At 69.2% G+C, this 54,670-nt stretch carries 56 protein-coding genes and 2 tRNA genes (1 of these 58 cut by a window edge); 27 read left to right on the top strand and 31 right to left on the bottom strand.

Annotated elements, in window-relative coordinates:
• Nucleotides 1-1,193: the 3' portion of an amidase gene (locus tag AB0J16_RS49330; protein WP_358553199.1), read on the top strand. It extends 253 nt beyond the left edge of the window; only the last 1,193 of its 1,446 coding nucleotides appear in the window; its start codon lies off the left edge, out of view; the stop codon is at nucleotides 1,191-1,193.
• Between the two features lie 37 nt (nucleotides 1,194-1,230).
• Here the strand turns inward: AB0J16_RS49330 and AB0J16_RS49325 are convergent, their stop codons facing one another.
• Nucleotides 1,231-2,181, bottom strand: coding sequence for a LysR substrate-binding domain-containing protein (locus AB0J16_RS49325; RefSeq protein WP_358553197.1), 951 nt, complete (start codon nucleotides 2,179-2,181; stop codon nucleotides 1,231-1,233).
• A gap of 71 nt (nucleotides 2,182-2,252) precedes the next feature.
• Between AB0J16_RS49325 and AB0J16_RS49320 the strand changes: the two genes are divergently transcribed.
• A complete protein-coding gene (locus AB0J16_RS49320; protein WP_358553195.1) occupies nucleotides 2,253-3,575 on the top strand; it encodes an FAD-binding protein in 1,323 nt (440 codons plus the stop codon).
• Nucleotides 3,576-3,610: 35 nt separating this feature from the next.
• Here the strand turns inward: AB0J16_RS49320 and AB0J16_RS49315 are convergent, their stop codons facing one another.
• From AB0J16_RS49315 to deoC, 4 genes are read right to left on the bottom strand one after another with little or no spacing between them, the layout of a single operon-like run.
• Nucleotides 3,611-4,459 (bottom strand): aldehyde dehydrogenase family protein, encoded by an 849-nt coding sequence (locus AB0J16_RS49315; protein WP_358553193.1) that lies wholly within the window; start codon nucleotides 4,457-4,459, stop codon nucleotides 3,611-3,613.
• Nucleotides 4,452-4,646, bottom strand: coding sequence for a hypothetical protein (locus tag AB0J16_RS49310; RefSeq protein WP_358432328.1), 195 nt, complete (start codon nucleotides 4,644-4,646; stop codon nucleotides 4,452-4,454). Before AB0J16_RS49310 ends, AB0J16_RS49315 begins: the two co-directional genes overlap by 8 nt.
• Entirely contained in the window at nucleotides 4,639-6,069 is a 1,431-nt protein-coding gene (locus tag AB0J16_RS49305) for an aldehyde dehydrogenase family protein (RefSeq protein ID WP_357959305.1), read from the bottom strand. The genes AB0J16_RS49310 and AB0J16_RS49305 overlap by 8 nt, the downstream gene beginning before the upstream one ends.
• Nucleotides 6,070-6,071: 2 nt before the next feature.
• A complete protein-coding gene (gene deoC / locus AB0J16_RS49300; protein ID WP_358553191.1) occupies nucleotides 6,072-7,001 on the bottom strand; it encodes a deoxyribose-phosphate aldolase in 930 nt (309 codons plus the stop codon).
• Between the two features lie 195 nt (nucleotides 7,002-7,196).
• Here deoC and AB0J16_RS49295 point away from each other — a divergent pair, with 195 nt between their 5' ends.
• A complete protein-coding gene (locus tag AB0J16_RS49295; RefSeq protein WP_358553189.1) occupies nucleotides 7,197-7,343 on the top strand; it encodes a hypothetical protein in 147 nt (48 codons plus the stop codon).
• 293 nt (nucleotides 7,344-7,636) lie between these two features.
• Entirely contained in the window at nucleotides 7,637-10,492 is a 2,856-nt protein-coding gene (locus AB0J16_RS49290; protein WP_358553187.1) for an AAA family ATPase, read from the top strand.
• A gap of 215 nt (nucleotides 10,493-10,707) precedes the next feature.
• Here the strand turns inward: AB0J16_RS49290 and AB0J16_RS49285 are convergent, their stop codons facing one another.
• The gene (locus AB0J16_RS49285) at nucleotides 10,708-12,975 is read right to left on the bottom strand and encodes an excinuclease ABC subunit UvrA (protein WP_358553185.1); all 2,268 of its coding nucleotides are present in this window, start codon (nucleotides 12,973-12,975) and stop codon (nucleotides 10,708-10,710) included.
• Between the two features lie 55 nt (nucleotides 12,976-13,030).
• Here AB0J16_RS49285 and AB0J16_RS49280 point away from each other — a divergent pair, with 55 nt between their 5' ends.
• On the top strand, nucleotides 13,031-13,819 hold the full coding sequence (locus AB0J16_RS49280; RefSeq protein WP_358553183.1) for a TetR/AcrR family transcriptional regulator C-terminal domain-containing protein: 789 nt from the start codon (nucleotides 13,031-13,033) through the stop codon (nucleotides 13,817-13,819).
• A 31-nt stretch (nucleotides 13,820-13,850) separates the two neighbouring features.
• On the opposite strand, the gene AB0J16_RS49275 is transcribed toward AB0J16_RS49280, so the two are convergent.
• From AB0J16_RS49275 to AB0J16_RS49235, 9 genes are all read right to left on the bottom strand, one after another.
• Complete coding sequence (locus AB0J16_RS49275) at nucleotides 13,851-15,455, bottom strand: ABC-F family ATP-binding cassette domain-containing protein (RefSeq protein ID WP_358553181.1); 1,605 nt, start codon at nucleotides 15,453-15,455, stop codon at nucleotides 13,851-13,853.
• Between the two features lie 99 nt (nucleotides 15,456-15,554).
• On the bottom strand, nucleotides 15,555-16,133 hold the full coding sequence (locus AB0J16_RS49270; RefSeq protein ID WP_358553179.1) for a TMEM165/GDT1 family protein: 579 nt from the start codon (nucleotides 16,131-16,133) through the stop codon (nucleotides 15,555-15,557).
• A 223-nt stretch (nucleotides 16,134-16,356) separates the two neighbouring features.
• Entirely contained in the window at nucleotides 16,357-17,391 is a 1,035-nt protein-coding gene (locus AB0J16_RS49265; RefSeq protein ID WP_358553177.1) for a UDP-N-acetylmuramate dehydrogenase, read from the bottom strand.
• 49 nt (nucleotides 17,392-17,440) lie between these two features.
• Nucleotides 17,441-18,472, bottom strand: coding sequence for a hypothetical protein (locus AB0J16_RS49260; RefSeq protein ID WP_358553175.1), 1,032 nt, complete (start codon nucleotides 18,470-18,472; stop codon nucleotides 17,441-17,443).
• A gap of 153 nt (nucleotides 18,473-18,625) precedes the next feature.
• Entirely contained in the window at nucleotides 18,626-19,054 is a 429-nt protein-coding gene (locus AB0J16_RS49255; RefSeq protein WP_358553173.1) for a MaoC family dehydratase, read from the bottom strand.
• Between the two features lies 1 nt (nucleotide 19,055).
• Complete coding sequence (locus AB0J16_RS49250) at nucleotides 19,056-19,505, bottom strand: MaoC family dehydratase N-terminal domain-containing protein (RefSeq protein WP_358553171.1); 450 nt, start codon at nucleotides 19,503-19,505, stop codon at nucleotides 19,056-19,058.
• Nucleotides 19,506-19,817: 312 nt separating this feature from the next.
• The gene (gene rpmG, locus AB0J16_RS49245; protein ID WP_019632658.1) at nucleotides 19,818-19,982 is read right to left on the bottom strand and encodes a 50S ribosomal protein L33; all 165 of its coding nucleotides are present in this window, start codon (nucleotides 19,980-19,982) and stop codon (nucleotides 19,818-19,820) included.
• 70 nt (nucleotides 19,983-20,052) lie between these two features.
• Nucleotides 20,053-20,126, bottom strand: a tRNA-Met gene (locus AB0J16_RS49240).
• A gap of 213 nt (nucleotides 20,127-20,339) precedes the next feature.
• Nucleotides 20,340-20,819 (bottom strand): GntR family transcriptional regulator, encoded by a 480-nt coding sequence (locus AB0J16_RS49235; protein WP_358553169.1) that lies wholly within the window; start codon nucleotides 20,817-20,819, stop codon nucleotides 20,340-20,342.
• 168 nt (nucleotides 20,820-20,987) lie between these two features.
• Between AB0J16_RS49235 and AB0J16_RS49230 the strand changes: the two genes are divergently transcribed.
• Nucleotides 20,988-21,572, top strand: a complete 585-nt coding sequence (locus AB0J16_RS49230; protein ID WP_358553167.1) for a hypothetical protein — start codon at nucleotides 20,988-20,990, stop codon at nucleotides 21,570-21,572.
• 145 nt (nucleotides 21,573-21,717) lie between these two features.
• Here the strand turns inward: AB0J16_RS49230 and AB0J16_RS49225 are convergent, their stop codons facing one another.
• The gene (locus tag AB0J16_RS49225; RefSeq protein WP_358553165.1) at nucleotides 21,718-22,086 is read right to left on the bottom strand and encodes a DUF6247 family protein; all 369 of its coding nucleotides are present in this window, start codon (nucleotides 22,084-22,086) and stop codon (nucleotides 21,718-21,720) included.
• Nucleotides 22,087-22,923: 837 nt separating this feature from the next.
• Between AB0J16_RS49225 and AB0J16_RS49220 the strand changes: the two genes are divergently transcribed.
• Nucleotides 22,924-23,559: a DUF6082 family protein gene (locus AB0J16_RS49220; RefSeq protein WP_358553163.1), complete on the top strand. Its 636-nt coding sequence runs from the start codon at nucleotides 22,924-22,926 to the stop codon at nucleotides 23,557-23,559.
• Between the two features lie 379 nt (nucleotides 23,560-23,938).
• Here the strand turns inward: AB0J16_RS49220 and AB0J16_RS49215 are convergent, their stop codons facing one another.
• Nucleotides 23,939-24,793: a hypothetical protein gene (locus AB0J16_RS49215; RefSeq protein WP_358553161.1), complete on the bottom strand. Its 855-nt coding sequence runs from the start codon at nucleotides 24,791-24,793 to the stop codon at nucleotides 23,939-23,941.
• Between the two features lie 830 nt (nucleotides 24,794-25,623).
• Here AB0J16_RS49215 and AB0J16_RS49210 point away from each other — a divergent pair.
• Nucleotides 25,624-26,175, top strand: a complete 552-nt coding sequence (locus AB0J16_RS49210; RefSeq protein ID WP_358553159.1) for a hypothetical protein — start codon at nucleotides 25,624-25,626, stop codon at nucleotides 26,173-26,175.
• Here the strand turns inward: AB0J16_RS49210 and AB0J16_RS49205 are convergent.
• From AB0J16_RS49205 to AB0J16_RS49185, 5 genes are all read right to left on the bottom strand, one after another.
• A tRNA-Thr gene (locus tag AB0J16_RS49205) sits at nucleotides 26,149-26,221 on the bottom strand. The two genes, AB0J16_RS49210 and AB0J16_RS49205, sit on opposite strands and share 27 nt — an antisense overlap.
• Before the next feature lie 68 nt (nucleotides 26,222-26,289).
• Nucleotides 26,290-26,493 (bottom strand): transposase, encoded by a 204-nt coding sequence (locus AB0J16_RS49200; RefSeq protein WP_357959209.1) that lies wholly within the window; start codon nucleotides 26,491-26,493, stop codon nucleotides 26,290-26,292.
• 97 nt (nucleotides 26,494-26,590) lie between these two features.
• Entirely contained in the window at nucleotides 26,591-27,454 is an 864-nt protein-coding gene (locus AB0J16_RS49195; RefSeq protein WP_358553157.1) for a phosphotransferase, read from the bottom strand.
• Between the two features lie 44 nt (nucleotides 27,455-27,498).
• A complete protein-coding gene (locus AB0J16_RS49190; protein ID WP_358553155.1) occupies nucleotides 27,499-28,005 on the bottom strand; it encodes an NlpC/P60 family protein in 507 nt (168 codons plus the stop codon).
• 91 nt (nucleotides 28,006-28,096) lie between these two features.
• The gene (locus tag AB0J16_RS49185) at nucleotides 28,097-29,104 is read right to left on the bottom strand and encodes a GH25 family lysozyme (protein WP_358553153.1); all 1,008 of its coding nucleotides are present in this window, start codon (nucleotides 29,102-29,104) and stop codon (nucleotides 28,097-28,099) included.
• 249 nt (nucleotides 29,105-29,353) lie between these two features.
• Here AB0J16_RS49185 and AB0J16_RS49180 point away from each other — a divergent pair, with 249 nt between their 5' ends.
• Nucleotides 29,354-30,367 carry an ATP-binding cassette domain-containing protein gene (locus AB0J16_RS49180; protein WP_358553151.1) on the top strand — a complete coding sequence of 338 codons (1,014 nt, stop codon included), beginning with the start codon at nucleotides 29,354-29,356 and terminating at the stop codon, nucleotides 30,365-30,367.
• Entirely contained in the window at nucleotides 30,348-31,091 is a 744-nt protein-coding gene (locus AB0J16_RS49175) for an ABC transporter permease (protein WP_358553149.1), read from the top strand. Before AB0J16_RS49180 ends, AB0J16_RS49175 begins: the two co-directional genes overlap by 20 nt.
• A 3-nt stretch (nucleotides 31,092-31,094) precedes the next feature.
• Here AB0J16_RS49175 and AB0J16_RS49170 read toward each other — a convergent pair whose 3' ends face one another.
• Complete coding sequence (locus AB0J16_RS49170; protein WP_358553147.1) at nucleotides 31,095-32,198, bottom strand: hypothetical protein; 1,104 nt, start codon at nucleotides 32,196-32,198, stop codon at nucleotides 31,095-31,097.
• Nucleotides 32,199-32,272: 74 nt separating this feature from the next.
• Between AB0J16_RS49170 and AB0J16_RS49165 the strand changes: the two genes are divergently transcribed.
• The 9 genes from AB0J16_RS49165 to AB0J16_RS49125 all read left to right on the top strand — a co-directional run bounded on the left by AB0J16_RS49165 (nucleotide 32,273) and on the right by AB0J16_RS49125 (nucleotide 40,828).
• Nucleotides 32,273-32,779: an NUDIX hydrolase gene (locus AB0J16_RS49165; protein WP_358553145.1), complete on the top strand. Its 507-nt coding sequence runs from the start codon at nucleotides 32,273-32,275 to the stop codon at nucleotides 32,777-32,779.
• Between the two features lie 39 nt (nucleotides 32,780-32,818).
• Nucleotides 32,819-33,169, top strand: coding sequence for a PadR family transcriptional regulator (locus AB0J16_RS49160; RefSeq protein ID WP_357959228.1), 351 nt, complete (start codon nucleotides 32,819-32,821; stop codon nucleotides 33,167-33,169).
• Complete coding sequence (locus AB0J16_RS49155; protein ID WP_358553143.1) at nucleotides 33,166-34,050, top strand: hypothetical protein; 885 nt, start codon at nucleotides 33,166-33,168, stop codon at nucleotides 34,048-34,050. Before AB0J16_RS49160 ends, AB0J16_RS49155 begins: the two co-directional genes overlap by 4 nt.
• Nucleotides 34,051-34,084: 34 nt before the next feature.
• The gene (locus AB0J16_RS49150; protein ID WP_358553141.1) at nucleotides 34,085-34,987 is read left to right on the top strand and encodes a hypothetical protein; all 903 of its coding nucleotides are present in this window, start codon (nucleotides 34,085-34,087) and stop codon (nucleotides 34,985-34,987) included.
• A 6-nt stretch (nucleotides 34,988-34,993) separates the two neighbouring features.
• Entirely contained in the window at nucleotides 34,994-36,733 is a 1,740-nt protein-coding gene (locus AB0J16_RS49145; RefSeq protein ID WP_358553139.1) for a peptidoglycan-binding protein, read from the top strand.
• Complete coding sequence (locus AB0J16_RS49140; RefSeq protein ID WP_358553137.1) at nucleotides 36,726-37,439, top strand: ABC transporter ATP-binding protein; 714 nt, start codon at nucleotides 36,726-36,728, stop codon at nucleotides 37,437-37,439. Before AB0J16_RS49145 ends, AB0J16_RS49140 begins: the two co-directional genes overlap by 8 nt.
• Nucleotides 37,439-38,617, top strand: coding sequence for an ABC transporter permease (locus AB0J16_RS49135; protein ID WP_357959239.1), 1,179 nt, complete (start codon nucleotides 37,439-37,441; stop codon nucleotides 38,615-38,617). Before AB0J16_RS49140 ends, AB0J16_RS49135 begins: the two co-directional genes overlap by 1 nt.
• A gap of 10 nt (nucleotides 38,618-38,627) precedes the next feature.
• Complete coding sequence (locus AB0J16_RS49130) at nucleotides 38,628-39,032, top strand: GNAT family N-acetyltransferase (protein WP_358553135.1); 405 nt, start codon at nucleotides 38,628-38,630, stop codon at nucleotides 39,030-39,032.
• Nucleotides 39,033-39,115: 83 nt separating this feature from the next.
• Complete coding sequence (locus AB0J16_RS49125) at nucleotides 39,116-40,828, top strand: GMC oxidoreductase (protein ID WP_358553133.1); 1,713 nt, start codon at nucleotides 39,116-39,118, stop codon at nucleotides 40,826-40,828.
• Between the two features lie 44 nt (nucleotides 40,829-40,872).
• Here the strand turns inward: AB0J16_RS49125 and AB0J16_RS49120 are convergent, their stop codons facing one another.
• Entirely contained in the window at nucleotides 40,873-41,088 is a 216-nt protein-coding gene (locus AB0J16_RS49120) for a hypothetical protein (protein WP_358553131.1), read from the bottom strand.
• 206 nt (nucleotides 41,089-41,294) lie between these two features.
• Between AB0J16_RS49120 and AB0J16_RS49115 the strand changes: the two genes are divergently transcribed.
• Entirely contained in the window at nucleotides 41,295-41,738 is a 444-nt protein-coding gene (locus AB0J16_RS49115) for a hypothetical protein (protein ID WP_358553129.1), read from the top strand.
• A 34-nt stretch (nucleotides 41,739-41,772) separates the two neighbouring features.
• Here the strand turns inward: AB0J16_RS49115 and AB0J16_RS49110 are convergent, their stop codons facing one another.
• From AB0J16_RS49110 to argG, 3 genes are all read right to left on the bottom strand, one after another.
• A complete protein-coding gene (locus tag AB0J16_RS49110) occupies nucleotides 41,773-42,342 on the bottom strand; it encodes a hypothetical protein (protein ID WP_358553127.1) in 570 nt (189 codons plus the stop codon).
• A 64-nt stretch (nucleotides 42,343-42,406) separates the two neighbouring features.
• Nucleotides 42,407-42,769: a hypothetical protein gene (locus AB0J16_RS49105; protein WP_358553125.1), complete on the bottom strand. Its 363-nt coding sequence runs from the start codon at nucleotides 42,767-42,769 to the stop codon at nucleotides 42,407-42,409.
• Nucleotides 42,770-42,941: 172 nt separating this feature from the next.
• A complete protein-coding gene (gene argG / locus AB0J16_RS49100; protein WP_358553123.1) occupies nucleotides 42,942-44,390 on the bottom strand; it encodes an argininosuccinate synthase in 1,449 nt (482 codons plus the stop codon).
• Between the two features lie 125 nt (nucleotides 44,391-44,515).
• Here argG and AB0J16_RS49095 point away from each other — a divergent pair, with 125 nt between their 5' ends.
• The 3 genes from AB0J16_RS49095 to AB0J16_RS49085 all read left to right on the top strand — a co-directional run bounded on the left by AB0J16_RS49095 (nucleotide 44,516) and on the right by AB0J16_RS49085 (nucleotide 46,763).
• The gene (locus tag AB0J16_RS49095; protein WP_358553121.1) at nucleotides 44,516-45,022 is read left to right on the top strand and encodes a SigE family RNA polymerase sigma factor; all 507 of its coding nucleotides are present in this window, start codon (nucleotides 44,516-44,518) and stop codon (nucleotides 45,020-45,022) included.
• On the top strand, nucleotides 45,019-46,245 hold the full coding sequence (locus AB0J16_RS49090; protein ID WP_358553119.1) for a hypothetical protein: 1,227 nt from the start codon (nucleotides 45,019-45,021) through the stop codon (nucleotides 46,243-46,245). Before AB0J16_RS49095 ends, AB0J16_RS49090 begins: the two co-directional genes overlap by 4 nt.
• A gap of 107 nt (nucleotides 46,246-46,352) precedes the next feature.
• Entirely contained in the window at nucleotides 46,353-46,763 is a 411-nt protein-coding gene (locus AB0J16_RS49085; protein WP_358553117.1) for a hypothetical protein, read from the top strand.
• A gap of 55 nt (nucleotides 46,764-46,818) precedes the next feature.
• Here AB0J16_RS49085 and AB0J16_RS49080 read toward each other — a convergent pair whose 3' ends face one another.
• A complete protein-coding gene (locus AB0J16_RS49080) occupies nucleotides 46,819-47,730 on the bottom strand; it encodes a hypothetical protein (RefSeq protein ID WP_358553115.1) in 912 nt (303 codons plus the stop codon).
• Nucleotides 47,731-47,957: 227 nt separating this feature from the next.
• A complete protein-coding gene (locus AB0J16_RS49075) occupies nucleotides 47,958-48,788 on the bottom strand; it encodes a class I SAM-dependent methyltransferase (protein WP_358553113.1) in 831 nt (276 codons plus the stop codon).
• A 106-nt stretch (nucleotides 48,789-48,894) separates the two neighbouring features.
• On the opposite strand from AB0J16_RS49075, the gene AB0J16_RS49070 reads away from it, so the two are divergent.
• The gene (locus AB0J16_RS49070) at nucleotides 48,895-49,497 is read left to right on the top strand and encodes a TetR/AcrR family transcriptional regulator (RefSeq protein WP_358553111.1); all 603 of its coding nucleotides are present in this window, start codon (nucleotides 48,895-48,897) and stop codon (nucleotides 49,495-49,497) included.
• Here the strand turns inward: AB0J16_RS49070 and AB0J16_RS49065 are convergent.
• Nucleotides 49,492-49,926 (bottom strand): hypothetical protein, encoded by a 435-nt coding sequence (locus AB0J16_RS49065; RefSeq protein WP_358553109.1) that lies wholly within the window; start codon nucleotides 49,924-49,926, stop codon nucleotides 49,492-49,494. The genes AB0J16_RS49070 and AB0J16_RS49065 overlap by 6 nt on opposite strands.
• Before the next feature lie 72 nt (nucleotides 49,927-49,998).
• On the opposite strand from AB0J16_RS49065, the gene AB0J16_RS49060 reads away from it, so the two are divergent.
• The 3 genes from AB0J16_RS49060 to AB0J16_RS49050 all read left to right on the top strand — a co-directional run bounded on the left by AB0J16_RS49060 (nucleotide 49,999) and on the right by AB0J16_RS49050 (nucleotide 52,044).
• Nucleotides 49,999-50,463 carry a hypothetical protein gene (locus AB0J16_RS49060; protein WP_358553107.1) on the top strand — a complete coding sequence of 155 codons (465 nt, stop codon included), beginning with the start codon at nucleotides 49,999-50,001 and terminating at the stop codon, nucleotides 50,461-50,463.
• On the top strand, nucleotides 50,460-50,948 hold the full coding sequence (locus AB0J16_RS49055; protein ID WP_358553105.1) for a sigma-70 family RNA polymerase sigma factor: 489 nt from the start codon (nucleotides 50,460-50,462) through the stop codon (nucleotides 50,946-50,948). The genes AB0J16_RS49060 and AB0J16_RS49055 overlap by 4 nt, the downstream gene beginning before the upstream one ends.
• An 82-nt stretch (nucleotides 50,949-51,030) precedes the next feature.
• On the top strand, nucleotides 51,031-52,044 hold the full coding sequence (locus tag AB0J16_RS49050) for an NAD(P)-dependent alcohol dehydrogenase (protein ID WP_358553103.1): 1,014 nt from the start codon (nucleotides 51,031-51,033) through the stop codon (nucleotides 52,042-52,044).
• Nucleotides 52,045-52,096: 52 nt separating this feature from the next.
• On the opposite strand, the gene helR is transcribed toward AB0J16_RS49050, so the two are convergent.
• Nucleotides 52,097-54,244, bottom strand: a complete 2,148-nt coding sequence (helR, locus tag AB0J16_RS49045; protein WP_358553101.1) for an RNA polymerase recycling motor ATPase HelR — start codon at nucleotides 54,242-54,244, stop codon at nucleotides 52,097-52,099.
• Nucleotides 54,245-54,670 lie beyond the last annotated feature (426 nt).

Here is a 54,670-nt window from a genome sequence, read left to right as displayed (position 1 = left end):
CCACCCGGGGCGGATCCGCCGCGACAGCGGACACGCCCGCGCCCAAGGACCACGAGACGGTCGGCCGGCTGCGCGCGGCCGGCGCGGTGGTCGTCGGCCTGACGAACCTGCCCGAGCTGGGCCTGGTCGCCTTCGGCGACAGCGCCTACGGCACCGTGCGCAACCCCTGGAACCTGGCCCGTACGTCCGGCGGCTCGTCGGCGGGCAGCGCCGCGGCGGTGGCGGCCGGGATGGTGCCGCTGGCGCTGGGCAACGACGGGATGGGCTCGCTGCGCATTCCCGGGGCGTGCTGCGGGGTGTACGCCATCAAGCCGGGCACGGGCCTCGTACCACCGCCGACGGAGACCTGGGGCGGCCTCACCGAGAACGGCCCGCTGGCCAGGAACGTGCCCGACCTGGCGCTGATGCTCTCCGTCCTGGCGGCCGACGAGGGCCTGGCCGAGTCCTGGCGCGGCGGCGAGCGGATCGAGCCCCGGCCGCGCATGCTCCGCTCGGTCTGGGCGGACGATGACGACGAGGTCTGGGCGCCCCGGCCACCGCAAGACACCCCGGAGCCCTTCGACCTGCGCGTGGCCTACGCCCCGCAGCCGCTACCGGTGGGCCTGCCGATGGACCGCGAGTTCCAGGCTGCGGTACGCGCGGCGGCCGAGACCCTCAGGGTCGCCGGGCACACGGTCGTCGAGCACGAGCAACGCCTGCCGGCCGCCCTCGGTCCCGCCACGATCGCCACCTGGCTGACCCGCGCTTCCGGAGCGGCCACCGGCCTCGACCGCGCGCGTCTGGAACCACGCACCCGCGCGCTGGCCCGCGCGGGCCGGGTGCTCCACGCGCTCAGGCTGGACGGCGAGCGGGGCCGCGCCCGCTGGCACGGGTACGGCGCCGACCAGTGGTTCGGTGACGCCGACGTGCTGATCACGCCGACGCTGGCCCGGATTCCGCCGAAGGCCGACCGCTGGGGCGAGCGCGGGCTCTTGCGCAACCTGCTGGCCAACGTCAGGTACGCGCCCGCCACCGGCGCCTGGAACATGTGCGGCTGGCCCGCGCTCACCGTCCCCATCGCCACCCATTCCAGCGGCCTGCCGATCGGCGTCCAGCTCATCGCCCCACCCGGCGGCGAGCCGCAACTCCTCGGCCTGGCCGCCCAGCTGTCGGCCGCACACCCACCGGTCCGGCCGCGCGGCTACTCAAGCTGACCCCGGCGGACGAACCGACTCTGCGAACACGGTCGATTCAACTGAAGTCGGGCAGTCGGTGGCGGGCGTGGTCGATGAACGCTCGCGCGGCAGGCCCCGACGGCCCCGTGGCCCGCCAGATGAGCGCCATCCGGCCGCGCAGCCGCGGCTCGGTGATCTCCAGTACGCGCAGGTCGTCCTTCGCGACGGTGACCGCCGACTCGGGCAGTACGGCCAGGCCGAGCCCTTTGGCGGCGAGTTGCCCCAGCACGTACGGCTCGCTGGCCTCGAAGGCGACATGCGGCGTGAACCCGGCGGCGGCGCACGCCTCGTCGAGCGCGGCCCGCAGACCGGTGCCGCGCGGCAGGCAGATCAGCGCCCGATCCGCCAGCTCCCGCAGCGTGATGGCGGATGTCCCCGCCGAGTCGTGAGCGACCCCCACGGCGGGCTCGTGAGCGAGCCCGCCATCGGACTTCCCCGCCAGGTCGTGAGTGAGCCCGACGGCGGCCACCAGAGCCTGGTCGATCACCACCTGCGCGTCGAGCCCCGGCGGCACGCTCGATCCGATGCCGATGAGCCCGAGGTCCATCCGCCCCGCCCGCACCGCCTCGGTCAGGCTCTCCGGATCGGACTCCCGCAGCGAGATCTCCACGGCCGGATGCCGGTCGTGGAAGTCGGCCAGCAGCCCCGGCAGGTCGAGCACGGAGGGCGCCGAGACGGTACCCATCACGACGTGCCCGCGCAGCAGCCCGGTCATCTCGTCGACGACCAGCCGGGCGGCGGCGACCGCCGCGAGCGCGGCCCGCGCGTACGGCAGCACCGCCTCCCCCACCTCGGTGAGGCGCACCTGCCGCGCCGAGCGGTCGAACAGCGGCTGGCCCAGCTCCCGCTCCAGCTGCCGGATCTGCGCGCTCACACCGGGCTGGGCCACATGGAGCCGCGCCGCGGCCCGGGTGAAGCCCGCCTCCTCGGTCACAGCCACGAAGTACTCAAGCTGTCGGAGCTCCATAACAAATCATGCTAACAGCCAGACAACCCATCTCTTTGACTTCTGGATGGGCCGGACACAAGCTGAACCGCATGGAAGACCTGCTGAAGTGCCCGGTGTTCCGGCCGGGTGATGAGGGATATGACGATGAGCGGGCCGGTTTCCAGGCCCTCGCCCGGCACCGGCCGGACGTGATCGTCGGTGCGACGGACGCCGCCGACGTAAGCGCGGCCGTGACCATGGCGGCGGCGAACGGGCTGCCGGTGGCCGTGCAGGCCACCGGGCACGGCATGCCGATGGCGGCCGACGGCGGCCTGCTCATCAGCACCCGCAGGATGACCGGCGTACGGATAGATCCCGAGACCGCGACGGCCAGGATCGAGGCGGGCGTGCGCTGGTCGCGAGTCATCGAGGCGGCGGCCCGCCACGGGCTGGCCCCGCTGTCCGGCTCGGCCCCGTCCGTCGGCGCCGTGTCCTACACGCTCGGCGGCGGGCTCGGGCTCATGGCGCGCCGTTACGGCTACGCCGTCGACCAGGTACGCGCCATCGAAGTGGTCACCGCCGACGGCGTACTCAGGGAGGTGACGGCCGCGACGGAGCCGGACCTGTTCTGGGCGCTGCTCGGCGGGCGCGGCAACTTCGGGGTGGTCACGGCGCTGGAGATCGGGCTGGTCCCGGTGACCGGTCTGTACGGAGGCGGCCTGTTCTTCGATCTCGCCGCCACCGACGTAGTGCGGCGCTGGGCCGAGTGGACACGGGACCTGCCCGAGGAGATGACCTCGTCCATCGCGGTGATCCCGTTCCCCGAGGCCCCGCAGGTGCCCGAGGTCTTCCGCGGCCGCCGCGTCGGCCACGTGCGGATCGCGTACACGGGCGGCCAGGAGGAGGGCGAGCGCCTGCTGGAGCCGCTGCGCGCGATCGGGCCCCGGCTCGTGGACTCGGTGAAGGAGCTGCCGTACACCGAGTCGGGCAGCATCCACAACGACCCGGCCGAGCCGATGGCCTACTACGCCACCCACTCGCTGCTGCGCGAGCTGCCCGCGCGGGCCGTGGACGCGCTGCTGGAGACCGAGCGCGCCATCCTGGAGATCAGGCACCTGGGTGGCGCGCTGGACAAGCCGGGCCTCGGGCCCGTGGTCAACCACGACGCCCAGTATCAGGTCGGCGTCCTGTCCCGGCTCGCGCCGGGCGGCGACCCCGGCGAGGTGCGCCCTCTCCACGACGGCGTCCGCGCGGCCCTGTCGCCGTGGGACACCGGAGGCCGCGGCCTCAACTTCCTGTACGGCGAGAACACCGCGCCCGACCAGGTCCGTCTGGCCTACGATCCGGACGACTACCGGCGGCTCGCCGCGCTGAAGACGGTGTGGGATGCCGGCAACCTGTTCCGGCTCAACGCCAACATCCCACCGGCGTGACGGCTCTCAACGCCAACATCCCACCCGCCTGACGGTCAGACCCCCATCGGGTGCCAGACCGTCTTCGTCTCCAGGAAACGCGTCATACGAGTCAGGGCCGGGGCCGCCCGCCAGTCCTCGTCCGGCGACGGGCGCAGGACCCGCTTGAGGTTCTCCGCCGCCGCCTGCTCGCAGGTCAGCGCCAGCTCAGCGTCGGACACACCGGTCAGGTCCAGCCCGTTGACGTCCATGTGGGCGGCCAGCCAAGGCGCGAGCTCCCGCTGATGACCCGTGAGGACGTTGACGACGCCGCCCGGCAGGTCCGAGGTGGCCAGCACCTCCGCCAGGGTGATGGACGGCAGCGGCGTCCGCTCGGAGGCGATCACGACGCACGTGTTGCCCGTCACGATCACCGGCGCGATCACCGAGATCAGCCCCACCAGCGGGTCCTCGGGCGCGACGACGGCGACGACCCCCGTGGGCTCCGGCGAGGAGAGGTTGAAGTACGGGCCGGCGACCGGGTTGGCCGTGCCGTGCACGGAAGCGATCTTGTCCGACCAGCCCGCGTACCAGACCAGCCGGTCGACCGCGGCGTCCACGGCCTCCAGCGCCGCCTTCTTGCCGCCGCCCAGCTCCTCGGCGAACTGCGCGCGGCGGCCCTCCAGCATCTCGGCGATCCGGTAGAGGATCTGGCCCCGGTTGTAGGCCGTGGCGCCCGACCAGCCGGGGAACGCCTTGCGCGCCGCCACCACGGCATCACGGACGTCCTTGCGGGAGGCCCGCGAGGCGTTGGCGAGGAAGTCGCCCTTGGGCGAGGTCACGGCGTAGGACCTCCCGCTCTCGGAGCGCGGGAACGCCCCGCCGATGTACAGCTTGTACGTCTTGCGAACGGCCAACCTACTCATCGCCGCGCCCCCTCCGCATGGTCTCCTCCGACATCTCGACCGGCACGAAGACCTGGCCGCACCGGCTCACCCCGCAGCGGTGGGCGTACCAGCCGGTGCGTACGGGCCTTCCGGCGCGGGCGAAGGCGTGGCCGCGCGTGGCCTGCGCCCGCCGCCTACCCCGGCGGGAACGGCGGTGCTCACACATCAAGGTAGGCCTCCAACCCGAGCAGCCCGCCCTCGCGGCCGTATCCGGACTCCTTGTACCCGCCGAACGGCGCGGCCGGGTCGAACCGGTTGAACGTGTTGGCCCAGACCACTCCGGCCCTGAGCTTGTCGGCCATCCACAGGATGCGCGAGCCCTTCTCCGTCCAGATCCCGGCCGACAGCCCGTACGGCGTGTTGTTGGCCTTCTCCACGGCCTCGGCCGGGGTGCGGAACGTCAGCACCGACAGCACCGGGCCGAAGACCTCCTCCCGGGCGATGCGGTGCGACTGGGCCACGCCGGTGAAGACGGTCGGCGGGAACCAGAAGCCCTTGTCCGGCAGCTCGCAGGCGGGCGACCAGCGCTCGGCCCCCTCCTGCTCGCCGAGGTCGCTGAGCGAGCGGATCTTCGCCAGCTGCTCGGCCGAGTTGATCGCGCCGATGTCGGTGTTCTTGTCGAGCGGGTCACCCAGCCGCAGCGTGCCGAGGCGCCGCTTGAGCGCCGTCAGCAGCTCGTCCTGGATCGACTCCTGCACCAGCAGCCGGGAGCCCGCGCAGCACACGTGCCCCTGGTTGAAGAAGATGCCGTTGACCACGCCCTCGACGGCCTGGTCGAGCGCGGCGTCGTCGAAGACGATGTTCGCGGCCTTGCCGCCCAGCTCCAGCGTGAGCTTCTTGCCGGTGCCCGCGACGGTCCGCGCGATGATCCGGCCGACCTCGGTGGAGCCGGTGAAGGCCACCTTGTTCACGTCGGGGTGGGCGACCACGGCGGCGCCGGTCTCACCCGCTCCGGTGACGATGTTGACGACACCGGGCGGCAGGTCGGCCTGCTGGCAGATCTCCGCGAACAGCAGCGCCGTCAGCGGCGTGGTCTCGGCCGGCTTCAGCACCACCGTGTTGCCGCAGGCCAGCGCCGGGGCGATCTTCCAGGCCAGCATGAGCAGGGGGAAGTTCCACGGGATGACCTGCCCGGCGACACCGAGCGGCCGGGGGTCCGCGCCGAACCCGGCGTACTCCAGCTTGTCGGCCCAGCCGGCGTAGTAGAAGAAGTGCGCGGCGACGAGCGGCAGGTCCACGTCACGCGACTCGCGGATGGGCTTGCCGTTGTCGAGCGACTCCAGCACGGCCAGCTCGCGGGCGCGTTCCTGGATGATGCGGGCGATCCTGAACAGGTATTTGGCCCGTTCGGTGCCCGGCATCGCGCTCCAGACCCCGAACGCCTTGCGCGCGGCCTGTACGGCCCGGTCGACGTCGTCGGAGGAGGCCGTCGCGACCTCCGCCAGCTTCTCCTCCGTCGCCGGGTTGATCGTCTTGAAGGCGGAGCCCGAGCCGTCCACGAACTCGCCGTTGATGAACAGCCCGTACGACGGCTTCAGATCGACGATGTCGCGCGACTCGGGCGCCGGTGCGTATGCGAAGGTCGCCATCATCAGTCCAAGGTGAAGTAGTCGGGGCCCGCGTAACGGCCGGTGGTCAGCTTCTGGCGCTGCATCAGCAGGTCGTTCAGCAGCGACGACGCGCCCAGCCTGAACCAGTCGGGCGACAGCCAGTCCTCGCCGGCGCTCTCGTTGACCAGCACGAGGTTCTTGATGGCGTCCTTGGTGGTGCGGATGCCGCCGGCCGGCTTCACGCCGACCTGCCGGCCCGTCTCGTCGCGGAAGTCGCGCACCGCCTCCAGCATGATCATCGTCACCGGTGGCGTGGCGGCCGGGGCCACCTTCCCGGTGGAGGTCTTGATGAAGTCGGCTCCGGCCAGCATCGCCAGCCAGGACGCCCGCCGTACGTTGTCGTAGGTCGACAGCTCGCCGGTCTCGAGGATCACCTTCAGGTGGGCGGAGCCGCAGGCGGCCTTCACCGCGACGATCTCCTCGTACACCTTGAGATAGTCGCCGGACAGGAACGCGCCGCGGTCGATCACCATGTCGATCTCGTCGGCGCCCGCGGCGACGGCGAGCGCGGTGTCGCTCACCTTGACCTCCAGCGAGGAACGCCCGCTCGGGAAGGCGGTCGCCACGGAGGCGACCTTCACCCCCGAGCCGCGCAGCGCGCCGGCGGCCACGGCCACCAGGTCGGGATAGACGCAGACGGCCGCCACCCGGGGCGCTCCCTCGCCGGGGTGCATCGCCTTGGTGCACATCGCACGGACCTTCCCGTGCGTGTCCGCGCCCTCGAGCGTGGTGAGGTCGACCATCGAGATGGCCAGGTCGATCGCCATGGCCTTGGCGCTGGTCTTGATGGAGCGGGTGCCGAGCATCGCCGCTCGCTGGTCCGCGCCGACCCGGTCGACACCGGGCAGGCCGTGCAGGAATGCTCGCAGCGTCGCGCCGGACGAGCCGACGTCGGCGAGCGAGGTAGTCACAGTTGACACCTCCACAGGATCGCCGACCAGGTGGGCTACGTCCAAACCGGATCTCTAAGGCGGCATCGGCGCCCCTCCTAGGTACTCCCTGGCCTGGAGTTTCCCGGGAGATAGGGCATCCGCCCGATGTGGCGGTAGGGGCCTTAGCCCGAACCTTAAGAGTGTCAGCAAGACACAAGAAGGAGACACACCACCATGAGTCCCGAGATCGAATACCAGATCATGAAGAGCCACGTCAACGAGCTGCGCCAGGCGGCCGCGCGACACCGTCAGGTACGCGAGGCACTGGAGGGCAACAAGTCCGAGCGCCGCTCGGTGTTCGGCAAGCGCCGCTCCTCATGACCGCCCCACAAGCGCCCGGCCGCACCCTCCCTCGCGGCCGGGCCACCGTCCCTCCCTAGCAGCGCCTTCCTGAGGACCCCGACCACGACGGACCGCCTTCCTCCTCTCCCCCGAAGGGGTACCTCTCCGAAGGACCCCGACCACGACGGACCGTCACACGGGATCGGGACGGTCGGTGTGACGACTCCCCGGGAACCCCCATTTGCGGCCACCGCCCCAGCGGGCCAAAGCCGCTTATCAATCCGCCCTAAATGCGTCGAAAGCGGCTGGTGAGGCATGACATGCTGGACGACATGCTGGGACGTTCGGTAAGTCCCGTCTTCGTGGGGCGGGAAGAGGAGCTCACGGCCCTCTCTCAAGCCTTCGACGAGGCCCGGAAGGGCACCGCGACAGCAGTGCTGGTCGGCGGTGAGGCGGGAGTCGGCAAGACCCGGCTGGTACAGCGCTTCGCCGAGCAGGCGGCGCGGAGCGGCGCTCATGTGCTGTACGGCGGGTGCGTCGAGCTCTCCACGGAGGGCTTGGCCTACGCGCCGTTCACGGCTGCCCTGAGGCAGCTGGTCAGGGAGCAGGGCACCAGCCAGATCGCCGCGCTGCTGCCGGGCGGCGCCGAACGCGACCTGGCCCGGCTGCTCCCCGAGTTCGGCGAGCCCAGCGGCGACGGCGAGACCGACACGGGCCGGGCGCGCCTGTTCGAGCAGTTCCTGACGCTCCTCCAACGACTGGCCGGCAACCGGCCGACGATCCTGCTCATCGAGGACATCCACTGGGCCGACCGGTCCAGCCGCGACCTGATCGCCTTCCTCAGCCGCAACCTCGGCACCGCGCAGATATTGATCGTCATGACCTATCGATCTGACGATCTGCACCGGCAGCATCCGCTCCGGCCGGTACTCGCCGAGCTGGGCAGGGTGAGCAGCGTGCTCAGGCTCGACCTGCCCCGCCTGTCCAGGGACGAGGTCGCCCTGCAGATGGCCGGGATCCTCGGCATCGACCCCGACTACCCCAAGGTGGAGAAGGTCTACGAGCGCAGCGAGGGCATCCCACTGTTCGTCGAGGCCCTGCTGGACTGCGGCGAGGACTGCGCGTTCCCCGAGTCGATGCAGGACCTGATACTCGGCTCGGTCGAGCGGCTGCCCGAGGAGACCCAGCGCGTGCTGCGTATCGCCGCCGCGGGCGGCATCAGGGTCGGCCACGCCCTGCTCGCCGCGGTCAGCGGCCTGTCCGACCTGGAGCTGGAGGCCGCGCTGCGGTCGGCCATCGCCGGGAACGTGCTGCAGATCGCCGACAACCGCGCCTACGTCTTCAGGCACTCCCTCATCCGCGAGGCCGTACACGACGAGCTGCTGCCCGGTGAGCATCAACGGCTGCACTCGCGCTACGCCGAGGAGATCTCCCGCGACCGCAAGCTGGTGCCACCGGGCCGGGCCGCCGTGGAGCTGGCCCACCACTGGTACGGCGCGCGCAACGACCTCTGGGCACTGATCTCGGCCTGGGAGGCGGCGCAGAAGTCGTTCGGAGCCTTCGCGTACACCGAGGCGATCCCGCTGCTCGAACGCGTGCTCATGCTGTGGGACCGGGTACCGGACGCGGCCGAGCGCATCGGCGCCGACCACACGGCGGTGCTCGAACGGGCCAGCGAGGCCGCCCTCGCGGGCGGTGAGCTCGACCGGGGCATCAAGTTCGTCAAGGCGGCCCTGGCGCAGCTCGACGAGACCCAGGAGCCGGCCCGGGTCGCCACGCTGATCGTGCGCTGGGCCAACCTCAAGATCTACAAGGGCAAGACGGGCGTCGTCGACGACTTCCAGCACGCGCTGCGTCTGGTGCCCGAGCCGACCCTGGCCCGCGCGAGCGTCATCATGCCGATGAGCCAGCACCTGATGCTCCGTGGCGACGTCAAGGAGGGCACCCGGCTCATCGAGGAGGGTCTGCGCCTGAGCCGGGATCTCGGCGACAAGTGCCTCGAAGGAGACCTCCTGCTGAACCTGGCGCTCGGCCACTCCATCGACGGTGACACAGAGGCGACGCTGGCCACCAACCTGCGCGCGCTGGAGATGGGCCGCCAGGAGAGCTCGGGACGGCTCATCGCGCGGGCGATCGGCAACAACATCGACGCGCTGAGCGACCTGGGGCGCTCCGAGGAAGCCCTCGCGCTGGCCGACGAGGGCTGGCAGCTGGCCAAGCAGTACGGCCGGATGCGGGTCAACGGGCTGTTCATCCTCCTCAACAGGGCCGAGGCGCTGGAGGCCATCGGCCGCTGGGACGAGGCCCTTGAGACCATCGGGCAGGCGCTCAGCTTCGGTCCCGTGCTGCGCACCCACAACCACCTGCTCCGCGTACGCGCCGACATCGCACTGGGCAGGGGCGAGCTCGCGGTCGTCGAAGGCATCCTGGCGGAGCTGGGCGTGCTCAAGGAGCGGCCCGAGGAGTTCTTGCAGGACATCACTAACAGCACCCGGCTGCGCATCGGCTGGCATCTGTTCAAGGGCGAGTCGCTGGCCGCGCTGGCCATGACCGAGCACATCCTGTCGCTGTCGTCACAGTCCCCCAAAGCCATGCTGGGCTGGCGGCGGCTGTCCCTGCTCACCCTGGTCTGCGACACCGCCGAGGAAGCCGAGCCCGACCGGGTCCGCGCGGTGCGCGAGCAGGCCGCCAAGGTGGCCGCGAACCTCAAGGTCAGCGGGCCGGTGGCGGAGGCGTACAAACTGACGTACTCGCGCGACTTCGACGCGGCGGCGGCCGCCTGGGAGCGCCTCAAGCGCCCGCACAACCAGGCCAAGGCCCTCGTCAGAGCGGCCACCGCGGTGGCGCGGTCGGGCGACAGGGAAGGCGCGGCGACCCGGCTCGCCGTGGCCGCGCCGCTGGCCGCCGCGCTGCGGGCGAGGCCGCTGATCGACGAGATCGAGGCGCTCTCCCGCCGTGTCGGCGTCGTCCAGCAGCAGGCGACCGTCCCCGAGCTGCTCACACCACGCGAGACGGAAGTGCTGCGGCTGGTGGCGCTGGGCCGTACGAACCGGGACATCGCCGCCGAGCTGTTCATCTCGGCCAAGACGGTCAGCGTGCACGTGTCCAACATCCTGGCCAAACTTGGCGTGACCACCCGAGGCGAGGCAGCCGCGGCCGCACACCGTCTCTCCCTGCTGTCCCGGTAGGAGCGAGTCTGACCGGCTTCCTCTTCTCCCCTGAAGGGGTATTCCTCCCGAAGGACCCCAGCCACGACGAACCGCCTCCCTCTTCTCCCCCGAAGGACCCCAGCCACCCACGGACCGGTTTCTTCCGCTCCCCCGGAGGGGGTATCTCTCCTAAGGACCTCAGCCACCACGGACCATCACAGGGGCCGAGACGGTCGCGTCACGGACCTACTCCCCTAGGAGGCCAGGTCCCGGCGCAGGAACTCGGCGGTGTGTGAGCCGGTCGCCGCCAGCAGATCGCGCGGCGTGCCCTCGAAAAGCACCTGGCCACCCTGCCCACCGCCCTCGGGCCCGAGGTCGATGACCCAGTCGGCGTTCTTGACCACGTCCAGGTTGTGCTCGATGACGACGACCGAGTTCCCGGCGTCGACGAGCCGGTCCATGATGTCGAGCAGTCGCTTCACGTCCGACATGTGCAGGCCGGTGGTCGGTTCGTCCATGACGTACACGGTGCCGCTCTTGTGCAGTTCAGTGGCCAGCTTGATGCGCTGGCACTCGCCGCCCGACAGGGTGCTGAGCGGCTGGCCGAGCGTGAGGTAGTCGAGCCCGACGTCGTTGACCGCCCGCAGCACCCGCCTGAGCTTCGGCTGCGGGAAGAACGCGTACGCCTCGGCCGCCGTCATCTCCAGCACGTCGCTGATCGACTTCCCATCCAGCTTGTGCTCCAGCACCTCCGGCCGGAAGCGCCGCCCCTGGCAGTCCTCGCAGGTCGACTTCAGCCCGTCCATGAACGCCAGGTCGGTGTAGATGACGCCGAGCCCCTGGCAGGCGGAACAGGCGCCCTTGGAGTTCGGGCTGAACAGCGAGGCGCTCACCGAGCCGGCCCGCGCGAACAGCCGCCGGATCTCGTCCAGCATCCCGGTGTAGGTGGCGGGGTTGGAGCGGCGCGAGACGCTGACGGCCGACTGGTCGATGACCACCGCCTCGGGGTGCCGGCTCAGGAACACGTCGTTGACCAGTGTGCTCTTGCCGGATCCCGCGACGCCCGTCACGACGGTCAGCACGCCGGCCGGGATGTCGACGGTGACGTCCTTCAGGTTGTGCGTGCTCGCGCCGGCGATCGTCATCGCGCCCGTGGGGCGCCGGTAGTCGGTCTTCAGGGGTAGTCGCCGCTTCATGTACCGGCCGGTCAGGGTGTCGGCCTCGGGCAGTGCCGCCGCGGTGCCCTCGTAGACCACCTGCCCGCCGTGCGTCCCGGCGCCGGGGCCGATGTCCACGACGTGGTCGGCGATCCCGATCACCTCGGGGTCGTGCTCGACGACGATGACCGTGTTGCCCTTGTCACGCAGCTTGCGCAGCAGCGTGTTGAGCCGTTCGACGTCGCGCGCGTGCAGCCCGACGCTCGGCTCGTCGAAGACGTACATCATGTCCGTGAGGCTGCTGCTGAGGTGCCGCACCATCTTGACGCGCTGTGACTCGCCGCCCGAGAGCGTGGCGGTCTCGCGGTCGAGACTGAGGTAGCCGAGACCGATCGTGACGAGGTCGCGCACCCGGTCGATCAGGCTCGCCACCACAGGGGCGCCCACCGGGTCGGTGAACCCGGCCAGCACCTCCACGAGCTCGGTGGCCTCCATCGCGGCGAGCCGGGCGATGTTGAAGCCGTCGATCTCGCAGCCGAGCACGTCCTGGTTGAGCCGGGCGCCCGCGCACAGCGGGCAGGTGGCCGTCGTGACGTACTCCTGGAAAAGCCGGCGGTTGGCCTCGGACATCTCGGCGACGTCCTTCTTGATGTACAGGCGGGTGAACCGCGCCACCAGGCCCTCATAGCTGGAGTTGATCGTGCCGCCCTGCCACTCCAGCGGCACCTTGGTCTGGGCGCCGTGCAGCAGCGTCGCCCATTCCCGCTCGTCGTAGTCGGCCAGCCTCTTGTCGTTGTCGAACAGGCCGGAGTTGGCGTAGATCTTCCAGTACCAGGTGCCGACGGCGAAGTGCGGGTGCAGGAGGGCCCCTTCGTTCAGCGACCGGGACCTGTCCAGGAAGACGTCGAGGTCGAGCGCGACCGTCCTGCCCAGGCCCTCGCATTCGGGGCACATGCCCTGAGGATCGTTGAACGAGAACGCGTTGGAGTAACCGACGAACGGCTTGCCGACCCGCGAGAACAGCAGTCTCAGCAGCGAGTAGATGTCGCTGATCGTGCCGACGGTCGAGCGCGAGCCGCCCCCGAGCCGCTTCTGGTCGACCACGATCGCGGCGGACAGGTTCTCGATCACGTCGACGTCCGGCTGCCCGTACTTCGGCAGCCTGTTGCGGGCGAAGGCGGTGAAGGTCTCGTTGAGCTGACGCTGCGCCTCGGCGGCGAGGGTGTCGAACACGATGGACGACTTCCCGGACCCGGATACGCCGGTGAAGACGGTGATCTGCCCCTTCGGGATGCTCAGGGAGATGTCGCGGAGATTGTTCTCGCGCGCGCCGATGATCTGGATACGGGACGTCTGCAACGCCACTCCTCGCCCTCGATAAACTCCGTACGTCGTACATCGTACTATGTACGAAGTTAAGTTGAGTGAGAAGATGGATGACGTGCCGCCCACGATCGCCCGGACCAGCGCCGGAGACCCCGCCCGCACCATCGAGCTGCTCTGGCGGCAGCCGGGAGCGCGGCCGGCGCAGCGCGGGCCACGTCAGGGCCGCACGGTCGACGAGGTCGTCGCGGCCGCGATCGCCGTCGCCGACGAGGAGGGCCTCGACGCCACGACGATGCGGCGGGTCGCCCAGATTCTCGGGATCGGCACCATGTCGCTCTACACGTACGTGCCGGGCAAGGCCGAGCTGCTCGACCTCATGCTCGACACGGTCCTCGGCCAGATGCCCCGCCCCGACCTGTCAGAGCTGCCGTGGCGGGCGCGGCTGGAGGCGGTGGCGCGGGCCAACCTCACGGTGTACGAGGAACACCCGTGGATGCTCGCCGTGTCCACCACGCGCCCGCCGCTCGGCCCGGGGGTCTTGGCCAAGTACGAGCATGAGCTGCGGGCTTTCGAAGGGCTCGGCCTGGGCGACGTGGAGATGGACGCCGCCCTGGCCTACCTGCTCGGCTTCGTGCACTCCTCCGCCCGCTCGGCCGCCGACCAGCGGGCCGCCCAGAGCGAGGCGATGACCGACGAGCAGTGGTGGGCCGTCAGCTCTCCGCTGCTCGCCCGCGTCTATGACGAGGCCGCCTATCCGACGGCCAGCCGGGTCGGCGCGGCCGCCGGAGCCGCCAACAACGCCGCTTACAGCGCTGACCACGCCTACGAGTTCGGCCTCCAGCGCGTCCTGGACGGCCTCCAGGTCCTCATCGAACGACGCTAGAGCGTGACCGGGTGATGGGAACGGTGGGCGGTCAGGCGAGGGCGACCAGATCGCGGTAGTCCTCGCTCCACAGGTCCTCGTCCGCGTCCGGCAGCAGCAGGACACGGTCGGGGCGGAGGGCGTCGATGGCGCCCTCATCGTGGGTGACCATCACGATCGCGCCTGGGTAGGAGCCGACTGCGGTCAGCACCTCGTCGCGGGAGCCGGGGTCGAGGTTGTTGGTCGGCTCGTCCAGAAGCAGCACGTTGGCTCCGGAGTGGACCAGCCCGGCCAGTGCCAGGCGAGTCTTCTCCCCGCCGGAGAGCACCCCGCTGCGCTTGTCGGCGTCGTCCCCGCTGAACAAGAACGCGCCCAGGACCCGCCTCGCTTCGCCATCCGTCAGGTGAGGGGCGGCGTCCAACAGGTTCTGCCGGACCGTGCGGGCGGGGTCGAGGGTGTCGTGCTCCTGGGCGAAGTAGCCCAGCCGCAGCCCGTGCCCGTGCACCACCCGTCCGGCATCCGGCCGCTCCTGGCCCGCGAGGATGCGCAGCAGGGTGGTCTTGCCCGCGCCGTTGAGGCCGAGCACGACCAGGCGACTGCCCCGGTCCACGGCCAGATCGACGCCGTCGAGGACCCGGTGGCCGTCGTAGGACTTGGCCAGGCCGACCGCGCCGAGCGGCATCCGGCCGCACGGCTCCGGTTCGGGCAGTCGGATCCGGGCCACCTTCTCGGTGCGGCGGGCTGGTTCCAGCTCGGCCAGCATGCGGTCGGCGCGGCGGGCCATGCTGCGGGCCATGACGGCGGTGGCCGAGCGGGCCTTCATCTTGTCCGCCTGCGTGTGCAGGGCGGCGGCCTTGCGCTCGGCGTTCACTCGCTCCCGGGTCCGGCGCCGCTCATCGGCCTCCCGCTCGGTGAGGTACGCGACCCAGCCGGTGTTGTGGTGGTCGATCGTCGCGCGGGTGGCGTCCAGGTGGAAGACCCGGTTGACGACCTCGGTGAGCAGACCGGTGTCATGGCTGATCATCACCAAACCGCCCTGGTGGCCTTGGAGGAAGGTGCGCAGCCAGGTGAGGGAGTCGGCGTCCAGGTGGTTCGTTGGCTCGTCCAGCAGCAGCGCACCGTCGTGCCCAGCGAACAGGATCCGCGCCAGCTCCACCCGGCGCCGCTGCCCGCCCGAGAGATTGCCGACTGGTGCGCTCAGCACGCGGTCGGGCAGGCCGAGCCCGGCCGCCACGCGGGCGGCCTCGGCTTCGGCCGAGTATCCGCCGCCGGCCTGGAAGGCTGCCTCCGCACGGGCGTACGCGCGCATCGCCCGTTCCAGCGCGGCGGGCCCGGCCGCCTCGGACAATGCGGCCTCGGCCGCGCGCAGCCGGTGCAGGGCCCGGTCCAGGCCGCGGGCGGACAGGATACGGTCGGTGACGGTGACGGCCGGGTCGGCCGCGCGGGAGTCCTGCGGGAGGAACCCGACCGGGCCGGTGCGGGTGATCGTCCCGGCGGCAGGCGTGGCCTGGCCCGCGAGGGCGGTCATCAAGGTGGTCTTGCCCGCGCCGTTGCGTCCGACCAAGCCGATCCGGTCGCCGGGAGAGACGGTGAAGGAGATGTCCGAGAGCAGCAGGCGGGCGCCCGCGCGCAGCTCGACATCACGAACAGTAATCATGATACTACGCTCCGAGAAAGCGAAAGGACACACTTCTGACGTGGAAGCGGGTCCTCAGCTAAGAAACGCGGGGCGTAGACATGCTCCTACCGTAACCGATCACCCGGCGCGGTAGACGACCGCATCGACCAGCAGCACGATTCCGAAGATCGCGAACACGGCGGCGGCACCATACCTGATCGCCTTCTCCGGCAGGTGCTTGCCCAGCAGGCGCCCCACCACGATCGCGAGGGCGTCGGCGGCGACCATGCCCACCGTGGAGCCGATCCAGGTGCCCAGCCAGCCGTGCTGCGTCGCCAGCGTGATGGTGGCCAGCATGGTCTTGTCACCCAGCTCGCTCAGGAAGAACGCCACCGTCACCGCGACCACGGCGTTCCTGGTGGTACGCCGGGCCTTGCTCGACTCCTCGTCCGTCAGCTCGTCACCGCGCAGCGTCCACAGGGCGAAACCCAGGAAGGCGAGGCCGGCCACGACGGAGATGGCGGTGGTGGGCAACGCGTCGCCGATCAGTCCGCCCACCGCGACGCTGACCAGGTGCACGGCGGTCGTCGCGATCGTGATGCCGGCCAGCACCGGCCAAGGCTTGAAACGGGTGGCGAACGTCATCGCCATGAGCTGGCTCTTGTCACCCATCTCGGCCACGAAAATGACCGCGAGGCTGATCCAGAACGCTTCCAACTGTCCTCTTCCGCGCGACCGAGCCGGAAGCAGGCACCCAGGGAGTTTTCGGGCACGACTTCGACCCGGCAGCGTCTTGATCCATAGCTACCAGGCCGAAGGTCTCGTCCGCCCGTACAGGCCCGCGTGACCGGGCGCGCTAGCGCGCCAGCATGTCGATCACGCGATTGGGACTACTCCCCTTCGGTAATTCCGAACAACCATAACAGCGGCCCTCAGGGACCTATTCCAGCGAGCAGCCGACCAGCACCGGCTCGTTGACGAGCGTGACGCCGAACTTCTCCAGCACCCCGTCACGCACCTCCCCGGCCAGCAGCAGCAGATCGGCCGTGGTGCCCGTGCCGTTGGGGTTGGTCAGGGCCAGCGTGTGCTTGGTGGAGATGCGGACCGGGCCGCGTTCGTAGCCCTTGGGGTAGCCCGCCTGCTCGATCAGCCAGGCGGCGGGCACCTTGACCGCGCCGTCCGGCATGTCCCAGCGCGGATGGCCGGGGGCCCGCGCCGCCAGTTCCTCGGCCTCGGCGGCCGTCAGGATCGGGTTGGTGAAGAACGACCCGGCGCTGCGGGTGTCGGGATCGGCCGGGTCGAGCACCATGCCCTTGCCGCGCCGCAGCTCCAGCACCGCTCGACGAGCCTGGTCGAGCGGCACGCGGGCGCCCGGCTCGACGCCGAGCCGGGTGGCCAGTTCCTGGTAGGCCACGGGACCCGACAGCTCCGAGACGTCGAGCGCGTACGTCACGCCGAGCACCACATGCCGCGCCAGATCCCGCTTGAACGCGCTGTCGCGGTAGGAGAAGCCGCACTGCCGCGCCTCCAGGTCGACCACCTGCCGCGTCTTGCGGTCGTAGGCGCGTACGCACCTGATGGTCTGGGCCACTTCCTGGCCGTAGGCACCGACGTTCTGGATCGGGGTCGATCCCACGAGCCCCGGAATGCCGGACATGCACTCGATGCCGGACCAGCCTTCGGCCACCGCGCGAGTGACCAGTCCGTCCCAGTCCTCGCCCGCCTCGACCGTGACCAGCACCTCGTCGCCGTCACGGGAGACGGACACGCCCTGGGTGACGACCCGGATGACCAGCCCGTCGAACCCCTCGTCGGCGACCACCAGGTTGCTCCCGCCGCCGAGCACCAGGGTGGGCTGGGCCTGCCGGTCGGCCTCGGCCACGAGGGAGACGAGGTGCTCCGCCGTACTGGCCTCGACGAATTCGCGGGCGGGGCCGCCCAGCCCGAGGGTGGTGTACGGCGCGAGGGTCTCCATGGGGCACAAGCTTATGAGGCCCTCGGCATGCCCAGCACCTTGTCCTGGTTCACCCGTCCTGGCGTAGGCGGCGTACCGGAAGGCGGTCGGAGGGCACGACCAGCTCGCCCTTGAGGGCCATGGAGAGCTCCAGGTCGGCGTTTTTCCCGTCTGGGGCATCCTCGGGCAGCGCGCCGATCGCGGCCGACCTGCGTACCGCCATCAGGTCGCCGCGCAACGCGCGCACGCGCCCCGGTCCCGCCTCATGCCACCCCGCGCCGATCAGCTGCCGCTCCAGGCCGCCCTGCGGTGCCTCCGTATCGTCCGGTGGCGTCACCGAGCCCTCCGGCGGTCGCTCCAGGCCGTGCCACCCCGCCGCCACCGCGCCGTCCGCGACCGCCGCGACGAGCGGCGTAAGCGCGTCGCCGGTCAGTACGACCGAGGTCTCCATCAGCACGTGCACCTCGGACCTGTCGAGGCGCAGCAGCTTGGCCCGGCAGGCGCCCCACGTGGCCGAGCCGCCCTGCCAGTGCGGGGTCTCGGCCACCCGCCACTCGGTGATCCGGTCCGGATGGCGCAGCGCCAGCTTGTGCAGCACCTCGCCGGCACCGTCCACGTCTCCCAGGTCGAGGGCCAGGACATGGGCGTCGGTGTGCTCGAGCACCGACTCTATGGACGCCCGTACATCATCCGGCCGGCCGTCGACGATGAGACTCACGGACGCCGTGACGTCGGCGGTCGCCACCCGCTGCCGCTCGTCGGCGACGCCCGCCGCGTCGAGACGGTTGGCGGCCAGGGTTCCGTCCCAGACGCGCTGGGCGTGCAGCATGTCGTCGCCCGGGTCGCCCCGCTGCTCAGGGTCACCGGAGAAGCCCAGCTCGTCGGCGGGATTGGCGCGAGCGCCTCTCGCCCTGGCCCCCGCGGTGCCGACACCCGTCGCCGCGCCCGCGCCGCCGGTCGTGTCGCGGCCCGTGCCGACGGCGCCCGCCACGTCCTCGGTCCTGACGGGACCCAGGTGGCCGGGCGGCTTGTCGGTCACCGCGGAGACCGGGATCGATTCGACCGTGGGCCAGATCCTGCCTTGGTGCGGTGCTGTATCCATAGGGTGCCGCGTACCCGAGAGCCGCCCCGCCTATCATCCCGCCCGGCTCATCCCGCCCGGCTCATCCCGCCCGGCTCATCCCGCCGGGCTCGTCCCGCCGGGCTCGTCCCGCCGGGCTCGTCCCGCCGGGCTCGTCTCGCCGGGCTCGTCGCGCTACGCGAGTTGAACCACTGCGCGGGCCTTGGACAGCACCCGGGTGTCGCCCGCCCTGGCCGTCAGCCCGACGACCACCCGCTTGTCCGGCAGCTTCTCCTCCACGACGCCACTGATGGTGATCGTCGCGCCCTCGTCGTCGTCGGGCACGACCACCATCGAGGAGAACCGCACCCCGAAGTCGACCACCGCGCCAGGATCGCCGACCCAGTCGGTGACGAACCGGCCGCCCTGCGCCATCGTGTACATGCCGTGCGCGATGACGTCGGGCAGCCCGACCGCCTTGGCGAACCGCTCGTTCCAGTGGATCGGGTTGAAGTCGCCCGACGCCCCCGCGTACATCACCAGGTTGAGCCTGCGGACGTCGTAGCCGGTGGCCGGGATCTCGTACCCGACCTCGATCTCGTCGTACTTCACCGTGGCAGTCATCTCAGGCCGCCCCTCCGCGCTCGACGATCGTGTTGTACGTGGTGCAGACCGGCTCACCGGAGACCGTGGCGATGTCGCTTCTCACCGTCAGCAACTCGTTGCGACCGGCGCTGCGGATGTCGGTGATCGTGGAGCTGGTGACGAGCTCGTCGCCGGCGTAGATGGGGCGAACGTACTCAAAACGCTGCTCGCCATGGACCACCATGGCCAGGTTCAGGCCGAGGTCAGGATCGGCCAGCGCCTCACCGCCGCTCTGCAGGCTGAACACGATGGGGAAGGTCGGCGGCGCGACCACATCGGGATGCCCGGCGGCCTGGGCGGCGTCCCGGTCTCGGTAGATCGGATTGCCGTCACCGATCGCGGCGGCGAACTCCCTGATCTTCACCCGGCTGACCTCGTACGAGGACTTGGACGCGTACGTCCGGCCCACGAAGTCGCGGTTCAAGGCCATCTGTGCTCCCTCGCATGTCCGTTACACAGACGCTAACAGAACAAGGTTCGGCTGTCGCTGGGATGACCACGACTTTGCCGCAGGGACGAGTGGCGAATTCCACGGGCACGGCGGCCGGTGGACGCTACGGCGGCGAGGCCGGTGACTCCCGCCATCGGGACGGCCGGTGGACGCTGCTGCCATGATGGCTGGCGAATTGCGTCACCGTGACGGCCGATAGACGCGACAAACCGGCGCCCTGGTGCAGGACGCCGGTTGTGCGTTGGGTAAGGCCAGGAGAATGCCCCCGGCGAGACCGCGCTCGGAAAAGAGCTAGCGGGTCTCGCGGTGCGCGCGGTGGCAGCGGCAGTTGGGGCAGTACTTCTTCAGCTCAAGCCGATCCGGGTCGTTGCGCCGGTTCTTCCGCGTGATGTAGTTGCGGTGCTTGCACTCCTGGCAGGCCAGCGTGATCTTCGGCCTAACGTCGGTGGCAGCCACGTGGGAGTGCCTTTCTACGTTTGGGACTGGGACATGCCCAAGCCCAGGTCGGCGACCTGGGGAGGGGCAGTAGCGGAGGCCGGACTTGAACCGGCGACACAACGATTATGAGCCGTTTGCTCTGCCTGACTGAGCTACTCCGCCTTTGAGCCGGACGAACGACCCCGGCCCGTAGAGGATACCTGACCTGGGGAGCACATACGTAATCGACCAGCTCGCCCAGACTGGCCAGCAAACAACCCTAGCAGCCGGGGTACGGCGGGCAAAATCCACGCACAACGACAAGGCAGGAGCGCGATCTCGCGTCAACCCTCAAGTGCGCGGATCTCCACCTTACCGGCGGGCAGGACCTCGACATCAGGCCTTGGGCCAGTCCTTGCGCGCCGCCACGTACGTACCGCGCATCGGCACCGTGAACACCCATCCCTGCTCGCGCAGCAGAGCGACCGCCCGCCTGACGGTGCCCTTCGCGAGACCGTACTGCTGCATGAGCGTCGTCTCGCTCGGGATCGGGAAGTCAGGCCGGAGTTCGCCGGCGCGGATCCGTTCGGCGATCTCGGCGGCGACCCGCTGGTAGGGCGACGTCGTCTCGATGACGCGCGGGTGGTCTTCGGGACCGGCGAACGAGCCGACCCCGCGGACCGTGTAGACCAGACCGTCGTCTCGCAGCGCGCGGATGGCTTTCGTCGCGGTGATGCGCGACACCTCGAACTCGGCGACGATCTGGTGCTCGCTGGGGATGGCGTGGCCAGGCGGGATCGTCCCGCTGGTAATGCGGCGCCTGATCTCATTGGCGACCTGCCGATATATCGGCACAGGCCCCTCACGGTTGAGCACGCTCGCGACAATAGGTGAGCTATATCATGCCCTATTGTTCCACTACATTCTCCCTATTGACTGCAGTCAACCACCTAACTGATTTATAGCAAGTGCTAGACCAGATAGGGCAAGTGGACGTACGGTCAAGGCATGGCTGCTCCCGAACCTGCGCCTGAACTCCTCCGCATGACCCCGACCGCCCTCCGGGTGCCGCACGTCGTCGCCTACAGCGAGGAGACCGTCTCGCTGGCTCTCACCGTCCTCGTCGACGCGTGGGCATTGAGCGGGCGGCGGCTGTCCTACATCGACCCTGCGGCGAGCGACTGGCGCCTGGGCGTCCTGTGGGCCCGGCAGCAATCGCACCGCCTTGGGAGGCCCCAGTACGACGAGCTGCACACGCTGCGGCAGCGGGAATGCATGCTGGACCGACTCTGCCAGGTGTGCGCCAAGCCCGCCCTGGACCCCGATACCAGGCGCCTCTCCTGGGTTTTCCACGAGAAGGTACACGCCGCGTCCGGCCACCTCAGCAAGCCGCCGACGTGCCTGCGGTGTATCCCCGGGGCGCGAGCCGCGTGCCCGCGCCTCCGGCAAGAGGCCTATGTCTACACTTCGCCCGACTATAGGCCGTGGGGTGTGAAGGGAATCGTCTTCTCCTCCGGCGGCCCGGCTCGCCAGGACGTCCCGCTGATCGACCACGCCACGCTGGAATTCACGCTCGCCAGGGCCCTCATCGTGCACGTATCGGATCTGCGGCCCGAGTCGGCCCCATAGACAGCCCGGCCTTCCACCTGGAGGGGACGAGCGAAGGCCGAGCCTCACAATCACACGATGTAGACGAGCCGCCGTCGCTCCATCACGACATACGTGACGATGCCCGAGTGGCCGAACGGGAACTCAACGGCGACGCCAGGCGAGCCTACTGGCCGCGTTTGATACGTTCCCGAGTTTGGCGGTCAACGGCGTCATCCCACCGTGTGGCGCCAGGCGGGCGTTCTCCCCGCTCGTAGTACTCCGCTGCGCGCTCTCCAGCCTGGAGGGTCTCCGCGTACTCGTCTGGGTCGGCCTTGAGGACGGCGGTCATCCACCAGCGCGTCTGGAACTCCTGAACGGGTGCCAAATCGTAGGAGACCTTCGCCTGGTCCAGCGCAGTCCGGTATTCGCGGTCGAACAGCGCGTGGTCCTCGGCCGGCAGCGCGGCACGGATGGCTTTGGGGCTGCGGTCATCCTTGAGCGATGCCCGGACCTGCTCCGGCGTACGGCGTGTGTCGTGCGGCTGAGCGCTCACCACCTGCCCTCCTCTCGCTGCCCTTCGAGGGCACCGACCCTACCGGCATTTGGCACGCGAGCGAGGAGGACCGAAGTCCTCGGATTCCCAACTAGACCAGTGGGTTGATCAAGGTCATCGCGCATAACGAGAAACGCCCGACTCCGCGATTTCACGGGTAGGGCGAATTGCCTTGTCAGTGTGCCAGGGCCGAAGCGTTCTCATGTCGTAAGACCGAGTTGTTGGAGTCCGTCGGCGGGGTGGCTGCGGTAGTGGTCGGTGGCGGCGGCGATGTTGGTCCAGCCGATGAGGCGAGCCAGGCCGATGGCCGCAACGAGCCTCCAACGAAGCCGGAGCGCTTCAGCAAAGCGGCACGGACACTTCGCGAGGATGGCCGAGACGGTAACCAGGCTGACCAGATGCGCTCCCGAGACCCGGGCTACGTCCAGGGCCTTCCGCGAGGAGCGGATCATCTTCGGCGACTTCGCGTAGTTGGCTGGTGCCCGCGTGCCCGTACTGGACGGTCTCTTCCGCCCACGCGTCGCCCTGTCTACGGGGCCGTACGGACGGAGTGGAGGTTCTCGTCCAACCCGGCACCTTCATAGCCTTTCCTCCATACCGACGTGTGGGATGTGGCGCCGCGCATCACCGTACTCATACGGCAGCAAGACCGTCGACCAAAGCGCGGCTTGTCGCGCGGAAGCAATCGTGACCTGCTGGCAGGTGGAGAACCATCACCGACAGCAGGAGGGCAACATGTGGAGACGCGCATCACGAGCGGTTGTCGTAGCACTCATTCTCATCGTCATCCTCGCGGCCGGGGCTGCTTTGGTGCTCTCGCCCGTTACTCTGAGGGGGATGGCTGATCTTGCTTCGCCAGAGCAGTGGGAACTGCTGAGTCGGGTAGGCCAAGCGTACGGGCCGGTCGCCACCCTCGTCAGTGCTGCGGGACTCGTCGGGGTCGCCATGTCGGTCGCCGCACAAGCCCGGATCACACGCATAACAGCCGAGCAGGGGCTCATCACCCGCCAGTTCGAACTCAGCCGCCTCGTGGCCGAAAATCCCGCCCTCATCCAAACGGAGGGCGAGATCTGGCGAAGCCACGACGACGACTTCCACTACCAGTCGATGCTCCTGCTCCATCACTGGCTCACCCACTGGCGGACCATGTACGCCCTCGGACTCCTCACTCCAGCCAAGGTACGCCTGGAAGCCAGCGCCATCTTTCGCGGCCAAGTCGGCAGAGACTTGTGGATCAGGAATCGTGAAGGCTACTGGACAGACGCGAACCGACGGGAGCGACAGTTTCTCCGTCTGATGGATGAAGAACTAAACAAGGTTGAAGGCACCCCGGCTCGCCCCACCGTGACCCCTAGGAGCCTCGATGAACGAACCCGGACGCGCGCCATCATGATCACGTCAGCAGCGCTGGTCGGGTTCGGAATTCTGCTAGGCCGAGGCAGCACTCGTCCACACTCGCCATGGCGGCGGTGACAAGACGTGGCGGGTGGATCGCTGGTGCCGCGAGGCCAACAGCGCACGGCCCACAAGCGTGATGCATGTACACATCCTGGCGCCGGGTATAGCCGCTACCGTCCTCTCGAACAACGGCTGCTAGCGACCTTCGCCGACGCCGTCGGGCTTCCCCGAGCAGGTGGATGTCGTCGGGCTGGTGTACCACCGGACCACGTTCATCACCGTCCGACGCGCAGCCCTGACGCTCCGATCCGGAAGGGGAGGATGTGGCGGCTTTCGGCCCGCCTATCATGGAGCACACGCCGCCTCCACGCATGCACCGGATTCACCAAGCAGGGTCGTATCTGACCGCTCAAGAGTGAGGTGAGCAAACCGCCGGAAGACGATCCTTAACCGGTCACTGTTCGCCGGGCGATGTGGCTTCATCACCGAGCTTGACCGAGCCGAGGAGGATGCCGCGGAGCACGTCGCTGGCAAGCGTGGCCCGCTGTTCCGGCTCCAGTTTCTCGATCCTGTGCAGCAGTCGCTCGGCCGCGAGGTAGCGGGAGAACTCCAGCGGCTGGCCGAAGTACGAGCGCAGGTGCGCGGCCGAGCTTTCCTGCGAGCGGACGAACGTCCGACTGATGTAGGCGGCAAACGTCGTCGCCACCGCGCCCAGCGTCCCGGCGACGATCGCGCCAGTGGTGGTCCGGGCGAAGAACGCCAGGACTGCGAAGCCGACCAGCAGGATGAACCCGGTCGCCATGGCGATCTGGGCATTGCGGAACGACTGCCGCGCCTGCCCGGTCGCGATCTCGTGGTAGTAGTCCAGCCGCGCGTGGGTGACCTTCCACAAGGCAGGCAGCGTCAACTCCTCAGCATCGGTAAGCTCCCGTTCGGCCTTGGCCAGTTCGCGGCGGGCGGCCTGTTCGGCGGCGGTTGTGCCGGAGACAGGCACGCGGGAGATCGGGTTGGAGAGTCGCTCTGCGGCTTTCACCCAGGGAGCGATCTCACGCGGTGAGAGCCCGAGAGCGGGAAGCAGGAGCCGTAGTGACGGCGTATTGCCCACATACGTGGTCGAAAGCATGCCTTGTAAAGACGCCTCGCTCAGCCCGGATCGTGACGCTACCTCGCTGATCGACAGCTTCGTCGTCTTGTGCAGCATGCGCAGCGCGTCCGCGAACTCCTCGTCTGTTGAGATCTCATCTGGAGAGATCGACTCGCTCGTGTGGTCGTCGCCCGCTGCAACGTCCGGTCCAATCGCGTCGCCCATACAGGGATAACGTCCGAGCACGGCGTTTCGCTACGCCGAGACACGCTCGGCAGCTCGCGCTGGCAGGGTGTCCGGCATGGCGCATGTCCACCTGTGGTGCTGGCACTGCGACGAGAAGAATCTTGTCGAGGGCGAGTCCTGCGACTGGCTGCGACACGATCGAGGTGCCGGAGAAGCGGGACAACTGGAACTGCGGCGCCGAAAACTCCACCCTCGACAACGATGACTAGGTCACGTCCTTTGCGGGCGGTGCGCTACGAATCCCCGGCAGAGGCATACGTTCACCGCGCCTGGATCGCCACCCAAACCGCCGCCCTGGTCGCTCATGGTCTTGGTGAGGAAACCTGACCCTGCTGCCATCCTGCCCCAGCGTAAGAGCGCCAGCGCTCTCTGCAGCACTGCCTCCACGGCGCGGAGACGTTCGGGGATGACGCCCGCCGAGGTGCGGCAAATAACTGCGATCGTTCGTGGGCTGGACGAACGCCTGGACACTCTCGAACAGCGGGCACAGGACATCACCGAAGCTGAAGCCAGGAGTTGCAGTCGTCAACTCGGCAGCGTGGGGACCCCGCCGCGGACGGCCGCTATCCGGGCAGTAACGACCAGCGGGGCCGCGAGAACCACCCGGTGCTGGTCGAGCTCGACAGCCCATGGCCGGGGTGCCGATCCCGGCCTGGCCGCGCGCCGTACCGGGTCAGCCGTACGAGCGCCCACCGATGCGCGGCTATCAGCGGCGGCCGCTGCATCTCGGAGTGAACACTGCCTCGCCGCGGCCGGATCTGGTGGTGTTCGCGATCGGCTGAGGGGTGCCCGAGGGCGAGGCGCATGCGATGACCCGGCAGCAGATCATCGACCGGTTCTTCCGGTCGCAGTACCTATCGGAGGCCGCGCCGGTCGCCTCGTGGGTGCCGATCCAGGACGGCTTCACGCCGCACCAGGTGCGTACCACGCACAGCACGCTGCTGCACGACCCGGGGACGCCGCTGCGGCTGCGCGATGACCGCATGGGGCAGATCTCGCCGGAGATACGCGGGATGCGCCTCGCCTACGCCGGCATCCTCACCCAGGGGCGGGTGGATCTCCGGGCGGCCCTGCAGGAGGTGTGGGAGCAGGCGCTCGCCGAGCCCGCCTGGCTCGGTCTCCGTTCGCCGGTGGCGATGCTGGACGACTTCCTGGCTCCGTTCCGTGATGGCCGCAGAACGCCGATCCCGCCGTTCACGCCGGGCCGGGGAGGTGGTCGAGTTGCGGTCGCGGGGCGCCTGACAAACCAAGGTCATCGCACTTTCGTCGCACTCAATCAAGAAAGCCCAGTCCGAGATGATCTCAGACCGGGCGTTTTCGCTGTTCAGTGTGCGAGCCCCCAAACGGAATCGAACCGTTGACCTTCTCCTTACCATGGAGACGCTCTGCCGACTGAGCTATAGGGGCCTGTCCGGCGCTGCGGACAGGTGTAACCATACACGGCCCTCAGCGATGACGCGAACTCGTCAGCCCCACTAGCCGACCGCCTCGTAACCCCGCTGGAACGGCAGCTCCACGACCTCGCAGAGATCGGCCAGATCGACGTGCCGGGCCACCTCCGCGACCGACACGCAGTCGGCGACGGGAACCCCGTCCCTGCGCACGCGGAGCACCTGTCGCCCGTCACGCTCGGCGAGAACGACCTCGTAGCCGTCTAACCCAACCCATCGCCTGTCCATAGCGGCACACAGTAGCTCCTGGGTCTCTCAATTTCCGATAGGCGACATGCGTTACACGCCATACCGAGTTGCTACTGCGGTCCTTGCGTCGACGCATCTAGGTTGCGATGAGTGCCGATTCGATGCCGGACACAAGCTCGTGCAGCCAGTCCCCGCCGCACTCGTACTCCCACACGAGTGCCAGCAGCATGTAGAGCAGTCGGTGGTTGGCCATGTGCGATGGCGCGTCGAGTGGAATGCCCGCGGGGAAGTACGCGTCGAGCATCGCACGTTGCAAGCCGGGCTCGCGGAAGTCCATCCTGGCCAGGTCCAGCCATGGGCTGGCGGCACCGCAGTCCGCCCAGTCGATGATCCCCTCGATCCGGGACCCGACCGATAGGACATGCCGCGGGTGGAGATCACCGTGCACGTACACGCAGGGCTGATCCCACCGAGTACCGTCCACGAGGAGATCCCGACATCGGGAAAAGAGCGTCGGGGTCAAGATCCCGGCATTGGCGACAAGGCCGAGTCGATCCGCCAGCCCCGCGACCTGATCAGCCCAGGTTCCCTCACCTGCGCATGGTGGCGAGCCGGACGCCTCCTTGAAAAAGCCCGCTCCCTTCACAGGAAGAGAGTGCACGGTACGCAGCAGCCGTCCCACCTCGGACGCCGCCTTGAGCGACGCGACCCCCGGCTCGCCAGAGACGAGTCGCGTCACCAGGTACGGAGTCTCCGCGTCCGCCGCGCCGGCGATGACCTGGGGGACCGGAACGCCCCTCTCCGACATGGATCGCAAGGCCCATAACTCCACCTCGACTTCACGCGCGGCGGCGGCCTTGAAGACAGCGCGTGCCCCGGACTCCAGGGTCACTGCGGCGACCGTGTTGGCCGCGAATCCAGACAGCGGCTCATACCCTGTCACGCGCTGGGACAGCAAGCGCTGGATCACCTCACCATCGATGCGCCTGGCATCGCTCACGACTACCGGCCTCCTCTCACTCCCGTGGACCGTACACACTGAGGTCAGTAGCGGTAGAAGCCCGCGAGGTCCTTGATCCGTCGGATGTCGTCGACGCGTACCGAGGCTCCCGTTTCGGGGGCGTTCATCATCTTGCCGTGGCCCAGGTAGACGCCCACGTGGTGGGTCTTAACGGTGTTTTTGGTGATTTTTCCGAAGAAGACGAGGTCGCCTGGTTCGGCCGAGCCGACTCGACGCAGCCTGCGTACGTGGGCGTCGGTGGTGCCGGGGCCGAGTACGTCGGCGCCGAAGGCTCGGGCGTACACCCACCTGGTGAAACCCGAGCAGTCGAGCCCCCGGGTCTTGGCCGCCGGGCAGGGGCGCGTCTTTCCCCGGTAGCCCAGGCAGGTGCCCTTCGACGGTCCCGGATCCGTAGCGTGGCCGCCTCCCCAGGAGTAGACGACGCCCCGCTGCTCGATCTCGTACGCGATTCTGACGATCGCCGAAGGGGCGGGGAACCGCAGGAGCGGCACCGACGCGGTGGCGGTCAGCAGGATGAGGGCGATCGCCACCCAACGCCATCCCGATGCCGCCGCTAACCCTCGCAACCTAGGCATCGGGATTTATTCTGCGTTATCGGGCGGCCCGGCGAGCAGACCAGGTCTATCGGGCAGTGAGGGTGAGGTTCACCGAGCCGACCGTGACACGTATGCCGACCTTGCCCTTCCCCTTGGTCTTCGAGTTCGTGGTGAAGGTCAGTGTCGTCTTCTGGCCGCGCCCGAGCTCAGCGACGTCGCAGCGCACCGCCGTACCGCTGAAGTCGCAGCCCGGCGCCCGCACCACCCGCTGGCCGCCGAACGCGCGTCCGGACACCTTGACGTGAGTGACGGTGACCGGTCCCGTGTTGGACACGGTGACCGTGTACGTCTTCCGGTTCCTGGCCAGGCCGGAGACCGTCACCTCGGCAGGCGGGTTGGCCAGCTCGGCCAGCTCGTCCTCGGAGCCGTTGAAGGAGTTCTGGCCGCCGGCCAGCGTGCCCTTCTCGGCGGACTGCCAGAACGTGTGCCGCTCCCAGCCCTTGGGCAGCTCACCGGGATCGCCGCCCCATCGGGCCAGCCACAGCGGGTGGGCGCCGAACTTGCCGGAGTCGCCGGTGCACGTCTGCCACCAGGCCCGGGTCGTGTAGATGATCGCCTGGCGGCCGGTCTGCTCCCGGTACTTCGCGGTGAACGACTTGATCCAGCCGACCATGTCCTTGTGCGACAGGCCATAGCAGCCGTCCTTGCCGTTCTTGTCCTTGTACGGGTTCTCCTCCAGGTCGAGCACTCCGGGCAAGGTTCGCCCGTCGATCTTCCAGTCCCCGCCGTTCTGCAGGAAGAAGTCGGCCTGGGCGGCGCCGTCGGACTCGTGCGGCTGCGCGAAGTGGTACGCCCCGCGTAGCAATCCGGCCTCCGCCGCGCCGTCGTACTGCGCGTCGAAGGAGGGATTGCGGTAGTCGGTCCCCTCAGTCGCGTGGACGAACGCGAACTTCCCGCCGCCGGACGCGACGGCCGGCCAGTCGACCTCGCCGGTCCAGTTGCTGACGTCCACCCCGGCGACCCCGTCGGCGGCCCACGCGGTGCCAGTCATCCCGGCCGTGGCGAGCGCCGCCAATAACAACAGACGTTTCACGCGGGAGATCATCGCGGAGCGCCGAGCGGCCTCGCAAGAAATTTCTTATATCGGTATAAAACCGCATTTCAGGGGCCGGAAATTGGTCATCCACAGGGTGTGTACGAGATGGCGTTTCCGCAGGTCAAGTCCATTTATGAACGTCACATTCGCGTTTGCCAAACCGGCTTTATCTGGCTCAAGCTGATTCCGATCCTCAATCGAGCCCCCGACCTGGGGTTTCTTCGCCATGCCCGGAGGAGAACGACCATGATCCACGCCCGGGGACTGACCCGAGTGTTCAAGCTGAAGAAAGAGTCCGTCGAGGCCGTACGCGGCATCGATCTCGATGTGGAGGCCGGCCAGCTGGTCGCCTTCCTCGGCCCGAACGGCGCCGGCAAGTCCACCACCCTCCGCATGCTGACCACCCTGCTGCCGCCCACCTCCGGCACCGCCACCGTGGCGGGCCGGGACATCGCCCGCGACCCCGGCGGCGTACGCGCCCGCATCGGGTACGTCGGCCAGAAGAACAGCGCCGGCGAGAACTTCCGCGTCCGCGACGAACTCGTCACCCAAGGCCGCTGCTACGGCCTGGCCCCCGCGGAGGCGGGCAGGCGCGCCGACGAGCTGCTCGACCTGCTCGAACTGCGGCCGCTGGCCCAGCGCAAGCCCGGCACGCTGTCGGGCGGCCAGCGCCGCCGCCTCGACATCGCGCTCGGCCTCGTCCACCGTCCGGGGCTGCTCTTCCTCGACGAGCCGTCCACCGGTCTCGACCCCAAGAGCCGCGCCGAGGTCTGGGCGCACATCCTGCGGCTGCGTGCGGAGTACGGCACGACGCTCTTCCTGACCACCCACTACCTCGAAGAGGCCGACAGCATGGCCGAACGCGTGGTGATCATCGACAACGGCGAGATCATCGCGGACGGCACGGCGGAAGGACTCAAGAACGACCTGGCCGGCGACCGCATCACGATCACCACCGCGACGGAACAGGAAGCGGCCACGGCCGCCCGGCTGGGCGGCGGCGAGGCGGCGCTCAGGACGGCCGCCGGGATGACCAGTGAGGCGGCCGCCGGGACGACCGGCGAGGCAGCGGTCGAGGTCGAGGGCACGACCGTGCGGCTGCGCGTCGCCAACGCGGCCACGGCCCTGCCCGAATATCTGCGCACCCTGGAGGCGAACGGCGTCAAGGTCGCCACCGCCGAGACCGCCCGCCCGACCCTCGACGACGTGTTCCTCACTCTTACCGGGAGAAGTCTCACCGATGACGACATTCCTTCGTGACACCACGACGGTCTTCACCCGCGAAATCACCCCCGCACTGCGCGAGCCCGTCGGGCTGCTGTTCTCGATGGGGCAGCCGCTACTGTTCCTGATCCTGTTCGGGTCGCTGCTCGATGGGGCGATGGGCTCGTCGTGGCAGTGGTTCGTACCGGGCATTCTCGTCATGATGTGCCTGATGGCGCCCATGTCGTCGGGCTATCTCATGCTGGTCGAGTTGCTGGGCGGCTCGATGGAGCGGCTGATGGTCACCCCGTTGAGCCGCACGGCGATGCTGGTCGGCAGGACGATGAAGGAGATGGCGGTCCTGCTCTGCCAGGCCGTGCTGATCATCCTGCTGGCGCTCCCGCTGGGCTTCCGGCTGTATCCGGCGGGTGTGCTGGGCGGGCTCGCGATGTTGATCGTGCTCGGTGTCGGGCTGGGGGCGCTCTCGTTCGTCCTCGCGATCAAGTCGGCGCCCAGCGGGAACCTGTTCTACGTGGTCACCCAGGTGGTGCTCTTCCCCGTCCTGCTGCTGTCGGGGGTGCTGCTCCCCGTGGAGACCGGGCCCGCGTGGCTGCGGGTCATCGGACAGATCAACCCGATCTCGTACATCGTCGAGGCCCAACGCGCCCTCTTCGCGGGCGACCTCACCAATCTGTCCATCCTGTACGGCACCGCGGCCACCTGCCTCATCGCCGCGATCGGCCTCTGGCTGGGCAACCGGGCGATGCGCCGGGGCGTGTGATTTTCAGGGACTGATCGCCAAGAACAGGAACGCGGCGAACAGCACCAGATGCACGCCGCTCTGCAGCAGCGTCGCCCGCCCCGGCACCACGGTGAGCGTCGTCACGACGAAGGTCAGCCCCAGCAGCACCAGATGCGTGGCGCCGAGGCCGAGCACCAGCGGCCCTTTGAGCCAGATCGAGACCACCGCGATGGCCGGGATCGTCAGCCCGATGCTGGCCATCGCCGAGCCCAGGGCCAGGTTGAGGCTGATCTGGATCTGGTCGCGCTTGGCCGCGCGGACGGCGGCGATGGTCTCCGGCAGCAGCACCAGCAGCGCGATCACCACGCCGACCACCGCCTGGGGCAGCCCGGCCGACGAGACCGCCAGCTCGATCACCGGCGACTCGACCTTGGCCAGGCCGACGACCGCCACCAGGGCCACCAGCAGCAGCCCGAGGCTGATCATGGTGGCCCGCGCCGAGGGCCGCGGCGCATGCTCCTCAGCCGTGCCGGTCGCGCCCTCGGCCGCGTCCTCAGGGGTGACCGGTAGGAAGTAGTCGCGGTGCCGTACGGTCTGGGTCAGCACGAACAGCCCGTACAACAGGAGCGACACCACCGCCGCGAACCCGAGTTGCGCGGCGGAGAAGGCGGGCCCCTTGGCACTCGTCGTGAACGTCGGCAGCGCGAGGCTGAGCGTGCTCAGCGTCGCGACCGTCGCCAGCGCGCCGCCCGTGCCCTCGGCGTTGAAGACCGCCACCTTTCGCCGGAGCGCTCCGCTGAGCAGGGACAGCCCGACGATGCCGTTACAGGTGATCATGACCGCGGCGAACACCGTGTCCCGGGCCAGTGACGCCGAATGCTCGCCACCTGAGATCATCAGGCTGACGATCAGCGCCACCTCGATCACCGTCACGGCCACGGCCAGCACCAGCGATCCGAACGGCTCGCCCACCCGGTGCGCGATGACCTCGGCGTGGTGCACGGCGGCCAGGACGGCGCCGGCGAGCAGCACGGCCACGATGATCACCAGGACGGGCGGGAGTTCACGACCCCATGACAGGGCCAGAGCGAGGAGCGCGAGTAGGGGGACCGCGACCGTCCACTGTCTCGTTATGTAACGAAGCATATACAGGGTGTTGCCCAATCTTTCGGAGTTACCACCGATCATGCCTTGTCATCCGTTTTGAGGTGAAATAGACCATGGATCACGTGATCGCGACGGAGACCGTGCCATGGATCCCGACGGCACACCGGCTGGACGTCGTCCTGTCCTCGCGGCTGCCGCCGACCGGCCAGATCACCACAGCCTTCGCCGTCGTACGGGACGACGCCGACAGGATGCTGCTGACCTGCGTCGACCGGGCGGGACGCGGCTGGGACATCCCCGGCGGCCACCTCGAACCCGGCGAGTCCCCCGTGGACGCCGCCGTCCGGGAGTTGGCCGAGGAGACCGGGCTGGTGCTGGCGCCCGAGAAGCTGTCCGTTTTCGCGTGGTTGCGGATCGAACTGACGGGGCCGGTGCCCGATGGGTATCGCTATGAGGCGCTGACGAATCTGGTGATGTTCCAGGCGCGGCTCGACTCGCCGGGACCCGCCGTACGGCCCGCTCCGGGGTCGGAGAGTACGCGGGCCGCCTGGCTTCCGGCCGAGGAGGTGGAACGATTGTGCTCCGGGCGGAGCTGGCTGATCGCGTACCGGACGCTCTAGCCGTTGCACACGCTTCGTTTAACGGAATAATCTCGTCCCATGCCCAGGGGAACCTCAGAAGTCAGCGAGCCGATGTACTTCGTGCTCACCGCGCTGCGCGGCGGACCGCTGCACGGACACGCGATCAGCAAGTCGATCAAGGAGCTGTCCGGCGGCCGGGTCCAGCCCTCTGTCGGCACCCTGTACGGCATCCTTGAGCGGCTCAACGAGCGAGGCGTGATCGCCGTGGACCGTGAGGAGACGGTCAACGGCCGCAACAGGCGCTACTTCAGGATCACCGACGAGGGCCAGGCGCTGGTGGAAGCCGAGGCGAGACGCATGCAGGAGGCCGCGTCCCTCGTCCTGCGGCCGACCATGTTCGCGTCCCTCGTCCGTCTGCTGACCGCATGACCGCGCTCGAACGGCACTACCGCAGGCTGCTGCTGGCCTACCCGAGGCGGTACCGCGCGGCGCACGGCGACGAATTACTCGACGTCCTGCTCGAATCCGCCGCTCCAGGACAGTCCACCCCGGTGCTCAGAGAGGCGTGGGGACTGCTCCGAGGCGGCGTGCGCACCCGCATCACCCACCAGGCGACGGGCACCGCCTGGGCGGACGGCCTGCATCTCGGGGTCACGGCGGTGTCGGCGGTGAACCTGGCCGCGCTGCTGCCGTTCACGGGCTCGCTGCCGCTGTGGACGCTGCTGTCGGTGCTCGCGCTGCTGGCGGTCATGCACGGATGGACGCGGACGGCGTTCCTGCTCACTCTCGCCACCGGCGTCAAGGCGGTCTCGATCGCCGGCGGCTGGCAGCCCTTGGACCTCACCCTCCTGCCGGTCTACCCGTCAGCGCTCGCCGACCGTCCCCTGTTCGAGACCAGCAGCCCGCAGGCGGTGGCCATGGGGTACGCGGTCGTACTAGCCGGGCTGGCGGTGCTGGCCTGGCGGCGGCACCGGCCACGAGCCCGGTCGTGGTGGTGGTTCGTGGCTGCGCTGGCGGCCGCGTGGGCAGGCCCGTCGTGGCTGCCGGAGGGCACACTGTTCCCGATCAGCCTGAGCAAGATGGCCGTCGAGGTGGTGGCGCTGGGGCTGGCCGTGGCGGGCGCGTACCTGGCCCGTGACCCGCGCTGGGCACTGGCCTCGGGCATCTACCTGGTGGTCACGTCGGGCGACCTGGGTCTGCACGGCGACCAGCTGACCAGGCAGCACCTCGCTTACTGGGGCGTACTGGTCGTACTGACCCTGGCGACGGCGTTCGCGCCCTACCGGCAGCGGCGGCACGCCCTGGATTGACCATGCTCCGTTAAACGGAGTATTGTCCTCTGCCATGCCCAAGAGATCCCCTCTTGCTCCTGCCGTGGCGATGGCCGCGCTGGTCGCACTCGGCGGCTGCGGGGGCACCGCCGAGAACGCGCCACAGCCGTCCCAGACCGCGGCGGCAAAGGACAAGAAGCACCTGCTCGAATCGGCCAAGGCAGACTGCATGAAGCTGAAGGGCTTCAAGTACGTCGCCTACGTACAGCCGGAGAAGCAGGACAGCGAGGAAGACAAAGCCCGCAAGGCTGGCAAATACCCGGCGATGCGGAAATATCGCGAAAAATATGGGTTCGGGGTGTTCGCGATGCACGTCTATCCCAAGGAGATGGGGAACCCGGCCGTCAAGCCCGACAACCCGGACATCAACCCCAACTGGAAGATCCAAGGCTCGCTGTCCCACGCGCAGAGTGTGGCCTACCAGGAAGCGGCGAACGCCTGCATGGCCGAAGCCGTCAAGAAGGTCCTCGGCAAGACCGTGAAGTCGACCAGCGACTACCTCGCACAGATCAACGAGGCTTCCGAGCAGGCCATCTCCAGGGCTATCGACGCCGACCCCCAGTTGGTCGAGCAGGCCGTCACCATGGCCTCGTGCCTCAAGGGCAAGGGCTACCCGATCGGCAAGTCCACGCCGATGGCGATGTCCAGCCGAGGCCGGGACGTGTTCATGGCCCAGGAGGACAAGCTGGGCAGACAGCAGCGCGACGACGTGCCCGATGTCGCACCGCCGGTGAAGAAGGGCGAGGTCAAGATGACCTACGCCCCCACGCTGACCCCGACGGAGGCCAAGCCCTACCTGACCAAGGAGATCAAGGCGGCCCTCGACGACCTGGAATGCGGCAAGGACTTCTATCCGGCGTACTTGCCCAAGGAGGCCGCCGCCGATCAGCGGGTCTACGAAGAATTCGGTATGTGAGGCTCGATGAAGTCGCCCCGGAGGCTGCTCGCCTTCGTCATCGCGGGTGTCGTGGCCATCGCCGCCGCCGGCTGGGTCGTCAGCACCCGCCTGCGCTCCCCTGCCGACGAAGCCGCCCGCCGCGCCGCGCCGAAGGCGTCGCTCGTCACCGCAGCGGTCGAGCGCCGCAAGCTGGTCAGCACGGTCGTGGTCAGCGGCACGCTCGAATACGGCTCGCCGCTGCCCATCACCCTCGCGGGAGTGGTCGGTGGCACCTCGGAGCTGCAGCGGGTCACCCGGGCACCGCGCCAGGGCAGGCTGAAAGAGGGAGCGGCGTTCATGGAGGTGAACGGCCGCCCGGTGTTCGCGCTGCGCGGCTCCGTGCCGATGCACCGCACGATCGGCCCGGGCACCGAGGGCAAGGACGTCAAGCAGCTGCAGAAGGCGCTGCGCAGACTCGGGTACGGCGGGCCCACCTCGGGGGTGTTCGACCGGGCCACGATCGCCGCCGTCACCAGGATGTACAAGAAGAAGGGGTACGAGGCCCAGCAGCCCACGCTGACCGACCGGCAGGCCCACGACCAGTTGCGCAAGGCCGTACAGACGGCGCAGGAGACCCTGGCGACCGAGAAGAACACGCTCGACCAGGGGCGTGACGTGCTCCCGCTGAAGGTCAAGCTGACCAACGCCAAGGCGGACCTGAAGTCGGCACGCGCCGCGCTGAAGGAGGCCGAGAGGCAGCGGCTCACTCCGGAGGACGACGGCAAGCTGGCGACGGCCGACGCGACCGTACGCGCGGCCGAGGAGAAGCTGCTCGAAGCCGAGCAGGCGCTCGCCGCGGCCAGGAATCAGCCGACCGCCGCCCCGACCGCCACCTCCACCGCCGTGCCCACCGCCACCGCCGCGCCTCAGCCGACCCAGGACACGAGCCTGCTGGAGCTGAAGGTACGCAACGCCAGGGCCGATCTGGACCAGGCGCAGGAGGCGTACGGCCGGATCAAGGAGGAGTCGCGGCAGGCCCGCGAGAAGCTGCTGGAAGAGCTGCGCAAGGCCGAGCGCACGGCGAAGGACGGGCTGGTCACGGCCGAGCAGGCACTGCGCCAGGCGCGGCGGCTCTCCCCTACCAAGCTCAAGGTGGCCAACGCGGCCAAGGACGTGAGCGCGGCCAGGTCGCTGCTGGCGGAGTTCGAACGGACCTATGGCACGGCGATCCCGCCGGGCGAGATCGTGTTCCTGCCGAAGCTGCCCGCGCGGGTGCAGAAAACCGCGGTGAAGGCGGGCGAGGCCGTCGAGAAGGAGATCGCCACGGTGACCAGCTCGACGTTCATGGTGACGGGGTCGGTCGAGAGCGCGGAATCCGACCTGCTGCGTACGGGCATGAGCGCGGTCATCGAGCTCGACTCGGGCAAGACGTACCCGGCGGCGCTCACCGCGGTCGGCGAGAAGGCCACGGTGCCCGGCCAGGAGAAGGGCCCCGAGGGCACCCAACCGGTGCTGCTCACGCCGAGCTCAGCGAAAGGACTCAAGGGCCAGTCGGGCGCCACGGTAACGGCCAGGGTGACCGTGGGGGCGACCAAGGAGCCGGTGCTGGTGGTCCCGGTGGCCGCGGTCGTCACGGGGGCCGACGGCAAGGCGCGTGTGCAGGTGGAGTACGCCACGGACAAGACCAAGGAGGTCGAGATCCGCACCGGCCTGACCGCTGACGGGAACGTCGAAGTCACCGGCGCGCTCAACGCCGGCGACCGGGTTGTGGTCAGCGGTGTCTGAGCCCGGCATCGCATCAACCAGCTCAGCGGCGCTGGAGCCGGTCATCGAGCTGACCGCCGTGTGCAGGGACTACCCCGCGCAGCCGCCCGTCCGCGCGCTCGACGACGTCTCGTTCCGGGTGGCGCGCGGCGACTACCTGGCGATCGTCGGCCCGTCAGGCTCGGGCAAGTCCACGCTGCTCAACGTCCTGGGCCTGCTGGACCGGCCCAGCTCGGGCAGCTACCGCCTGGACGGCACCGAGACCACCACCCTGCGCGACGGCGAACGGACCAAGCTGCGCGGCGACCGCATCGGCTTCGTCTTCCAGTCCTTCCACCTGCTCGCCCACCGCAGCGTCGTGGAGAACGTGATGCTCGCGGAGATCTACGGCGGCCACCCGCGCAAGGGCAGGCGGGAGCGGGCACTGGCGGCGCTGGAGCGGGTCGGGCTCGGCCACCGCGTGGGCTTCCTGCCCGATCGACTGTCCGGCGGCGAGCGCCAGCGCGCGGCCATGGCCAGGGCCCTCATGGGCGAGCCGTCCCTGCTGCTCTGCGACGAGCCCACCGGCAACCTCGACAGTCGCAACACCGAGGCGGTGCTCGACCTGTTCGACGAGCTGCGCGAGCAGGGGCTGACGATCGTGGTCATCACGCACGAGCGGGAGGTCAGCACGCGCGCCGGTCGCCGGGTGCGGATCACCGACGGCGTGCTGGTGGAAGAGGCGTGATGCACGTACGGGATCTCCTCGGCGAGGCCGTCGCCGGCATGCTCGCCAGGCCGGTGCGCTCCGCGCTCACCACGCTCGGCACCGTGCTGGGCATCACCACGCTGGTCATCACGCTCGGCGTGGCCGCCACCGCGGGCAACCAGATCGTCGGGCGCTTCGACGAGCTGGTCGCCACGGCCATCACAGTGGAAGTACCGGAGAGCGCGAACGTACCGCTGGTCGCCTGGGACTCGCTCGATCGGGTGACCAGGCTGCGCGGGGTGGTCTCGGCCGCGGCGGTGGCCGAGACCAAGGACAGCTCGAACCTGTCGGTCCGCTCCAACGATCTCGTCGACCCGGCCAGGGTGACCACGCAGACCCTGACGGTACTGGCCGCCACGACCGGCCTGCCCGAGGCCGCCAGGGGCCGGGTCGTGCAGGGCAGGTTCTACGACGCCGGTCACGTCAAGCGGGCGGACCGGGTGGCCGTGCTCGGCGACCAGGCGGCCAAGATGCTCGGCGTCACCAGTCTCGACCGGGCTCCGGCGATCTTCATCGGCAAGCACGCGTACACGGTCATCGGCATCCTCGGCGACCTGCGCCGCGAACGGAACCTGAGCGCCGCCGTCATCGTGCCGCCCACGGTGGGCAAGCAGTTCGGGCTGCGTGACGTGACCAGGGTGCTGGTCAACACCAGCCTGGGCGCCGCCGACCTGATCGCCGGGCAGGCGCCGAACGCGCTCTCCCCCGGCAACGGTGACCAGTTGCAGGTCGTCGCCCCGCCCAGCCCCACCAGGGCGCGCGACCAGGCACAGGACGACGTCAACGCGCTCTTCCTGATCCTCGGCCTGGTCTCGCTGGTGGTGGGCGCGGTCGGCATCGCCAACGTCACGCTGGTCACCGTGATGGAACGCGTCGCCGAGATCGGCCTGCGCCGCTCGCTGGGCGCGGCCCGCCGCCACATCGCCGCCCAGTTCCTGCTGGAGTCGACGCTGATCGGGCTCGCGGGCGGCGTGATCGGCGCGAGCATCGGCGTGGTCGCCGTCGTCGCCGTCTCGGCCGCCAAGCAGTGGACTCCGCTCCTGGACGTACGGCTGGCGATCGGGGCGCCCATCGCCGGGGCCGTGGTCGGCCTGCTCGCCGGCCTGTATCCGGCGCTGCGGGCGGCCAGAATGGAGCCGGTGGACGCGCTCAGGTAGCTTTTCGATCATGAATCCGACACCCGAGGACGGCGTCACGCTCACCGTGTGCCCTCCCCTGACCGACCACGACCTCAACGACCTCTTCGCGGCCTCCTGGCCCGGCCACGACCCCACCTCGTTCGCGGGCCGGCTTGGCCACAGCCTCTGCTGGATCGCCGCCCATCGCGCGGATCGCCTGGTCGGCTACGTGAACGTCGCCACGGACGGCGGCATCCACGCCTTCATCCTGGACACCACCGTGCGTCCCGCCGAACGCCGGGCGGGCCTCGGTGTCCGCCTGGTCCGCGCGGCCGCCGACGAGGCCAAGGCGCGCGGCGCCGAGTGGCTGCACGTGGACTACGAACCGCATCTTGAGGGCTTCTACGCCCAGTGCGGCTTCCGCCCTACGGCGGCGGGGTTGATGCAACTCTGAGATCGCGGTTCTGAGGACTGCGGCGCGACGAAGCGGCGGCGCGGAGGATTGCGGGAAGGTCTTTCGCGGGGTCTACTTCGTCCATGGCACTCCCCGAACTCGTCCCCTCCGGGCAGCCGGTGGACGTCCAGAAGACCAGTTTCTCACTCGATGTTCTCGGCCGCTTCTTCTGCAGCACCTGGCAGGAGGCGACGGGCAGCGGCGGGCCGCCGTTCTCGGCGGTGGTGGTCGGCGGTGGGATGTACGGGGCGTACTGCGCGACCAAGATCTACCGGCGGCACCCGGGCAAGCGGGTGCTGCTGCTGGACGCCGGCCCCTACCTGGTGCCCGAGCACGTGCAGAACCTCGGCCGTATCGGGCTGAACGTCCCCGCGCCCATAGCGCCCGGCGCCGATCCGCGCGTGCCCCGGGAGCTGGTGTGGGGGCTGCCGTGGCGGGGCAACGTCGACTTTCCCGGGCTCGCGTACTGCACCGGCGGCAAGTCCCTCTACTGGGGCGGCTGGTGCCCCCGGCTCACGGCGGATGATCTCCGGCATTGGCCGGCGTCGACGGCCGCGTACCTGGAGAGCACCTACCTGGAGGTGGAGAGCGAGATCGGCGTCGTGCCCGCGACCGATTTCATCGCGGGAGACCTCTATACGACGCTGTTCGAGGCGTTCGCGTCCGCCGCCGCGGTGACGCCGGGGTTCGAGACCGGCCTCGGTGATCGCGGCGCCGAGGTCGCGCCGCTCGCGGTGCAGGGTGACTCGCCGGTGTCGGGCCTGTTCAGCTTCGACAAGTACAGCAGTCTGCCGATGCTCATGGACGCGGTCCGCGAGGATGTGACCGCCTCCGGGGGACGCGACGCGGACCGGCGGCTCTTCGTGGTGCCCCTGGCGCACGTCCTCCGGGCGCACGCGGCCGACGGGGTGGTGACCGCGATCGACGTCGACGCCGCCGGGCGGCCGGAGTCCCTGCGGGTCTCCCCCGACTGTGCCGTGATCCTCGCCGCGAGCGCGGTGGAGACCACCCGGCTCGCCCTGGGCTCGTTCCCCACCCCGCTCATGGGCCGTAACCTGATGGCGCACGTACGCAGCGACTTCACCGTCAGGATCCGCCGTACGGCGCTGCCGCCGCTGCCCGAACACGTACAGACCGGCGCGCTGCTGCTGCGCGGGCTGGTGCCCGCCGGCCGGTTCCACATCCAGATCACCGCGTCGACGAGTCAGGGCGGATCCGACGAACTCCTGTTCCGCATGCTCCCGGACATGGACCTGCTCGAACGGCAGCTGGCCAACACCGACCCCGACTGGATCACCGTCACCCTGCGCTGCGTCGGCGAGATGCACGGGGACCGGACGACCGAGATACCGGACCCGGACAAGAGCTGGATCAATCTCAGCCCGCACGAGGTCGACGAGTACGGCATCGCGCGCGCGTACCTGCACCTCACGCTCGATCCGCGGGATGAGCAGGTCTGGGCGGCCATGGACGGCGCGGCGCTCGCCATCGCCCAGGCGGTCTCCGGCTCGCCGGACCAGATCGAGTATCTGTACGACAACGCATGGCACGCGCGGCCGTTCCCCCTGGACAGGCCGTTCCCCGAATGGCATCGGGGACTCGGGACGACCTACCACGAATCCGGCACGCTGTGGATGGGCGACGACCCGGCCACCTCGGTGACCGATCCGGTGGGCCGCTTCCATCACGTACGGAACGCCTACGCCTGCGACCAGTCGTTGTTCCCGACGGTCGGATCGGTCAACCCGGTCCTCACGGGACTGACCCTCGCCAGGCAGTTGGCCGACCGTCTCTGAACGGAACGCCGCCCCCCTTGTGGGAGACGGCGACCGTGCGAGTCCTAGCGAACCCAGAGGGGGTAGTAGCCGGGGCTACCCGTGCAGTCGTACTGGCTGAAGCCCTCCCGGACGTACTGCTGGCCCATGTCGATGCACTTGGACTTGGTGGTGAAGACGCCGATGTACACCCAGCCGGCCGCCTGAGCGGGGGTGCTGAGCACGCTGACGCCCATGACGGCGATGGCTGTCGTGAGGAGCGCGGCACGTAGACGCGACATGTGTCTCCTTCATACCCGGGGACGCGATACGCGAAGATCATGTCAGGGCAGGGTCCGAAACGCGATCTCGACGACCTGGTCAGTCGTCGCCGTGCGCATGGTGAGCCGGCCGATCCGGGCCACCGGTCCGAACGCCGCCCACCAAATGTCGATATTGTGTTGCTCCGCATCGCCCTGGCGGCAGGTAGAGAGCTGAGGTAGGACAAGTGGCGGCACATGGCTTCGGTGACTTCGCGAACATGAATATCGATGCGTTGTTGGCGGATTCACAGAAGCGGGTGGCCCGTTTCGAGGAAGCGCAGAAAAGGGCCGCGGACGTGGTCGGCCGGGCCGCTACCGCCGACGACCACATCGCGGTCGAGTGCACCGCCTCCGGGGTGAGCAGACTCGATATCGACCCCCGGGCCAAGCGCATGAGCGTCGAGGAGATGTCCGCGGCGATCCTCCAAGCGATTCACGATGCCGACGCGGACCTCAAGCGTCAACTGTCGGAGATCCTGACGGACTCGTTCGACGGGGACCTCCTGAACCCGACCGGCGACCCGGAAGCCGCAAGTGCGCAGGTCGAGGAGGCGCAGAAAGCGTTCGACCGCATGATGACCGACACGTTGGGCGAGCTGGACCGCATGCGCAAGGAGTTCGGCTACTGACCGGGGGACCCGCGTGGCGGCGTCGCCGCACCCGTTACTTCAGGCCGTCCGTCAGGGTCTTGTCGTACCCCCAGGCGACCCCGCACGCCACCAGCAGCAGGAAGAGCTTCCACAGAACCTTCTTCCACAACACCAGAAGCCGCTGCTCCATCGAGAGAGCCAGCGATTGCGCCTTCCATTGGCCGTAGAACCACCCCCCTCCGCCGAGGGTCCCGGAGAGCGCGAGCGCCGCTGTGAAGGTGGCACTCGTGAAATTGAGGTAGATCCACGCGGTCCAGAGGTTGGCCAGCACTCTGAGGATCAACGAAAGGCGATGCGCCGAGTTGGCGGCGGTCTGCGAGGCCATGTCGTACTCGTCGACCTTCTCCCCGAAAGCCGCTCGATCCATCGCCTGCCAACTGGCCGCCGACACATTGTCGTGCTGATTCCGCATGGACGCGCCGGAGGCGGACACGCTGCCACTGATGGCACTCCAGCCGTCCGCGGCCTTGTGCAGCAACTGCGGATCCGCCGGCACCGTGAGGCCGAACTGGAGCACGTACTTCTGCAGCGCCGGCAGCAGGGCGGCGGCGAACGCCCATTCAGCGAGTGCCGTCAGCTGCATCCACCGCAGATCGCCGCCGCCGCCGGGCTCGTACGGACTGGGCGTGCCACCCGGAATGGGGAGTTTAAATGCGTCGGACATTTTCTATGTTCTCCACTTCCGCGGTGTCCACGTTTCCGGATGCCGTATACAGCTCGTCTCGATGACCGTGCAATGATTGGACCATGTCGCCCAGCTTCCACTCGGCGGCGGCGACTATTTTGTCGTGCTCCCGGGTCAACGGAAACCCAAGCACACCCAACGCACCCCAGCCGAGCCGCATATTCGGCGGAAAGGTGCCGGCCTCTTCCAGATGTGATACGGGAGAAGTCCCGGTGGTGTCGTCGACAAGCGCGTCGCCGAGCCTCTTGATCGCTGGCCTGTTGTATATCCGGGCCGACTCATCCGCGCCTGTGCCGGGTGTACCCGAAGGCAACGTCATCACCATCCGTCCCCAACGAGTTACAAAGAGTAACTTTTTCGCAGTATGTCAGTAAGATCTTATAAGTCGAAAGCTGCGCACACAGGCTTCTGCGCCTATTGCTCAGCACGAAGTGCAAGCAGGGCCGTGCCGGGCAGCCGGCTGAACGCACGCGGCGCCGCCGGTCTGCCCGAGGCGGTCAGTCGTTACCGAGCTCCATCGCGGCGCGGTCGAGCATCTCCTCGTCCTCGGAGACCTCGCCGCGTGAGGCGATGATCTCGGCGCCGCCCTGCGGCATGTCGCCGATCAGCGGGGTCGAGGGCGTCTGGGAGGCGTCGATGAGCGCGGGATGGGTGGGGCCGAGCATGCCGAGGCTGGCGTACTGCTCCAGCTTGGCGCGCGAGTCGGCGATGTCGAGGTTGCGCATGGTGAGCTGGCCGATCCGGTCCACCGGTCCGAACGCCGAGTCCTCCGTACGCTCCATCGACAGCTTGTCCGGGTGGTAGCTGAAAGCCGGGCCGGAAGTGTCGAGGATCGAGTAGTCCTCACCGCGCCGCAGCCGCAGCGTCACCTCGCCGATGACCGCCGTGCCGACCCAGCGCTGCAGCGACTCGCGGACCATGAGCGCCTGCGGGTCGAGCCAGCGGCCCTCGTACATCAACCGGCCGAGCCGCCGTCCCTCGCTGTGGTAGCTCGCCAGCGTGTCCTCGTTGTGGATCGCGTTGACCAGCCGTTCGTAGGCCGCGTGCAGCAGCGCCATCCCGGGCGCCTCGTAGATGCCGCGGCTCTTGGCCTCGATCACCCGGTTCTCGATCTGGTCCGACATGCCCATGCCGTGCCGGCCACCGATCGCGTTGGCCTCCATCACCAGGTCGACCGGGGTGGCGAACTCCTTGCCGTTGATCGTCACCGGGCGGCCCTGGTCGAAGCCGATGGTCACGTCCTCGGTGGGGATCTCGACCGTCGGGTCCCAGAACCGCACGCCCATGATCGGGTCCACGGTCTCGATGCCGGTGTCGAGGTGCTCCAGGGTCTTGGCCTCGTGGGTGGCGCCCCAGATGTTGGCGTCGGTCGAATATGCCTTCTCGGTGCTGTCGCGATAGGGCAGGCCGTGGGCCAGCAGCCACTCCGACATCTCCTTGCGCCCGCCCAGCTCGGACACGAAGTCCGCGTCGAGCCAGGGCTTGTAGATGCGCAGGTGGGGGTTCGCGAGCAGGCCGTAGCGGTAGAAGCGCTCGATGTCGTTGCCCTTGAACGTCGAGCCGTCGCCCCAGATCTGCACGTCGTCCTCGAGCATCGCCCGGACCAGCAGGGTCCCGGTGACCGCCCGGCCGAGCGGGGTGGTGTTGAAGTAGGCCCGCCCGCCCGATCGGATGTGGAACGCGCCGCAGGTCAGCGCGGCCAGGCCCTCCTCGACCAGCGCCGCGCGGCAGTCGACCAGACGCGCGATCTCAGCCCCGTACGCCGTCGCGCGACCGGGCACCGAGGCGATGTCGGGCTCGTCGTACTGGCCGATGTCGGCGGTGTAGGTGCACGGGACGGCGCCCTTGTCGCGCATCCAGGCGACGGCGACCGAGGTGTCGAGACCACCCGAGAAGGCGATGCCGACCCGCTCGCCGGTGGGCAGGGAGGTGAGAACCTTGGACATGAGACAAGAGTATGCATTGCTTCGCATGATCATGCAAGATTCGGCGCGGGCCATGGTCTTCGCGTGCAACAGTTTTTGCCCCTGCCCCCTCTCGGAGGTGAAAGAACGACGAAGGGCGAGAACCGTTGGAAGGCGATCCCCGTTTCGCAGAGTTCGTCGCAGAACGCGGCGACGCGCTGCTGCGCTACGGCTATGTACTGGCCGGGAACCCCCATGACGCGGCCGACCTGGTCCAGGAGTCGCTGCTGAAGCTCCGTGGCGCCTGGCCGCGATTACGTCTGAAGGAGAACCCGGAGAGCTACGCACGTACCACGATGGCCAGGCTGCACATCGCCAAATGGCGATTGCGGCGACGCGAGCTGCTCGTCTGGGACCTGCCCGAACGCGAGCACCACGATCCGCTGCCCAGCGGCGACGAGCGCAGCATGTGGCAGGCACTGGCCGGGCTGCCGCGCAAACAGCGCGCGGTGCTGGTGCTGCGCTACTACGAGCAGCTCGACGACGCGGAGATCGCCGCCGTGCTCGCGATCTCCCGCGGCACGGTACGCAGCCAGGCCGCCCGCGCGCTGAGCAAGCTGCGCTCCGCCCTGCCGACTGAGCGGAATTCGACGACCGGAGGGAAGGTCCGATGAACGAGGTCGAGGAGACCCTGCGCAGGACGTTCGGTCAGGCGGCCGAGCACGCGCCCAGACTGCCGGGGATGCTGCCCGAGCGGCTCGAACGGGTTCACCTGCGCAGGAGGCGGCGGTCCCGGATGGCGCTGGCCGCCGCGGCGGTCGTGCTGGTCTCGGGCGGGACGCTGGCCGTAGTGCGTGGCGGCGAGACCACGACGGCCGTACAGGGTGACGTCGCCTCGCAGGTGCGCGGCGAGGCGCCGGCCGAGCCCGTGGAGAAGGTCTGGCCGGAGGCGGTGATCAAGGTCGCGGGGAAGGGGTACGGCGGGACGGCGTGGCGGCCGGCCACGGTCATCGACGACCGCACGGTGCTCATGACGACAAGGGATGGGTTCGAGAGCACGGCGGCCATCTACGCCTACGACCTCGAGACCGCCGCCCAACGCAAGATCGCCGACGTGCCGAGGCCCGCGGGGACAGTGTTGTTCGCCTCGGACTTCACCGTGGGCGGCGGCCACGTGGCCTGGTGGACCGCGACGGAGGACTCGGTCGCGCACCTTTGGGCCGTACCGCTGGAGGGCGGTGAGGCGAAGATCGTCGCCGACCAGAGGGTCCAGGTCGACGACGACGGCAACTTGATCGACGGGCTCGGGGTGGTCAACGACAAGATCGTTTTCTCGGTGCGCCCAGGCGGAGTCTTCACCGTTCCCCTCGGGGGCGGCACGGTGGAGCCGATCGCGGAGAGCGCCGGAATGCACCTGCTGACCTGGCCGTGGGCCGGCACACCAGGGCCGGGCGGCCAGCCCAAGACGGGCCCGGTGGGCGAACGGACGGAGGGCCCGCTGTACGAACGGATCCGGAACCTGGAGACCGGGGAGACCGCCACCGCCGTCGTCCACGCCGACGAGCAACTCCGCTCGTGTGGCGTGCGCATCTGCCTGGGCACCACCACTAGCGGCGAGAGCTTCTACCGGCAGCGGGACGGCTCGCAGGAAAGGAAGGCGATCGGCCACCCTTTCACGCTCGAACCACCGACCCAGGATCGCTTCTCCTTCTCGTCGTACGGCCCGCAGCCCGCGGGTGTCGGGCTGTACGACCTGGTCAGCGGCAAGTCGGCCAGCCTCGGCATCAAGCCGGAGGGTAATTCGATCAGGCTGCCAATGGCGGATTCCACCGGAAGGATCCTCAGCTACTCGCTCGGGGACGACCTGTACATGATCGACCTGTCCAAGATCCGGTAACCGTCGCACGTTCCTCAGAAGCGGTCGAGACGGCATTGTCACCGCCTCGGCCGCGGCGGCGAGAATGGTTCAGCCGCCATTTGCTACTCGCGTGTTACCGTCGGGTCATGGTTGGGTCGATCCTCCCGCCGTCTTCAGATATCGCCCGCATTCGGCGGCACATTTTCTACGCGGATGCGGTGAGTGTGCTCATGCTCTTAGGAACAGGGTGCTTCCTTACGTTGAGCAGCCAGACGGTATTCGAAGGCTACCTATCGGCGGGGACGGGCGTGGTGTCGCAAGCGTGCGCTCCCGTGGCCGCCATCATTCTCCTGTTAGGGCTCTGGTATCGGCCCGGCACCGGTAAACCCCTATTGGACCTCTCCAGTCCCAGCGAGCAGCGCGCCGCGTCGAAGTCGGCGCAGATAGACCGGGCGGCTCTGGCGCTCTACCGGAAACTGATCGTGCTTCGCGTCGCCACCGGGATCGTCATCGTGCAGGCCGCCTTGTACGGCGTGTCGGCTGTAACGCCCTATTGAATTTCTCGCTTGCCCGGCTTCATGCGGTGACGCAACACTGCAATCTCGACGATCGCTACTTCTCCTCGCCAAGGCCGAAGGAGACGTCGGTGAGGCGGACCGTCCCGACCTCCGGGTCGTCGAGGAGTTTACGCAGGTCGGCGAGTTTCCAGCGGTCGGCCACGAGCCCGTACACGACACCCTCCTTGGCCGTATCCGCGAGCCCTTCGTAGGTCAGCTCGAACTCACTGAAATCGTCCCCCTCGTCAAGCAGCCCGACCCACCTGCGGAACTCCTCCAGCGCCGCCTCCGGCTCGGTCTCGCACTGGTAGACGAGATCCGTCAGGGCTTGGTCCTTGGTCATGTCGCGGTTCCAAACGACCGCGTTCATCGAGGACGGTTCATCGGAGTCGTCGTAATAGGAGGGCGCGTAGATGTAGGAGACGCCTGCCCCTCCGCAGAGTGCGTGCCTGCGGTTGAAGGCGACGAGCCGCTCGGTGGCCATCGGATGCGCGAACTCCACGACCGCGACGGCTTCGAGCGTCTGCGGAAGTCCGTCGATGGTCTTCCGGACCTCCTCCTTGTCGACCTCGGAGTCCGGCTCCACGGAATCGATCGCGTCCTTCAGGCTGCCCGCCGGCCCGCCGAGGGAAGGGGCACGGACGGCGCCGAACAGGTTCTCCACGATTTCGTAGTCCGTCCGGCCCGCGCTGGGACCGGCCCGGCGCGGCTCCCCCTGCAGCGTGTAGGACGTCTCCAGCAGCCCTACGCCGTTGCCGTACCCGTACGACAGGCGCTTGTCCGGGTTCGCGATGCGGGCGGCCGTGCCGTACACCTCGCCGATCCGCGCGTCGTCGGAAGGATCGACGAACACCCACAGGACCCGGTCGACCGCGCTGAAGGCCAGGAACAGCGCCGCGGTGACAGCCAGGACCTTGACGAGAGACCTGGCCACGTACGCCCAGTCGGGCTCCCTCGTGTTCAGCACCGCGCGCGCTCCTGCGATCTAGATCAAATCGGGTAAGGCGCACCATAGCCGCCCGGAACCGGGGCGGGCGGGGGAATCCAGCCCCGCTCAGCTGTGAAAGAGCTGCGCTCAGGGCGGTGCCGGTGGCCGCGAAGTGAGTGGGCGGCACCGGGCTTGTTCGAGGTGTGTGCGGAGGTGCACCCTACCGGGGGTTCTGCGACTACCGAGTGTTCAGCGGCTCCGGGGGTTCAGCGACTCCGGGGGTTCAGCGACGCGGTGATCGCCATCGTGGTGTAGGCCATGGTGAAGCCGCCGCCGATCGCGTCGATGGCGGCACCGACGCCCGCCAGCACCTCGGCCAGCTGCTCCGGTGGGAGTTGGGTGAGCGCGCCGGTGGTGGGCAGCAGGTCGAGCCAGTCGTCGCGGCCGTAGTACCGCTCCCAGTCGAACCGCCACTGCTCCGGCTCGCCGAACTCGGCCGCCTTCCGGATGCCGTCGGCGAACAGGGCGAACATCGCCTGGTAGATGTCCTGGCCCGGCCGCGGCGGTCCGGCGCTCAGCGGCGAGTCGGGCGCCACCTTCCGGAAGACGGTGGCGAACGCCTCCGCGACGACGGGCGGCGGGTCGTACGCGTGCGCGAACACCGCCAGCAGGCCGCCGGGCCGCAGCACCCGTGCCGCCTTGGCGGCGCCCGCTACGGGGTCCACCCAGTGCCAGGACTGTCCGGCGACGACCGCGTCGAAGGTACGGCCGGCGGCCTCCCAGTCCTCGAACGTCGCCACCTCGACCTCAATCCCGGTACGGCGGGCGAACTCGGCCATCCGGACGTCCGGCTCGACACCCAGCACCTTGCACCCGGCCGCCAGGAACTGACGGGCTTCTATGCCGGTGCCGCAGCCGACATCGACGATGTCGCGGCCGGGGCTGGCGGCGATGATCTGCCGCACCAGGGCGTCGGGATAGTCGGGGCGGGCCCGGTCGTAGCGTTCGGCGTCGACCCCGAACGACTCCGCCATCCGCCTGGCCGTATGGGGCTCGTTCCGCGAAGGCTCTGGTTGCTCCTGCGATAAAGTGGGCATGCGCCCACCATAGTGGGCAGGCGCCCACTCCACAATCGGGCAGACGTTCGCGGTGAGCGAAGGGTGGGCAAAAGCATGTGAAGCATGTGAAGAAGGAGGACGGGCGATGCCGACTGGAGTGGCCCTCCGGGATGTGCGGCAGCAGTTGTTCGACGCCGCCGAGCGCGTCCTGCTCCGGGACGGGGCGCCCGGCCTGACCAGCCGGGCGGTCACGGCGGAGGCGGGTGTCGCCAAGGGTGTCCTGCACAAGCACTTCGAGGACTTCGACGCCTTCCTCGCCGAGCTCGTGCAGGACCGCATCGCCCGGCTCGAAGGCCAGGCCGCCGCCCTTCGCGACTCCGCCGGAACCGGCACCGTCGCCGGCAACCTGATCGGGGCGCTGATGAACCTGTTCGACTCGGTCGCCGTGTCGATCGTCGGTCTGGTCATCTTCCGGGATGAGTTGCGGGCCCGGCTGCCTCGGGCCCGGCCGGCTTTCGGCATCCCGGTCCTGACGGATGCCGTGGCCATGATCGCCGCCTACCTGAACGAGGAGTGCGAGCTGGGCCGCATCGCGGCGGACGCCGACGTGGAGGCGCTGGCGCTCTCCCTGATCGGAGCCGGGCACATGCTGTTCGCCGGCCGGGACGGGGTCGCGCCGGAGCCGGCGGATGTCGGCAAGGTCGTGAACGCCGTCATCGCCGATGTCACGCAAAGACGCCTGCTATGAGCTGATGCTCACCGGCCGCCGCGCGCGTACCAGGACGAGGCCGACCGCGAGCGTCATGGCCAGGCAGACGGGGGTGTAGAGGAACAGGTTCAGCCAGTAGAACGGGCTTCCGGTGTCCGTGCCGAGGCCGAAGGCCCAGACCAGGCCGGCAAGCCCGCGCACCAGCACACCGGCGCCCACGGCCATGGTGACCACCCTGGCCACCCAGCCGCCCCGCCCGCCGGAGGCCGCCGCCACCGACAGGGCCCCCACGCTCAGCATGAGGATGAGCGGCAGCAGGACCCGTGGGGTGAAGGGCACCTCGGCGTTGAGGACGGCCAGGGAGAGCGCGCGGGGGTCGGCGATGGGCCGGACCACCCAGAACAGATGGACGAATGCGTCGAGAAGCAGGACGGCGGCCGCGAACGCGCCGGGGCGTGAGATGTTCATGCCCTCCAGGAGGCGCCGAACTCGCCAATGGTTCCATGGAACCTTCTGCCCCCGAGCCGCCTCTGGATAGACATGTACTGGCCTGTTGCCGACCTGGACCCGGTGCGCCGGCTGCGCGTGCTCGCCGCCGGCGTCCCCGGTGCGCGTGTCGCCGAGCGGATGCTTCCCGACCCCTTTGAGCTGGTCTGGGAGGTGGCGAGCGACTTGGAGCGGGAGTTCGGCACCTTCGAGCCGGACATGCGAGACCTGCGGATCGTCGCGGACGACGGAGGCGGGCGGCTGGTGGCCGAGGCCCGTAGCAAGTACGGCATGCGCGCCCGCTTCGACGTCGACCTGCGGCCCGGCTGGTGCTGGATGCAGAGCAGGTTCCTGCTCGTCGGCCTGGCGGCCACCGCCGTTCCGGAAGGCACGCTGGTGGCGCAGACCGGCGGCATCCGCGTGCCCGGACGTACCGCGCTGGTGCCCCTGGGCGTCCGGAGAGCCGGGGAGAAGGCCCTGGCCCGGCTGGCGACCCGGGTCGCCGAGCGGGCCCGATGAGCGCGACGCTCGTCCGGGCCGCTCAACGCGGGGACACGATGGCGATGAACGACCTGCTCCGCGAGCTGACGCCGTACCTCGGCCGGATCTGCGGGCCCATCGCGCTCGACAGCGGACAGGACGCGGTCCAGGAGGCGTTGATCGCCGTCTTCCGCAACCTGCGCGCGCTGCGCGAACCCGACGCGCTGTACGGCTGGGCGCGGGCGATCGCCGTGCGAGAGGCCGTCAGGATCGCCAGGCGGGACAACCGTATCGGCCCCACGGAGCCGGGCGACCTGCCGTCGCGACAGGACGTGGAGAACGCGGTGGACATCCGCGACGTGCTGGAACGGCTCACACCCGAGCACCGCGCCGTGCTGGTGCTGCGCGATGTCGAAGGGCTCGACGAGGCCACCGCCGCCAGGCTGCTGGCGGTGCCGGTGGGCACGGTCAAGTCCCGGCTGGCGCGGGCCCGGCTGAGCTTCCGCAACGCCTGGCAATCGTGAGCGATTCCCTGCGGGGAATTGTCCAATGTCATGACTCGCCCGGAGGATCCTCACGTAACCGAAGCGGGGGAAAGGACGTGCGATGAGGAGCTATCACCTGCGGCCGGGACGCGGTCTCGCCGGGCTGACCGTCGAGGACCGGGACGAGCCCGCGCCGGAGCGCGGGCAGGTCGTGGTCAGGATCCACGCGAACGGACTGGGCTATCGCGATCTGATGGTGCTGGCGAACGACTATCCGCTGCCGATCAGGCCAGGCGTCGTGCCCGGCTGCGAGGGCGTGGGCGAGGTCGTGGCCGTCGGCGAGGACGTGACCCGGGTCAGGCCGGGCGACCGGGTGGCGGCCACCGTGTTCCCGCGCTGGCAGGACGGGCCCTTCCTGCTGGAGAACGCCGCCCAGCTCGGCACCATGACCGACGGAGTCCTGGCCGAGTACGCGGTGCTGAGCGAGGACGGCGTGGTGCCCATCCCCGAGCACCTGTCGTACGAGGAGGCGGCGGCGCTGCCGCTGGCGGCCGTGACCGCGTGGAACGCGCTGACCTCCGGCGGCGCCCCACGGCCCGGCCAGACCGTGCTGACGCTCGGCTCGGGCGGGGTGTCGCTGTTCACGCTGATGTTCGCCAAGCTGAGCGGCGCTCGGGTGATCATGACGACGTCCGGCCCCGCCAAGGTGGAGCGGCTGCGGAAGCTCGGTGCCGACGAGGTGATCGACTACCGGGCGAACCCGTCATGGTCGGAGGAGGTCCGCGCGCTCACCGACGGCCTGGGCGCCGATCGCGTCGTCGACCCGGCGGGGCCGCTGGAGCAGTCGCTGAAGTCGGTGGCGTTCGGCGGCGAGGTGGCGTTCGTCGGTTACCGGCTGTCCGGCGCCGAGGGCGCCCGGCCGGTCGACCCGGCGCTGCTGTTCGGGGCGGGCGCGGTGCTGCGCGGAGTGGCGACCGGCAGCCGCGCCCACTTCCTCCAGGTCAACCGCGCGATCGTCACGCACCGGCTGCGTCCCGTCCTCGACCGGGTCTTCCCGTTCGAGGACGTCCACGAGGCGTACCGCTACTGCGAGGCGGGCGGCGGCTTCGGCAAGATCGTCATCAGCCACGACTGACCGGAGCGCGCCTGTCAGGAGGCGGCGCGCCTCCGCTGGTGGGCCCCCGTCGTCAGGCGCTCGTGAGGATGACGAGTTGCTGGGTCGCTCGGGTCATCGCGACATAGCGGTCGACCGCTCCCTCGATGCCCTCGCCGAACGCCTCCGGGTCGACGAGGACGACCAGGTCGAACTCCAGCCCCTTCGACAGCTCGGGCGTCAGCGACCGGACGCGGGACGTCGTACGGAATGTGGGGTACCCGATGACGCACGCGATCCCGTCGGTGTGTGCGGCGAGCCAGGTGTCGAGGATCGAGCCCAGATCCGAGGCGGATCCGTGGACGACGGGGACGTCACCGCGGCGGATGGAGGTCGGCACGTTGGCGTCCGGGAGCACGGCCCGGATGACCGGCTCGGCTTCCGTCATGATCTCTTCCGGCGTCCGGTAGTTGATGCTCAGGGAGGCCAGGTTGATCCGGTCGAGCCCGATCCGTTCGAGCCGCTCCTGCCACGACTCCGTGAACCCGTGCCTGGCCTGGGCACGGTCCCCGACGATGGTGAAGCTCCGTGATGGGCACCGGAGCAGCAGCATCTGCCACTCCGCGTCGGTCAGCTCCTGGGCCTCGTCCACGACGATGTGCGCGAACGGGCCGGCGAGCAGGTCCGGTTCGATGCTGGGCAGTGTGCTCTCGTCGACCAGAGAGACCTTCGCGTCCTGTCCGCGCAGCATCGTCACCAGACCTTCGCCGTCGTCATCGGCGGCGAGCAGGTTGTCGACGACCTTGTCCATCTGCTCACGCTGGGCGGCGAGAGAGGCCTCGTGCCGGCGCTTACGGAGCGCCGCCTCCGGGTCGCCGAGCCGCTGCCGTGCCGCGTCCAGGAGCGGCAGGTCGGACACCGTCCACGCCTGGGCGTCGGCGCGCTGCAGCGCTCGCACCTCGTCGGGGCTCAGCCAGGGCGCGCACATCCGCAGGTAGGCGGGTACGGACCACAGGTCCCCGACGAGGTCGGCCGCTTCGATCAGCGGCCACGCCTTGTTGAAGATCGTGAGCAGCTCCCGGTCCCGCAGCAGCGACTTGCGGAGCAGGTCAGGCGAGGCGTCGCCGTCGTGCTTGTCCATCAGGATCGTGAGCAGCTCCTCCCAGATCTGGTCGCGCGCCTCGTTGTGCGGAGTGCCGGGATCCGGTGCCTGGAACGCCTCGGCCCAATCCTCGGCGCTCAGCCAGATGTCGGACCAGGGGGTCGTGATCGTCATCCCCTTGGTGGGCGGGTTCTCGTAGAACCGGACGGCCGGCTCGATCGCCTGCGTCAGGTTCGCGGAGGACTTCAGGCGGGCCACGTCCGGGTCGGTCTCGATCGCCGCCGCGGCTCCCTCGGCGACGAGGTCCCGCAGGGTGCAGGTCTGCACGCCCTCCTCCCCGAGGCTGGGGAGCACGTCGGCGACGTACGCCAGGTAGGGCTGGTGCGGACCGACGAACAGGACGCCGCCCCGGTGGTGACCGAGGCGCGGGTCGGAGTAGAGCAGGTAGGCGGAGCGGTGCAGCGCGACGACGGTCTTGCCCGTACCCGGGCCGCCGTCGACGACGAGAGCGCCCCGGGAGCCGGCGCGGATGATGGCGTCCTGGTCGGCCTGGATGGTGCCGAGCACGTCCCGCATCCGTGCCGACCGGTTACTGCCCAGGCTGGCGATGAAGGCGGACTGGTCGTCGAGCGCGGCGTGCCCGACCAGCCCGTCCGAGGTGAAGACCTCGTCCCAGTAGTCGCTGATCCGGCCGCGGGTCCAGCGATACCGGCGGCGGCTGGCCAGACCCATCGGGTTGGCGTGGGTGGCTCCGAAGAACGGCTCGGCCGCCGGGGAACGCCAGTCGACCAGCAGTTGACGGCCCTGGCCGTCCCTGAGGCCGAGCCGGCCGACGTACACGGGCTCGGGGTCGTCCGCGCTGACCATGTGTCCGAGGCACAGATCCAAGCCGAACCGGCGCAGCGCGCGCAGGCGAGCGGTCAGCCGGTGGATCTCCATGTCCCGGTCCATCGCCGCCCGGCCGATGCCGCCGGGCGCCTTGCGCTCGGCGTCGAGGCGGTCGGACAGGTCGGCGATCGACTGCTCAAGGCTCTCAGCGATGGCCGCGAAGTGCCGCTCATCGCCGGCGATCAGCGCCTGGTCGGCCTTGAGGGCGAGGCGGTCGGGAAGGTCGAACGCGCTGGTGGTCAGGGGGTTCAAGTAACAAGCTCCGATCTGAGGTCACTGGGGACCCGTTCCTGGCGTTCTGGCCTCGACCGCTGATTCTGCGGCACGACCCGGGTCTTGCCGCAAGCCCCCCGGTGCGCTATACGTTGAGAGTGGAAAGGTGCGGATAATCCCCTTTCCCCTTCGCGAGGCGGCGCATCGCCGCCGCACGCACGGTTCATCGGAGACGATCTTTAGTCGCGTTCGGCATTGACAAGTGGGGGCTCCATACGTCAGCATGGAAATGCGACCGGAACAATGGGTCTGCGTAAGCGTGGACAAACTGCATTTGAGCGAGTACGCTCATGCTTCCACGCTGCTTTTCTGACGACCCGCTCCGCTTGCTCACGTTGCGAGGTTGTCTGGCGTGCGTGTAGTCAGTCCGCCGCGAGCCCTCGGAAGGACATCTGTTGGCAGCCT

Source organism: Nonomuraea sp. NPDC049750 (assembly GCF_040659625.1).
In the GTDB taxonomy this organism is placed as follows: domain Bacteria; phylum Actinomycetota; class Actinomycetes; order Streptosporangiales; family Streptosporangiaceae; genus Nonomuraea.
Note: the sequence above shows the minus strand (reverse complement) of the source record. Positions and strands in the feature narration are given on the sequence as shown.

What these genes read in the sequence shown, in the direction of transcription:
- AB0J16_RS49325 (WP_358553197.1), bottom strand. Translation starts at nt 2,181, where the DNA reads ATGGAGCTCCGACAGCTTGAGTACTTCGTGGCTGTGACCGAGGAGGCG.
- AB0J16_RS49320 (WP_358553195.1), top strand. Translation starts at nt 2,253, where the DNA reads ATGGAAGACCTGCTGAAGTGCCCGGTGTTCCGGCCGGGTGATGAGGGA.
- AB0J16_RS49315 (WP_358553193.1), bottom strand. Translation starts at nt 4,459, where the DNA reads ATGAGTAGGTTGGCCGTTCGCAAGACGTACAAGCTGTACATCGGCGGG.
- AB0J16_RS49310 (WP_358432328.1), bottom strand. Translation starts at nt 4,646, where the DNA reads ATGTGTGAGCACCGCCGTTCCCGCCGGGGTAGGCGGCGGGCGCAGGCC.
- AB0J16_RS49305 (WP_357959305.1), bottom strand. Translation starts at nt 6,069, where the DNA reads ATGGCGACCTTCGCATACGCACCGGCGCCCGAGTCGCGCGACATCGTC.
- AB0J16_RS49295 (WP_358553189.1), top strand. Translation starts at nt 7,197, where the DNA reads ATGAGTCCCGAGATCGAATACCAGATCATGAAGAGCCACGTCAACGAG.
- AB0J16_RS49290 (WP_358553187.1), top strand. Translation starts at nt 7,637, where the DNA reads ATGCTGGGACGTTCGGTAAGTCCCGTCTTCGTGGGGCGGGAAGAGGAG.
- AB0J16_RS49275 (WP_358553181.1), bottom strand. Translation starts at nt 15,455, where the DNA reads ATGATTACTGTTCGTGATGTCGAGCTGCGCGCGGGCGCCCGCCTGCTG.
- AB0J16_RS49265 (WP_358553177.1), bottom strand. Translation starts at nt 17,391, where the DNA reads ATGGAGACCCTCGCGCCGTACACCACCCTCGGGCTGGGCGGCCCCGCC.
- AB0J16_RS49260 (WP_358553175.1), bottom strand. Translation starts at nt 18,472, where the DNA reads ATGGATACAGCACCGCACCAAGGCAGGATCTGGCCCACGGTCGAATCG.
- AB0J16_RS49255 (WP_358553173.1), bottom strand. Translation starts at nt 19,054, where the DNA reads ATGACTGCCACGGTGAAGTACGACGAGATCGAGGTCGGGTACGAGATC.
- AB0J16_RS49250 (WP_358553171.1), bottom strand. Translation starts at nt 19,505, where the DNA reads ATGGCCTTGAACCGCGACTTCGTGGGCCGGACGTACGCGTCCAAGTCC.
- AB0J16_RS49230 (WP_358553167.1), top strand. Translation starts at nt 20,988, where the DNA reads ATGACCCCGACCGCCCTCCGGGTGCCGCACGTCGTCGCCTACAGCGAG.
- AB0J16_RS49220 (WP_358553163.1), top strand. Translation starts at nt 22,924, where the DNA reads ATGGCTGATCTTGCTTCGCCAGAGCAGTGGGAACTGCTGAGTCGGGTA.
- AB0J16_RS49215 (WP_358553161.1), bottom strand. Translation starts at nt 24,793, where the DNA reads ATGGGCGACGCGATTGGACCGGACGTTGCAGCGGGCGACGACCACACG.
- AB0J16_RS49210 (WP_358553159.1), top strand. Translation starts at nt 25,624, where the DNA reads ATGACCCGGCAGCAGATCATCGACCGGTTCTTCCGGTCGCAGTACCTA.
- AB0J16_RS49200 (WP_357959209.1), bottom strand. Translation starts at nt 26,493, where the DNA reads ATGGACAGGCGATGGGTTGGGTTAGACGGCTACGAGGTCGTTCTCGCC.
- AB0J16_RS49180 (WP_358553151.1), top strand. Translation starts at nt 29,354, where the DNA reads ATGATCCACGCCCGGGGACTGACCCGAGTGTTCAAGCTGAAGAAAGAG.
- AB0J16_RS49175 (WP_358553149.1), top strand. Translation starts at nt 30,348, where the DNA reads ATGACGACATTCCTTCGTGACACCACGACGGTCTTCACCCGCGAAATC.
- AB0J16_RS49170 (WP_358553147.1), bottom strand. Translation starts at nt 32,198, where the DNA reads ATGCTTCGTTACATAACGAGACAGTGGACGGTCGCGGTCCCCCTACTC.
- AB0J16_RS49165 (WP_358553145.1), top strand. Translation starts at nt 32,273, where the DNA reads ATGGATCACGTGATCGCGACGGAGACCGTGCCATGGATCCCGACGGCA.
- AB0J16_RS49160 (WP_357959228.1), top strand. Translation starts at nt 32,819, where the DNA reads ATGCCCAGGGGAACCTCAGAAGTCAGCGAGCCGATGTACTTCGTGCTC.
- AB0J16_RS49155 (WP_358553143.1), top strand. Translation starts at nt 33,166, where the DNA reads ATGACCGCGCTCGAACGGCACTACCGCAGGCTGCTGCTGGCCTACCCG.
- AB0J16_RS49150 (WP_358553141.1), top strand. Translation starts at nt 34,085, where the DNA reads ATGCCCAAGAGATCCCCTCTTGCTCCTGCCGTGGCGATGGCCGCGCTG.
- AB0J16_RS49145 (WP_358553139.1), top strand. Translation starts at nt 34,994, where the DNA reads ATGAAGTCGCCCCGGAGGCTGCTCGCCTTCGTCATCGCGGGTGTCGTG.
- AB0J16_RS49135 (WP_357959239.1), top strand. Translation starts at nt 37,439, where the DNA reads ATGCACGTACGGGATCTCCTCGGCGAGGCCGTCGCCGGCATGCTCGCC.
- AB0J16_RS49130 (WP_358553135.1), top strand. Translation starts at nt 38,628, where the DNA reads ATGAATCCGACACCCGAGGACGGCGTCACGCTCACCGTGTGCCCTCCC.
- AB0J16_RS49125 (WP_358553133.1), top strand. Translation starts at nt 39,116, where the DNA reads ATGGCACTCCCCGAACTCGTCCCCTCCGGGCAGCCGGTGGACGTCCAG.
- AB0J16_RS49120 (WP_358553131.1), bottom strand. Translation starts at nt 41,088, where the DNA reads ATGTCGCGTCTACGTGCCGCGCTCCTCACGACAGCCATCGCCGTCATG.
- AB0J16_RS49110 (WP_358553127.1), bottom strand. Translation starts at nt 42,342, where the DNA reads ATGCAGCTGACGGCACTCGCTGAATGGGCGTTCGCCGCCGCCCTGCTG.
- AB0J16_RS49105 (WP_358553125.1), bottom strand. Translation starts at nt 42,769, where the DNA reads ATGGTGATGACGTTGCCTTCGGGTACACCCGGCACAGGCGCGGATGAG.
- argG (WP_358553123.1), bottom strand. Translation starts at nt 44,390, where the DNA reads ATGTCCAAGGTTCTCACCTCCCTGCCCACCGGCGAGCGGGTCGGCATC.
- AB0J16_RS49090 (WP_358553119.1), top strand. Translation starts at nt 45,019, where the DNA reads ATGAACGAGGTCGAGGAGACCCTGCGCAGGACGTTCGGTCAGGCGGCC.
- AB0J16_RS49085 (WP_358553117.1), top strand. Translation starts at nt 46,353, where the DNA reads ATGGTTGGGTCGATCCTCCCGCCGTCTTCAGATATCGCCCGCATTCGG.
- AB0J16_RS49075 (WP_358553113.1), bottom strand. Translation starts at nt 48,788, where the DNA reads ATGCCCACTTTATCGCAGGAGCAACCAGAGCCTTCGCGGAACGAGCCC.
- AB0J16_RS49070 (WP_358553111.1), top strand. Translation starts at nt 48,895, where the DNA reads ATGCCGACTGGAGTGGCCCTCCGGGATGTGCGGCAGCAGTTGTTCGAC.
- AB0J16_RS49065 (WP_358553109.1), bottom strand. Translation starts at nt 49,926, where the DNA reads ATGAACATCTCACGCCCCGGCGCGTTCGCGGCCGCCGTCCTGCTTCTC.
- AB0J16_RS49060 (WP_358553107.1), top strand. Translation starts at nt 49,999, where the DNA reads ATGTACTGGCCTGTTGCCGACCTGGACCCGGTGCGCCGGCTGCGCGTG.
- AB0J16_RS49055 (WP_358553105.1), top strand. Translation starts at nt 50,460, where the DNA reads ATGAGCGCGACGCTCGTCCGGGCCGCTCAACGCGGGGACACGATGGCG.
- AB0J16_RS49050 (WP_358553103.1), top strand. Translation starts at nt 51,031, where the DNA reads ATGAGGAGCTATCACCTGCGGCCGGGACGCGGTCTCGCCGGGCTGACC.